Raw genomic sequence first — 57,311 nt, forward strand, 5'->3', positions numbered from 1 at the left:
CGGTTACATTCCGAACCCGGAAGCTAAGCCTTTCAGCGCCGATGGTACTGCAGGGGGGACCCTGTGGGAGAGTAGGACGCCGCCGAACAAATTTTGCGAAAGCCCCTTGGGAACGAAAGTTCCCGAGGGGCTTTTTGGCGTTTGCGGTGATCTTGGGACCCGCGGCACGGCGTGGCCGGCGGGGCAGGTAAGGTCAGGGGGCATCAGTCGGTACATTTCCCACAGGAGGCTTCCGCGTGGAGGTCCAGGAGACGCGGGTCCAGACGGATCGCGTCCTCACCATCCCGAATATCCTGAGCATGGCTCGCCTCCTCGGCGTGCCGTTGTTCCTGTGGTTGATCCTGTGGCCGGTATTCGGTGGTCCGAAGGCCGACGGCTGGGCGTTGCTGGTCCTCGCGCTGAGTGGTGTCAGCGACTATCTGGACGGCAAGCTCGCCCGGCGCTGGAACCAGATCAGCCGGCTGGGCCGCATCCTCGACCCGGCCGCCGACCGCCTCTACATCCTCTCCACTCTCGTCGGTCTGACCTGGCGCGAGATCCTGCCGGTCTGGTTGACCGCGGCCCTGCTGGCACGGGAACTGATGCTGCTGATCGCGATCGGATTCCTCGGACGCCACGGTTACGGGCCGCCCCAGGTGAACTTCCTGGGCAAAGCGGCTACGTTCAACTTGATGTACGCCTTCCCGTTGCTCCTCCTGAGCAGCGGAAGCAGCTGGCTTCACACACTCGCTACGGTTTTCGGATGGGCGTTCGCAGGATGGGGTACAGCGCTCTACTGGTGGGCAGGAATCCTCTACGTGGTCCAGGTCCGCCGGCTCATCAAAGCGGACACCACGGCCGACTGAGCTTTCCGGACCGGCAGCTGGTGCCAAGGCCCGGCGCCCGTACGCGATAGCAGGAACAGTGGGCGATCTGGACAGGTGAAGTCGGCAAGACCGTCGTCTCTTAGAGGAGGACGCTTCCGACATGAAGGCCGTTGTGATGGCCGGTGGCGAAGGAACACGCCTTCGCCCCATGACGTCCAGCATGCCCAAGCCCCTGCTCCCGGTCGTCAACCGGCCGATCATGGAGCATGTGCTCAGGCTGCTGAAGCGGCATGGTCTCAATGAGACCGTCGTGACCGTGCAATTCCTTGCCTCCCTCGTCAAGAACTATTTCGGCGACGGAGAAGAGCTCGGAATGGAGCTCACCTACGCCAACGAGGAAAAGCCGCTCGGTACCGCAGGCAGCGTGAAAAATGCCGAGGAAGCCCTCAAGGATGACGCCTTCCTGGTCATCTCCGGTGACGCCCTCACCGACTTCGACCTGACGGATCTGATCCGCTTCCACAAGGAAAAAGGCGCCCTGGTCACCGTCTGCCTCACGCGGGTCCCCAATCCGCTCGAGTTCGGCATCACCATCGTCGACGAGTCCGGCAGGGTCGAACGCTTCCTGGAAAAGCCCACCTGGGGTCAGGTCTTCTCGGACACCGTCAACACCGGCATCTACGTCATGGAGCCGGAGGTCTTCGACTATTTCGAGCCCGATGTGTCGGTCGACTGGTCCGGTGATGTCTTTCCCCAGCTCATGAAGGAAGGCAAGCCGATCTACGGCTATATCGCCGAGGGCTACTGGGAAGACGTCGGTACCCACGAGAGCTATGTGAAGGCCCAGGCCGATGTGCTCGAAGGCAAGGTCGATGTCGAAATCGACGGATTCGAGATCTCGCCGGGCGTCTGGGTCGCGGAGGGCGCCGAGGTCCATTCCGACGCGGTACTGCGCGGGCCGTTGTACATCGGCGACTACGCCAAGATCGAGGCCGGTGTGGAGCTGCGTGAGCACACCGTCGTCGGCTCCAATGTCGTCGTCAAGAGCGGTGCGTTCCTGCACCGGGCCGTGGTGCACGACAACGTCTACATCGGGCAGCAGAGCAATCTGCGGGGCTGTGTCATCGGCAAGAACACCGACGTCATGCGGGCCGCCCGGCTCGAAGACGGCGCCGTCATCGGTGATGAATGCCTGATCGGTGAAGAATCGATCGTCCAGGGGAATGTGCGGGTCTATCCGTTCAAGACCATCGAGGCCGGCGCGTTCGTCAATACGTCGGTGATCTGGGAGTCCCGCGGCCAGGCGCATCTGTTCGGCGCCCGCGGAGTGTCCGGCATCCTCAACGTCGAGATCACACCGGAACTCGCGGTGCGGCTCGCGGGCGCGTACGCCACCACGCTCAAGAAGGGCTCCACGGTCACCACCGCGCGCGACCACTCCCGTGGTGCCCGCGCGCTCAAGCGTGCCGTGATCTCCGCGCTACAGGCCAGCGCCATCGACGTACGGGACCTGGAGAACGTCCCGCTGCCTGTCGCCCGCCAGCAGACCGCACGGGGCAGCGCCGGCGGGATCATGGTCCGAACGACGCCCGGTGTGCCGGACTCCGTGGACATCATGTTCTTTGACGAGCGGGGCGCCGACCTCTCGCAGGCCGGGCAGCGCAAGCTCGACCGCGTCTTCGCCCGCCAGGAGTACCGTCGTGCCTTCCCCGGCGAGATCGGCGATCTGATCTTCCCGGCCAGCGTCTTCGACTCCTATACGGGGTCCCTGCTGCGGGCCGTGGACACCACGGGCATCGGCGATTCCGGACTGAAGGTCGTCGTGGACGCCTCCAACGGCAGCGCGGGCCTGGTCCTGCCCAGCCTGCTGGGACGGCTCGGTGTCGACTCGCTGACCATCAACCCGGGGCTCGACGAATCCCGGCCGACCGAGACCGCCGACGCCCGGCGCGCCGGACTGGTCCGGCTCGGCGAGATCGTGGCCTCGGCGCGGGCGGCCTTCGGCGTGCGCTTCGACCCCGTCGGCGAGCGGCTCTCCCTGGTGGACGAGCGCGGCCGGATCATCGAGGACGACCGTGCGCTGCTGGTCATGCTGGATCTGGTCGCTGCCGAGCGGCGTTCGGGGCGGGTGGCGCTGCCGGTGACCACGACCCGGATCGCCGAGCAGGTGGCCGCGTACCACGGGACGCAGGTGGAGTGGACGACGACCTCGCCCGACGATCTCACCCGGGTGGGCCGCGACGACGGCACGGTCTTCGGCGGGGACGGCAGGGGCGGCTTCATCATTCCGGAGTTCAGCAGCGTCTTCGACGGCGCGGCCGCGTTCGTCCGGCTGATCGGCCTGGTCGCGCGCACCCAGCTCACGCTCAGCCAGATCGACGCCCGGATTCCGCGGGCGCATGTCCAGCGCCGCGACCTGGCCACCCCCTGGGCGGTCAAGGGCCTGGTCATGCGGCATGTGGTCGAGGCCGCCGGGGACCGGAACGTGGATACCACCGACGGTGTACGGGTCGTGGAGGCCGACGGCCGCTGGGTCCTGGTGCTGCCGGACCCTGCGGAGGCGGTCACACACCTGTGGGCCGAGGGGCCGGATGACGCCTCCGCGCAGCAGCTGCTGGACGAGTGGTCCGCAGTGGTGGACAGCGCGGGACGCTGACCTGGGCCCCACCGGCGGCCGCGAATCGGCACGTCGGTGGGGCCATTGGGATGCCGCGCGGCCGACGTGCGACGATGTGCGGCATGTCGCAGCAGCGCCCCGATCGGAGCAACCCGAAACCGCCGGCCGCGCGCCCCGATGCGTCCATGTCGCTGCTGACCAACGTGATGGATCACAGCCTCGACGACGGATACGCCGAGGCCGCCGCCCGGAAGTCCGAAGCCGGGGTGCGCGGGCTGCCGCGCACGCTGCGGGCGAAGTTGGGCCTCGCGGCCGGTTTGGTGCTGGCCGCGGTCGTGGTGACGGTGGGGGCGGCGCAGGCACAGGTATCGGCACCGACGCTCGCCAAGGAGCGCGAGGAACTGATCAACCGCATCCAGAAGGGCACCGGTGAGGCGGACCGGCAGCAGAAGCGGGTCGACGCACTCCGGGACGACGTCAGCGGCATGCAGCGCGAGGCGCTGAAGAAGCACGGCGGGGACCGGGCCGAACTGCTGGCCCTGCTGTCCGGCTCGACGCAGGTCACCGGGCCCGGGGTGAAGCTCGTCGTGGACGATGCGAAGGGTGCGGCGTCCAGCGGCGGCGGTCCGCGCGAAAGCAGTGGTTTCTCGGACACCGGGCGGGTACGCGACAGGGATATGCAACGCGTCGTCAACGGCCTGTGGGCGTCCGGAGCGGAGGCCATCTCCGTCAATGGACAGCGGCTTACGTCACTCTCGGCGATCAGAGCCGCGGGAGACGCCATACTGGTCGACAACAAGCCACTGGCGCCGCCTTATACGGTGCTGGCGGTGGGGGACGGGCAGCGGCTGAGCACCGCTTTCCAGGACAGCGCCGATGGTCAGTATCTGCATGTGCTGCAGGAGAACTACGGCGTGCGCACCAGGATTTCCACGGAGAACGAGGTCAGGCTGCCGCCCGCGCCCAGCTTGATCGTACGTACCGCAAAGCCGCAGGCCGGTGCCGCCAAGGCGGACGGCGCCGACACAGGGAAGGGCACATCGTGATCGCCGTATTGGGCCTCATCGTGGGAGTCGTGGTCGGGCTGGTGGTCCGACCCGTGGTGCCGACGGTGGTCGAGCCCTACTTGCCGATCGCTGTCGTCGCGGCCCTGGACGCCGTGTTCGGTGGTCTCCGCGCCATGCTGGACGGAATCTTCGACGACAAGGTCTTCGTGGTCTCCTTCCTGTCGAATGTCGTCGTTGCCGCGCTGATCGTCTTTCTCGGCGACAAGTTGGGCGTCGGCTCCCAACTCTCCACCGGCGTCGTCGTGGTGCTGGGTATCCGGATCTTCTCCAACGCCGCCGCGATCCGCCGGCACGTCTTCAGGGCGTGAGGCGGATGACCACGGACGAGACCCCGGAGCCGGAGAAGAAGCCGCAGTCGGACGAGAAGTCCGGCAAGACGGCCGAGCCGGAGAAGAAGGCCGAGCCGGAGAAGAAGGCGGAGGAGCAGGAGCCGGACGAGGACCGCGATCCGGCCGGCCGACGGCCGATGCCGCCCGAGAGCCGGAGCACGCCCGAGCCGGCGGAGTCCGGCGACGGCGAAGACCAGGAACCGGACAGTGCTGGACACAAGCAGGGCAAAGGGGCAGACTCCTCGGCCCCGGACGTCGTTGCCGACGACGGCGGGAGCGCGGAACGCCCGAAGACCGGTCGGGAGCGGCTCGTTGCGAGTCTGTGGCCGCCGCGGCTGACCCGGGCTCAACTGATCGTTGCGCTGCTCCTGTTCATTCTCGGCCTCGGCCTGGCGATTCAGGTACGTTCCACAAGTGACAGCAGTGCGCTGAGAGGTGCGCGCCAGGAGGACTTGGTGCGCATTCTGGACGAGCTGGACAATCGCTCCCAGCGGTTGACCGACGAACAGCGGCGCCTGGAAGGGCAGAAGACCGAGCTGGAGAACAGCTCGGACCAGGCCGAGGAGGCCCGTAAACAGACCGTGGAGAAGGAACAGCAGCTGGGCGTGCTGGCCGGGACCGTCGCGGCGCGAGGGCCCGGCATCAACCTGACCATCGACGACCCGACGCACTCCGTCGAGGCGGACAAGCTGCTGGACACCATCCAGGAGCTGCGGGCGGCCGGCGCGGAGGCCATCCAGGTCAATGACGTCCGGGTGGTCGCGGACAGCTATCTCTCGGACGTCCGGGGTGGCGTGGAGATCGACGGCAAGCGCGTCATGCAGCCGTTCCGCTTCAAGGTCATCGGCAAGCCGGAGGACTTGGAGCCGGCGCTGAACATCCCCGGCGGAGTGGTCCAGACTCTGGAAAAGGAGCAGGCCAAGGTGTCTGTGGCCCGTGAGGAGAAGATCATTGTGAACGCCTTGCGAGAGGCGAAGCGGCCTGACTACGCTCGGTTGTCATCTCAGTGAGGCGTGCACGTATGTCGAGTGCCCGGGAAGGGCATGAGGTAGCGGGGGGTCGACGCACCGTGCGTGTGGTGTGTGGTGGAAACTGTCTGAAGGCCACGGACGTTCACAGGATGTCCGGATGGGTCGGTGTGTGCATCGAGGGTTCGTCCTGCCCCACGGGCGGGTCTGTTTCGTTCAAGGGGAATCGCCCGTGAAGTTGTTTGGAAAGCTGTTCGGCAAGAGCCCACGCCAGGAGGGCGGCAGCGGCTCCGCGCGGCATGCCGCTCCGCGCCAGCCCGACGAGAGCGGTGCGGCCGAGGATCGTCCGCTCTTCCGTGATGAGGTCAGCGGTCCGTCCGGGGGGTACGGCGCGGGTTCTGTTGACCCCTCCGGTGCCGGCCGCATAGGTTCCCAGGAACCATCAGCCGCACATACGGGTGGAGGGTCGGCCTTGCCGGTTTGTACGAGGTGTGGGAACCAGAACGCCGAGGCGAGCCGGTTCTGCTCCAACTGTGGTGCGCCGCTGCGTGCGGGCGCCCATCCCGAGCGGGCGTCCGAGACGACGTCGACCATCTCCATTTCGGGGCTGGAGGCCTACGACTCGGAGACGACGGGCCAGAATCTGGCGCCGTCGCTGTCGCCCGAGGCCCAGGCGGCCGTGGACGCTCTTCCGTTGGGATCGGCGCTGCTGGTCGTCCGCCGGGGGCCGAACTCCGGCAGCCGCTTCCTCCTGGACAGCGAGCTGACGACGGCCGGCCGTCATCCGCAGGGCGACATCTTCCTCGACGATGTGACGGTCTCGCGCCGTCATGTGGAATTCCGTCGCGGCTCGGACGGTCTCTTCACGGTCGCCGACGTCGGCAGCCTGAACGGCACCTACGTCAACCGTGAGCGGATCGACTCCGTCGCCCTCGCCACCGGCGACGAGGTCCAGATCGGCAAGTTCCGTCTGGTCTTCTACGCGAGCCAGCGAGGCGCCGGTATCTGACCGGCCGGGGAAGGCATATGCGCGATACACCGAAGGGCGGCGCCGGTTCTGCCGGTGCCGCCTCCTCGGACGGCAAGCCGGTCAGCATCGGCACGGTGCTCACCCAGCTGCGCGAGGAGTTTCCCGAGGTCACCATCTCCAAGATTCGCTTCCTGGAGGCGGAGGGGCTGGTCGAGCCGAAGCGCACACCTTCCGGATACCGCAAATTCACGCAGGCGGACGTCGAGCGGCTGGCCGCCGTCCTGCGGATGCAGCGGGACCACTATCTTCCGCTCAAGGTCATCCGGGAGCATCTGGACGCCCTGGAGCGCGGTGAGCAGGTGCCGCTGCCGGCCCCGGCCGCACCTCCCCGGGACCTGGTCGAGGGCGTGCCCGACCCGGGTGCGGAGCCCCCGACGGCTGCCCGTATCGGCCGGGCCGAGCTGCTGGCCGCCGCAGACGTGGACGAGGCGGCGCTCGCCGACTGGGAGTCGTACGGACTTATCGTCCCCCATGCGGACGGCGGATACGACATCGAGGCCGTCACGGTGGCCAAACTTGTCGCGGACCTGGGCCGTTTCGGTCTGGAGCCGCGGCACCTGCGCGCGGTGAAGGCGGCGGCCGAGCGCGAGGCGGGCCTGGTCGAGCAGGTCGTTGCACCCCTTCGGCGGCACCGTAACCCGCAGACCAGGGCGCATGCCGAGGCCACCGCCAGAGAGCTGGCAACCCTGTCCGTACGGCTGCACGCGGCCCTGGTGCAGAGCGCGCTGCGGGTCCGCCCGTAGCGAGCAAATGAGTGCCCGACTACCCAAACCTGCCGGGCACGTCCTAGGGTTGCTGTGTGAACGAGCTCGACGTCGTGGGTGTCCGGGTGGAAATGCCTTCCAGCCAACCGATCGTGCTCCTGCGGGAGGTGGGAGGCGATCGCTACTTGCCCATTTGGATCGGGCCAGGGGAGGCCACCGCCATCGCCTTCGCCCAGCAGGGCATGGTCCCTGCCAGGCCGCTGACGCACGACCTTTTCAAGGATGTGCTCGAAGCGGTGGGCCAGGAGCTGACGCAGGTCCGCATCACGGATCTGCGCGAGGGGGTTTTCTATGCCGAACTCGTCTTCGCGAGCGGGGTCGAGGTCAGCGCGCGCCCGTCGGACGCCATAGCGCTGGCGCTGCGCACCGGAACGCCGATCTTCGGTACCGACGGTGTGCTGGACGACGCGGGGATCGCCATCCCGGACGAGCAGGAGGACGAGGTGGAGAAGTTCCGCGAGTTCCTCGACCAGATCTCGCCCGAGGACTTCGGGACCAACAGTCAGTGATATCGGCCAGGCGAACCGCCTGATTCCGGCCAAACTCATGACCCTTTCCCCCTGCGAGGTCACGAGAAACCACTCGTAGGGTGATTATCACTCGGCGTGGCGAGCGCGGCGATCGTTGACGCACCCCGAGTGACTGCATACCGTCGATGTGGCAGGTCCCGTCCGGGACGTGGAGGACGGAGGGCGGCGTGGCAATCACCGGCGACGGTATGGCGGCGGAAGGGGCGTTGCCGCTCCACTCGAGCGCGGCAGCGAACTCTGCGTCGGCACCGGCCGCGGCGGTGTCGGGGGACTGCGAGGCTCAGAACATCGGGTATCGCGGCCCGACCGCTTGTGCGGCAGCGGGCATCACTTATCGGCAGCTCGACTACTGGGCCCGTACGGGTCTGGTGGAGCCGAGCATCCGGCCGGCCTATGGTTCCGGCACCCAGCGGCTCTACAGCTTCCGGGATGTCGTCGTCCTGAAGATCGTCAAGCGGCTGCTGGACACCGGGGTGTCACTGCAGAACATCCGCACCGCCGTCCAGCATCTGCGCGCACGGGGACTGGCGGATCTGACGCGGATGACGCTGATGAGCGACGGCGCGACGGTCTACGAGTGCACCTCGCCCGATCAGGTCGTGGACCTGCTCCAGGGCGGTCAGGGCGTCTTCGGGATCGCCGTGGGCGTGGTGTGGCGGGACGTGGAGGGCGCACTGTCACAGCTCCACGGGGAGCGGGTGGAGACCGGCGAGACCCTGATCGGGGAGAACCCGCACGACGAGCTGGCGCGGCGGCGCAACCGCGCGGTCTGAGTCCCCGGCGGAGCGCGCGGCCCGGCATCGGGCCGATTGTCAGTGGCATGGGGCAGCATCGGAGATGTGAGACCCGCGCCGACGATTCTGCATCTGGACATGGATGCGTTCTTCGCGGCCGCCGAGCAGGCGGCCAAGCCGAGCCTGCGCGGTAAGCCCGTGGTGGTCGGCGGGGTCGGCGGGCGCGGTGTGGTCTCCACGGCCTCGTACGAGGCACGGGTCTTCGGGGTCCGGTCCGCGATGCCGACGGCCCAGGCGCGGCGGCTGTGCCCCAACGCCGCCTATCTCAGTCCTCGCTTCACCCTGTACCGCCAGGTGAGTGAGGCGGTGATGGAGCTGTTGCATGCGCTGTCGCCGTTGGTGGAGCCGCTGAGCCTGGACGAGGCGTTCGTCGACCTGGAGGCGGGTGGGGTGCCGGCCGAGACGGCGGCCGTACGGTCCGTGGGGGAGCAGCTGCGGCGGGACATCCGGTCCGCGACCGGGCTGACCGGTTCGGTGGGACTGGCCGGGGCCAAGATGCTGGCGAAGATCGCGTCCGAGGCGGCCAAGCCGGACGGCCTGGTGGTGATCGAGCCGGGGACCGAACGGGAGCTGCTGGGTCCGATGACGGTGCGGACGCTGCCCGGGGTGGGGCCCGCGACGGCCGAGACGCTGCGCCGGGCCGGGATCCACACCGTCGCGGAGACCGCGGAGGCCGGCGAGGCCGAGCTGGTGCGGCTGCTGGGCAAGGCGCACGGCGCCGGGCTGTATGCCATGGCGCTGGGGCAGGACGACCGGCCCGTGGTGGCCGAGCGGGACGCGAAGTCCATCTCTGTCGAGGACACCTTCGAGGTCGATCTGACCGACCGGGCGCGGGTGCGGAGTGAGGTGCTGCGGCTGGCGGACCGGTGCGTCCAGCGGCTGCGGGCGGCCGGGCGCTCCGGGCGCACGGTGGTCATCAAGGTGCGCAACTACGACTTCTCGACGCTGACCCGCTCCGAGACGCTCCGCGGGCCCACCGACGATCCCGCGGTGATACGGGAGGCCGCGGTGCGCCTGCTGGAGACGGTGGACACCACCGGCGGGGTCCGGCTGCTGGGTGTGGGGGTCAGCGGGCTGGCGGACTTCACACAGGAGGATCTGTTCGCCCAGCTGGCGACGGAGCGGGAGGCCGAGGAAACGGCGGCAGCGGCGGCGGAGCGGGCCGCCGGGGGCACGGAGCGGCACGAGGCCGAGGAGGAGCGGCCGCGGCGCTGGTATCCGGGGCTGGACGTGGTGCATGACGAGTACGGCGCCGGCTGGGTGCAGGGCAGCGGGGTGGGGAGAGTGACCGTCCGCTTCGAAACGCCATGGTCCGCACCGGGGAGGGTGCGGACCTTCGCAGTCGAGGATCCGGCGCTGCGACCGGGGGAGCCCCTGCCGCTGGTGGGCGGGGCGCCGGCGGGCGCTCAGTCGTCCGAGCCCGCGATCTTGCCGAAGTTCGTGTCGCCGGAGCCGGGGGGCACCGGATCGGAGGTGGGGGAAGAAATATCCAGGCGGTAGTGGTGATAGAGCTGAAGTTCCTGCTCAGGGGAGAGATGGCGGCCCACGCCGAAGTCGGGTGCGTCCTTGATCAGTTTGCGGTCGTAAGGAATGTGAAGTCCCTCACCGACCATCTTGCTGGGCTCCAGGGGAACGAACGCATCCCGGCTGAAGAGTCCGGTACGCACGGCCGCCCATTCCGGCTCCCCCGTCGCATCGTCGAGGTAGACCTCGTCGATGGTGCCTATTTTCGCGCCGTTACGGTCGAACGCTTTGCGGCCGATCAGGCTTCGGGGATCGATATCGGTTTGCACGGCCCCTCCAATTGGTCGCAACTGCCCTGTGACAACTACCAAACGGCACATTTCATGCCCCGGCCACTCGAAGGAGCCTTCGAGAGCCACGCTGGTAGGCTGGCGATTGGCCGCAGACCCCGTGCGGGAGAGTCCTTGCCGTTCGCGACCAGGGCGCCGAAGGAGCAAATCCTCCCCGGAATCTCTCAGGCACACGTACCGCACGGACGAGGTCACTCTGGAAAGCAGGGCGGGCCGCGGAAGGCACAGTGCCGGGACCCCTCCTCACCGACGGTGAAAGCCGGGCCGCCATGGGCGGGCCGGTGAAGCTCTCAGGTTGAGATGACAGAGGGGGAGGCCGTCCGGGCACCCGCGCCGTGGTGCCCCTCGTAGGTCGTACGACCAGGAGGCCCCCGCAGATGACCACCAATCGCATCTCCTTGACCGAGCTGGAACGCGGCACCCCCTTCGAGCGCCGGCACATCGGTCCCGACCAGGCGGCGCAGGCCAAGATGCTCGCGCACATCGGCTTCGGGTCGCTGGACGAGCTCACCGCCACCGCCGTACCCGACGTGATCAAGAGCGTCGAGGCTCCCCCAGCTACCGCTGGGAGGGGCCCCCACGGCCTGCCGCAGGCCCGTACCGAGGCCGAGGTGCTCAAGGAGCTGCAGGGCCTGGCGGACCGCAACCAGGTTCTGTCGTCCATGATCGGCCTCGGCTACTACGGCACGTTCACCCCGCCGGTGATCTTGCGCAACGTCATGGAGAACCCGGCCTGGTACACGGCGTACACGCCCTACCAGCCGGAGATCTCGCAGGGCCGCCTGGAGGCGCTGCTGAACTTCCAGACGATGGTCGCCGACCTGACCGGACTGCCCACCTCCGGCGCTTCGCTGCTGGACGAGGGCACTGCCGCTGCCGAGGCGATGGCGCTCTCCCGCCGGGTCGGCAAGGTCAAGCAGGGCGTCTTCCTGGTCGACGCGGACTGTCTGCCGCAGACCGTCGCCGTGATCGAGACCCGGGCGGAGCCCACCGGCGTCGAGGTCGTGGTCGCGGATCTGTCCGACGGCATTCCGGCCGAGATCGCCGAGCGCGGCGTCTTCGGTGTGCTGCTGCAGTACCCGGGCGCCTCCGGTGCGGTGCGGGACCCCCGCGCGGTCATCGAGCAGGCCCATGAGCTGGGCGCGGTCGTCACCGTCGCCGCCGATCTGCTCGCCCTGACGCTGCTGACCTCGCCCGGTGAGCTGGGCGCGGACATCGCCGTCGGCACCACCCAGCGCTTCGGTGTCCCGATGGGCTTCGGCGGACCGCACGCCGGCTTCATGGCCGTCCGTGACCAGTTCGCCCGCAGTCTCCCCGGCCGTCTGGTGGGCGTTTCCGTCGACGCCGACGGCAACAAGGCCTACCGCCTGGCGCTGCAGACCCGTGAGCAGCACATCCGCCGTGAGAAGGCCACCAGCAACATCTGCACGGCGCAGGTGCTGCTCGCCGTCATGGCCGGGATGTACGCGGTCTACCACGGGCCCGAGGGCCTGCGGACCATCGCCCGGCGCACCCACCGCTACGCCGCGGTGCTCGCCGAGGGCCTGCGGGCCGGCGGTGTGGAGATTGTCCACGGCGCGTTCTTCGACACCCTGACCGCCCGGGTGCCCGGCCGGGCCGCCGAGGTCGTCGCCGCGGCCCGTGAGGCCGGTGTCAACCTCCGGCAGATCGACGCGGACCTGGTCGGCATCGCCTGTGACGAGACCACCGGGCGGGCGGAGCTGGCCGGCGTCTGGGGCGCCTTCGGGGTGACCGGCGACGTCGAGCAGCTGGACGCGGCCGCCGCCGAGGCGCTGCCGCAGGGGCTGCTGCGCCACGACGACTACCTCGCCCACCCGGTCTTCCACGACTACCGCTCCGAGACCGCGATGCTGCGCTACCTGCGCACCCTCGCCGACAAGGACTACGCGCTGGACCGCGGCATGATCCCGCTGGGCTCCTGCACGATGAAGCTGAACGCCACCACCGAGATGGAGCCGGTCACCTGGCCCGGGTTCGGTCAGGTGCACCCCTTCGCACCGGCCGAGCAGGCCGAGGGCTACCTCACGCTGATCCAGGAGCTGGAGGAGCGGCTGGCCACGGTCACCGGCTACGACAAGGTCTCCATCCAGCCGAACGCCGGATCGCAGGGCGAGCTGGCCGGTCTGCTGGCCGTCCGCGCCTACCACCGCGCCAACGGTGACGAGCAGCGCACGGTCTGCCTGATCCCGTCCTCGGCGCACGGCACCAACGCCGCCAGCGCCGTGATGGCCGGGATGAAGGTCGTCGTCGTCAAGACCGGTGAAGACGGCGAGGTCGACACCGATGATCTGCACGCCAAGATCGAGAAGCACCGTGACGAGCTCGCGGTCCTGATGGTGACCTACCCGTCCACCCACGGGGTGTTCGAGGAACACATCACCCAGATCTGCGCGGCGGTGCACGAGGCCGGCGGTCAGGTCTACGTCGACGGCGCCAACCTCAATGCGCTGGTCGGGCTCGCCGAGCCCGGCAAGTTCGGCGGCGATGTCTCGCATCTGAACCTGCACAAGACCTTCTGCATCCCGCACGGCGGCGGTGGCCCCGGTGTCGGCCCGGTCGGCGTCCGCGCCCACCTGGCGCCGTACCTGCCCAACCACCCGCTGCAGCCCACCGCGGGCCCCGAGACCGGCGTCGGGCCGATCTCCGCGGCTCCCTGGGGCTCGGCCGGCATCCTGCCGATCTCCTGGGCGTACGTCCGTCTCATGGGCGGCGAGGGCCTCAAGCGCGCCACCCAGGTGGCGGTCCTCAGCGCCAACTACATCGCCAAGCGTCTGGAGCCGCACTACCCGGTGCTCTACACCGGCCCGGGCGGTCTGGTGGCGCACGAGTGCATCATCGACGTCCGGCCGCTGACCAAGGCGACCGGCGTGAGCATCGACGACGTCGCCAAGCGGCTGATCGACTACGGCTTCCACGCGCCGACGATGTCGTTCCCCGTGGCCGGCACGTTGATGATCGAGCCGACCGAGAGCGAGGACCTCGACGAACTGGACCGGTTCTGCGACGCGATGATCGCCATCCGCGCGGAGATCGAGAAGGTCGGCTCGGGGGAGTGGGACAAGGACGACAACCCGCTGCGCAACGCTCCGCACACCGCGGGCGCGCTCGGCGGCGACTGGACGCACGGGTACAGCCGCGAGGAGGCCGTCTTCCCGGCCGGTGTCGCCGCCGCGGAGAAGTACTGGCCGCCGGTGCGCCGTATCGACGGTGCCTTCGGCGACCGTAACCTCGTCTGCTCCTGCCCGCCGCTGGACGAGTACGACAACTGAGTCACGACAGCAGCAAGGGCCCTCGGCGGATCTGCCGGGGGCCCTGTGGTTCGTGGTGCGCGCGGTGGGTCAGGCGGCGGCGCCGACCCGGGCGCGGTGCGGGGCGATGACCTGCCCGTCCGGGAGCAGCTCACCGGTGTCCTCGAAGAGCAGGACGCCGTTGCAGAGCAGGCTCCAGCCTTGCTCCGGATGGTGCGCCACAAGGTGTGCGGCCTCCCGGTCGGTGGAGTCTGCTGACGGGCATGGCGGTTGGTGCTGACACATGGAAGTTGTCTTTCGCTGCGGTGAGGTGAACGTCGTCATGCGGCTCGATGAGGTGTTCATGGCCGCTCCCCCGTTTCTTTCGGTGGGTCCCAGTGTTGCCCCACGGACGCGATTCCGCAGGGATTTCGCGGCAGCGGTACTCACTCGGTAGGGACGCGTCACCCATGCGGGCGGTTGCTCCCAATTGCACTCGTCCTCAAGAGGGTTGGGAGTGGTATCCGCGGACTAGGCCGCGTGGGTGAGCACGGCAGAGCGCCCCGTGGCCGGACAGAGCCGCGGGGCGTGCTCGGGCGGGGCGCGGGGCCGGTCCCGGGGCCGGCGCCGCCGGATCAGGCGGGTTCTGCGAGGAGCGGCGCGGGCGTGAGCCGCAGGGTGAGCCGGGGGAGCAGATCGGCGATGCGCTGCGGACGGTGTGCGGCGATGCCGGGTGGCGCGGGCGCCAGCGGTATCAGCAGGTCACCGGGTGCGGGCAGCCCCTGGGCGCCGTCGGAGGTGAGGTCGTGGTGCAGCCAGAGCGTGAGCATGTACAGCTCGGGGACGGACAGCAGCCGCGGCTGGTAGGGCGTGGCGAGCGACTCCGCCTGCGCCAGTGCCTGCTCGGTCGCGGCGACGTAGGGGCCGCCGCAGAAGCGTCCGAAGGTCCAGCCATCCGCGGTGAGCACCGCGTCGGCGGCCGCCACGGCCCGGTCCCCGCCCCGGACCAGGAAGGTCCAGCCGGCCAGCCGGGTCCGCGGGGTGCTGCCGGTCCGGCTGATGTCGTCCCAGACATGGATGGGCAGCGGGTGGTCGGGGCTGAGCGGGCCCTGATGGGCGCGCAGTGCGGAGACCGGGGCCTCGCGGACCGCGGTGGGGGAGCCGAGAGCGGTGAGAACGCTGCGCAGGGCGGGCGCGGGGGCAGGGGGGAGGTGCAGCGGCATGATGGGTCGCCTCTCACTTCGGAGACACGGCGGCGCGTGGCTCGGAGACACGGTGGAGCGTGGCGGGTGCAAACGGCGTTGTCTGCGGGCGGGGTCAGAGCCTGGGCCGGCCGGGCTGCGGGCCGGCGGGGTCAGCCGCTGGGCGGGGTCCGCGACATCGCGGACTCGGTGAGACCACCGGGACGCTGGGCGCCAAGTCTCTGCCTCGTAAGCGGAGTTTATACGACGTATGTTCCGAAAGTGTTTCTGCTACCGGCCTTGTGGATTTCCGGCAAGGCGAAATCAGGACCGCCGTGCGAGGTGCTTTCCACCGCTTTGTGTGGTGCTTTGAAGCCGCCGCCTCGTATTGCCCGGGCGGCGCGGTAGGCCGGAACGCGCGGGTGAATCCCAAGAGTGAATTGCCGCGCGTGATTGCTTCGTGGATATGCCTATGGGCCGTGCCGGACGCTGGACCACTTCGAGCCTATCGGCACCGGCACGCCCCCGCTGCGTTATTGATCAGATTGCCGGGGCATCATCGACCGTAGCGCGAGCCCCGGCGGTGTCGGGGACGGCCCCAAGCGGCCCGTGGCCGCGGGCTGTTGACTCGAGGAGGGACCCTTCGATGGGGGAGAAGGTCGCCGCGGACGGGATCGACCTGGCGGACCGGGAGCGTTATCGAAGAAAGCTGCACGACTGCCTTGAGGGATTGCACAGACTCCTGGCGGAGAAGCGGTTCGACCGGCCTAGGAATCTCATGGGCCTGGAGATCGAACTCAATCTCGCCGGCGCCGACGGGCTGCCCCGCATGATGAACTCGCAAGTGCTGGAGCGCATCGCCAGCGGGGATTTCCAGACCGAACTCGCCCAGTTCAACCTCGAGGTCAACATCCTTCCGCACCGCTTGAGCGGCCGGGTGCTCGACCAGCTCGCCGAGGAACTCCGTACGGGACTCGGCTATGCGGAAAGGAAGGCCAGGGAGGTCGCTGCCAGGATCGTGATGGTCGGCATTCTGCCGACCCTGCACGCCAACGACCTCACCGTCGCCAGCCTCTCCGCGAACGACCGCTACGTCCTGCTCAACGACCAGATGCGGGCGGCCCGTGGAGAGGATTTCGCCCTGGACATCCGGGGCGTCGAGCACCTGGTCTCCCGCTCGCCCTCGATCGCGCCGGAGGCCGCCTGTACGTCGGTCCAGCTGCATCTCCAGGTGACACCGGGCCGCTTCGCCGCCGTCTGGAACGCGGCACAGGCGATCGCCGCGGTCCAGGTGGCCGTCGGCGCCAACTCGCCGTTCCTCTTCGGCCGTGAGCTGTGGCGCGAGTCCCGGCCGCCGGTCTTCCAGCAGGCCACCGACACCCGCTCGCCCGAGTTGCAGGCCCAGGGCGTCCGTCCCCGCACCTGGTTCGGTGAGCGCTGGATCGACTCGGCCTATGACCTGTTCGAGGAGAACGTGCGGTACTACCCACCGCTGTTGCCGGTATGCGGACCGCAGGAGCCGTTGCGCGTCCTCGACGAGGGCGGGGTGCCGGACCTGGCCGAACTGGTCCTGCACAACGGCACGGTCTACCGCTGGAACCGCCCCGTCTATGCGGTCGCCGACGGCGTCGCGCACCTCAGGGTCGAGAACCGGGTGCTGCCGGCCGGCCCCACCGTCGCCGATGTCATCGCCAACACCGCCTTCTACTACGGCCTGGTGCGGGCGCTGGCCGAGGAGCCGCGCCCCGTGTGGTCGCGGCTGCCGTTCGCCGCCGCGGCCCGGAACTTCGACAGCGCCTGCCGGTACGGCATCGAGGCCACCCTGGACTGGCCACGACCGGGGCGGGCGGGCGGTGTCGCCGCCGTCCCGGCCGTACGCCTGGTGCGCGACGAGCTGCTGCCGCTGGCGGCCCGCGGGCTGGACGCCTGGGGAGTGGAACCGGCCGACCGCGACCACTATCTCGGCATCATCGACGAGCGCTGCCGGCGCCGGGCGAACGGGGCGTCCTGGCAGGCCGCGGCCTTCCACCACGCCCGGCGCCAGGGGCTGGACCGGGATGCCGCGCTCGCCGCGATGACCCGGCGCTACAGCGAGTTGATGCATACGGGGAAGCCGGTGCACACCTGGCCGGTCGCCTGGCCGGCCGGCGGGCGCTCCGCCGTACCGGGACCGCGGCAGGCGGCGACCGAGGGGGCGTAGACGGGCCCCTAGAGCGGTCCCTTGCTGCCCGCCGCCATGATGGCCTGGAGCATCACCTGATGGATCTGCGACGGGTCGCTGACCCGGTGCGTCGAGCCGCCGGTCGGCGCCACGATGCGGTCCAGGGCCGAGGTGTCGGCCTCCGGACCGATCGCGAGAGCGATCAGCGGCACCGGGCGCTTCGGGTCGGAGAGCTTCTCCAGCTTGCTCACCAGGGCGTCCAGGCCGATGCCGTGGGCGTCGTCGTTGGCGCCGTCGCTGACGATGACCAGCGCGTTGAACCTCCCACTGGCATAGGTCGAGCGGGCCTTCTCGTACGCGGCGAGCGTGGTGTCGTACAGGCCGGTGGCGCCCTGGGGCTCGGGGGCCAGTGAGCGGAAGGCGTCGGCGAGGGCATCGCGGTGGGTGGCGCCGTCCTTGTCCCGGCGGCCGAGGCGCTCGGTGGGGGACAGCTCCACATAGTCCGTGGCGCCGCCGAGCGAGGTGGCGAACTTCCACAGCCCGATCTCGTCGTCGGAGGTGAAGGTGGTCAGCGCCTGGAGGAGAGAGTTCTTGGCGAGGTCCATACGGGACCGGCCGCCGTGCCCCGGGACCGGGGTGCTCATCGACGCCGAGGCGTCCACGACCGTGGAGAGCCGGGAGCTCTGCACCGTGATCGTCCACATGCCCATCAGGGCCTGGAGTTCCTTCGCCGTCGGCGGCTCGGAGGGAGCGGCGGAGAACGGCTGGGGCTCTCGCCCGCCGGCCGCGTCGACCACCTTCGGGTCCGCCTCGCCGGTGGCGTCCCGGAAGCCGAGCCGGCGCATCTCGCGCTGTCCGGCGGGCTCGCTCAGCAGGGTCATGAAGCGGTTGGCGGCGCGGGACCGTTCAGGGCTCGTCTCGGCGTTGTCGACCAGGGTGTACGGGTAGTCGAGCCGGGCGGTGCCGTCCTCGGGGTAGAGCAGGTTCAGATCCGGTCCGTCCTTCGCGCGCTTGTTGTGCGCGAACGCGGCCTGCTCGGACAGCAGCAGCGCCTGGTTGCGGCGTGGACTGCGCTGCTCCGCGGCGGAGCCGTCGCGCGGCAGGGTGGCCATGGCCTGCCCGTCGCCGTCCGCGACCCGCTGGTTGAGCAGCCTCGCGGTGGCGGCGGTGCGGGTGTCCGCGGCGACGGCGTCCGGTGCCTCCTTGTGGTTGGCGGCGCTGATGCGGGCCAGTGAGAGCAGTCCGGTGGCGCTGCGGGACGGGTCGGCGACGCCCAGGTGCACCGCGTCGCCGGATGCCGCCGCCCGGGTCAGATCCGTCCAGGTGTGGGTCTTTTCCGGCCAGCCCAGGGACTTGGCGGCCCCGGGGACGGCGCCCAGCGCTATCGGGGACGAGGCCAGGGTGCCGGCGGTGGCCAGTGGAGTCCCGCGTTCCGCCTCGACCCGGTCCACCCACAGGCTCGAATCCGGTATCCAGACCTGGAATTCGGGATCGACCGGCCGCTGACCGAAGGCGTCGGCGACCTCATGGGCGGCGCGCGCGGTGACGTTCACGTCCAGACATCTGCCGTCGGCGCTGGTCGCGTCCTCCCGAGCCGACTCGGCGACCGCCTTGATCGCCGGGGCGATATCGGGCGAGGCAGCCACCTCCAGCCGTGTCTCGTCGCCGCCGCACGGCCCGCCGAACGGGAGCAGACCGTTGTCCAGCGCCACGACCGTGCCGGCGACGATGGTCAGCACCAGACCGGTGGCGAGGACGAGCGCGCGCGGACGAACCCCGCCGCGGGCCCCTGTGCGCGCCGGTGCGGGGCCGTCGGGCAAGCTGTGTCGTCCCATTGCGGTAGCGCCTCTCCTTCTGGGAGCTCGACCGGGATGCGCCGACAGGGGGAAAACGCGCCATCGGGATGGCGCCCGTCCCGGGCATGTCGTGTGCGATCTTCGTACCTGCTGCCGAGACCCTAGCGGGGCGGTGCCGGAGATGAGGCGGTAACTGCGGAAGCGGAGGAAGTGTGCAGTCGGATACAAGTCCCGTGGCCGATGCGGACGTTCCAGGTCAAGGGCCTGGTGACGGGATCCTCGGAGAGCCCTCGCGGAGCATCCTGCGGAGCGAGACATGGATCGTCCTGGCCCTCTCGCTGGGTGCCAGCGGGCTGTCGGCGCTGATCAGCTTCATCGGCTCGGTGACCAAGCCCGGCGGCCTCAAGGACCAGGCGGCGACGCTCAACGGCTCCCATGCACCAGGCCGGCCCTGGCTGGATCTCGCCTGGCAGCTGTTCGGTATCGCGACCGCTCTGGTGCCCGTGGCGCTGGTGGCGCATCTGCTGCTGCGGGAGCGGGCCGGCGGGCTGCGGGCGGTCGGCTTCGACCGCCGGCGGCCCGTCTTCGACCTGAGCCGCGGCCTCGCGCTGGCAGTCGTCATCGGCGGCAGCGGTCTGCTGCTGTATCTGGGCGCGCGGGCGGCCGGATTCAATCTCACGGTGGTCCCCGAGGCGCTGCCCGACGTCTGGTGGAAGATCCCGGTGCTGATCGCCTCCGCGGTGCAGAACGCCGTCCTGGAAGAGGTCATCGTCGTCGGGTATCTGCTGCGCAGGCTGGGGCAATTGGGCTGGTCGCCGCTCGCGGCACTCGCGGCCAGCTCGGTGCTGCGCGGTTCCTACCACCTCTACCAGGGCATCGGCGGCTTCATCGGCAACATGGTGATGGGTGTGCTCTTCGTCCTCCTTTACCGGCGGTGGGGGCGGGTCGGTCCGCTGGTTGCCGCCCATGCGCTGATCGACATCGTGGCGTTCGTCGGCTACGCGCTGCTCGCCGGACGGGTGGGGTGGCTGCCGACGCCGTGAGATGACGGAGGCGCGGGGCACCGCCGGTGCCTGCCGCGCCTCCCGGGGCTGCCGCCGCGCGGGCGGGGTCAGCCGGTGGCCAGTAGTTCCCCGTCGATGACGGTGACCGCCGAACCGGTCAGCAGCGTACGGTCGCCGCGCAGTTCGGTCCGTACGAAGCCGGTGCGGGCGGCGCCCTGGAGGCCGATCAGGGAGGCACGGCCCAGACGCGCCGACCAGAACGGTGCGAGCGCGGTGTGCGCGCTGCCCGTTACCGGGTCCTCGTCGATGCCCACTCCGGGGAAGAAGCACCGCGAGAAGAAGTCGTGGCCGCCGTCGGGGTCTTCGGCGCGCGCGGTGGCGATCACCCCGCGGCCGCCGTGCCCGGCGAGCGCCTTCAGGTCCGGGGTCAGCTCCCGTACGGACCGCTCGTCGGCCAGCTCGACCAGGAGATCGCCGACATCGGGGCCGGTGTCGTGCGCGGAGCGGATCTCGGCGCCCAGCGCGTCCGCGACCACCGGCGGTACCTCGACGGGGGTGAGCGGGGCGGTCGGGAAGTCCATGGTGATCGCCCCGCCGTCGTCCGCCGTAGTGGTCAGCACCCCGCTGCGGGTGCGGAAGCGGACCGTACCCGTGGCCGCCCCTGTCGTGTGCAGGACGTGCGCGGTGGCCAGAGTGGCGTGCCCGCACATGTTCACCTCGGCGGCCGGGGTGAGCCAGCGCAGCGCCCAGTCGGCGTCGCCGCCCGCGGGCAGCGGATGCGCGAAGGCGGTCTCGGAGAGATTGACCTCGGTGGCGACCCGCTGCAGCCAGGCCGTATCGGGAAAGTCGCCGGAGTCGAGGAGGACGACTCCCGCGGGGTTGCCGGCGAACGGACGCTCACTGAAGGCGTCGACGATGCGAATCCTCATGGCCGCGAGCGTAGAGGTGCCGCAAACCTGCAGACCAAGGCCAATTCGAGGGAATTGGACGGCAGGCGTGGCGGTGGTGGCCGGTGCGGGCGGTCCGCCCGGGGGCATGTGCGGCTCCATGAGATCTGAGTCCGGGTCTTGCTCGACGAACAGTCCCGATATATCGTTGAAGCATCGCGACCGATCAACGATAGAGAAAAGGAGGACGCCATCATGCGTTCCCAAGGACATGAACACGGCCATGAGCACCGGCATGAGTACTGCGGGCCCGGGCGCCACGGTGGCCGCGGCGACTTCGCGGGCGGATGGGAGCGGCGGCGCTCGGCCTTCGGCCCGTTCGGCCCGCCGTTCGGAGGTCCGCCCTTCGGTGGCGGCCGGGGGCGCGGCGGACCGCGCGGCCGGGCGCGCCGCGGCGATGTGCGCGCCTCGATCCTGGCGCTGCTCAAGGACCGTCCGATGCACGGCTACGAGATGATCCAGGAGATCGCCGAGCGCAGCGGCGGGGCGTGGAAGCCCAGCCCCGGCTCGGTCTATCCGACGCTGCAGCTCCTCGAGGACGAGGGTCTGATCGCCAGCGCCAGTGAGGGCGGCAAGAAGCTGTTCTCGCTGACCGACGCCGGGCGTGCCGAGGCCGACAGTGGCTCTGACGCCCCCTGGGAGGATGCCGGCCGCGGCGTCGACTGGGAGGCCATGAACGAGATCCGCAAGGCGGGCGGCGGCCTGGTCGAGGCGTTCCGGCAGGTGTGGGCCACCGGCAGTCCCGAGCAGCGGGAGAAGGCCATGGCGGTGGTCAACAAGGCGCGCAAGGAGCTGTATTTGATCCTCGCCGAAGAGGACTGAGTGAGAGCGGACAGGGGGTGGAGCCTTCGGGGGCCGGGGTGCGGCGCGGCCCCCGAATGGTCAGGCGGTCAGAGTGGCGAGCTTGCGCAGTGACTCCTTCAGCGCGGCGCTCGCCGAATCCTTGAGCTTGCCGGCCATCAGCGAGACCGCGGCGCCGGTGAACGTCCCGTCGATCCGTACGGCCGTGGCCCCGCCGTCCGCGGTGAGCTCGTAACGCATCCCCAGGCTGACGCCCATCGGCCCCTTGCCCTCAATGGCGAGCAGCCGGCCGGGCTCCAGCTCCCGCACGGTCCAGACGACCTCCGCGGGGAACCCCATCAGCTTCATCTGCTCCTCGTAGCCCGCGCCGACCTCCAGCGATTCCGGGCCGCCCTTGGGGAAGGCGGTGTGGGTGGCGTTCCACTGCCCGTAGGAGTCGAAGTCGGTGAGCCGTTCCCAGATCTTCGCGGCCGGTGCCTCGATACGGGCCTGCGCGGTGACGTCGGCCATGCGACCACCCCTTCGGTGACGATCCCTGGCTGGGTGCCGCGGAACGTATCCCCGACGGGGTGAAGGTGCAATAGCGAGGGCCCGCCATTGCTGACGTGTCGTCAGTTCCTGGGCTCCGGCGTGGCTGTGACGGGGACAGGTCGTCTCGTCCGCGTATATCCGGACTTCAGGAATCTCGCCCCGTTCTCCTCCGTAAGGATGAGACCGGGGCGGGTGTGCGCAACCAGCGCGGCAGGCGTGAATGCTTCCCGCCGGTGATGTCCCGCCGCACAGGGGCTGGTGGGGTGGGGGCTGTGCAAAACCGTACTGCGTACAGTGCCGGCGACGGCCCTGCCCCGGAGGACCTCGGCACCCGGCTCACCGTCGACCTCGCGTCAGTGGTGTCCGCTGCCCGCCGGCGTGCCACCCGTGACGGCGACCGGCAGGTCGACACCGCGCATCTGCTGCACGGCCTCCTGGAGTGGGACCCCGCGGTGCGCGACGCCTTCGACGGCGGGCCGCAGGTCGCGCGGTTGCTGGGCTATCTCGTCCAGCGCAGCATCGGCTACGGACTCCAGTGGCACGGCACGGTCGAGGACTCCGGCGCGGTTCCGGTGGTCGCGGAGGGCGCCGTCCCCGGATGGTCACCCGCCGCGGCCGCCGCCCTGGACGGCGCGCTGGACCGCGCCCACGCCCGCTACGCCACCCGCGCGGGCTGCCTCGACCTGCTCGCCGCCCTCGTGGACGACCCCGAATCGCGGGCCGTCGAGGTGCTGCGCCGGGCCGCCGTCGACACCGCCCGGCTCGCCGGCCGTCTGGACGCGGACCGCCCGGCCCACGACTGACAGCAGCCTCGGGGGTGTCACTGCTGACGGCGGCTGCCATGATGGCCGGATGCACGCGTCTTCGGGGAGCCCGGCGGGATCATCGACCGGCTCGGGTCAGGGAGTGTCCGGACCCATGGGAGCCCAGCAGCCGTCGCCCGCCCCTGGGGCGCGCGGCCGTCGAACGCCCGGAGGGCGCGGTGCCGGACTCGGTATCGCCCTGCTGTCCGCGCTCGCCTTCGGCGGTTCGGGGGTCGCCGCCAAGCCCCTGATAGCCGCCGGTCTCGAACCACTTCAGGTCACCTGGCTGCGGGTGGCCGGGGCGGCGCTGGTGATGCTGCCGATCGCCTGGCGCCACCGGGATCTGCCGCGCCGGCGGCCCGCGTTGCTCGCGGGCTTCGGGCTGCTCGCCGTCGCCGGCGTCCAGGCGTGCTACTTCGCCGCGCTGTCCCGTATCCCCGTCGGCGTCGCGCTCCTCATCGAATATCTGGCGCCCGCCCTGGTACTGGGCTGGGTCCGCTTCGTGCAGAAACGGCCGGTCACCCGGGCCGCGGCGGTCGGTGTGGTGCTGGCCGTCGGCGGGCTGGCCTGTGTCGTCGAGATCTGGTCCGGGCTGAGCTTCGACGCCGTCGGCCTGGCGCTCGCGCTCGGCGCGGCCTGCTGCCAGGTCGGCTACTTCGTGCTCTCCGATCACGGCACCGACGGCGACGAGGCGGTGGACCCGCTCGGGGTGACCGCCTACGGCCTGCTGATCGGCACCGTCCTGCTCACCGCGATCGCCCGCCCCTGGGGCATGGACTGGGCCGTACTCTGCGGCGGTGCGGACATGAACGGCACCCGGGTGCCCGCCGTCGCGCTGCTCGCCTGGATCGTGCTGATCGCGACGGTGGCGGCCTACCTCACCGGAGTGGTGTCGATCCGCCGGCTCTCGCCGCAGGTGGCCGGAGTGGTCGCCTGTCTGGAGGCGGTCATCGCGACGGTCCTGGCCTGGGTGCTGCTCGGCGAGCATCTCTCCGCACCGCAGATCGTCGGTGGGGTCGTGGTGCTGACCGGCGCCTTCATCGCGCAGTCGGCCAAGCCGAAGTCAACCGAGACGGTGCGGGTGGCCGGTGCCGGGACGGGAGTGGGCGCAACCGGGGGCGGCCGATTCCTGCGCGACATAGGGTGCCGATCATGCACTCGACTGTGCTGCCCCCTCCCGCCGCGTAACGCGGTCGGCGGCTCCGAGGAAACCCCGGCTCGGGCTGGTCCCGAGCGGCTGTTAACAACGCTCGTGATCAATACACCCAGGGCCGTCCGGATTTCCCCGAGCACCTCGTCATGCACTCCACTCCTTCCTCCGCCCTGCCCGTGGGCCGGGGGCTGTTGTACGTCGCGCTCGCCGCGACCGCCTGGGGCACCGCGGGTGCGGCCGCCGCCCTCCTCTGCCGCGGCAGCCGACTGGGCCCCCTCGCCCTCACCTTCTGGCGCACCTTCGGCGGGCTGGTCCTCCTGCTCGCTGTACGTGCGCTGCTGCGCCGGCGATCCCGCATCGCCGCCGGCCCTGTGCCGTACGAGCCGCTGCGTCGGCGACTGACCCGGACGGTGACGACCGGCATCGCCCTCGCCGTCTTCCAAGCGGCTACTTCGCCGCCGTCCAAACCACCGGGCTGGCTATGGGCACCGTCGTCACCATGGGCGCGGGCCCTGTCCTCATCGCCATCGGGGCACGGGCGACGAGGGGCGAACGGCTCGGCGCGGGCGGAGTCCTGGCCGTTGCCGGGGCGCCGGCCGGGCTGGCGGTTCTGGTCCTCGGCGGCGACGGCGGGGCGACCGTCCGCCCGGCCGGTGCCGGCTGGGCGCTGCTGTCCGCGGCCGGCCGCGCGGCGATGACGCTGCTCACCCGGCGCCCGGGAAGGGGCGGCGGCAGCGATCCGTACGCGTCGACGGTCGGCGCCTTCGCGGTGGGTGCGCTGTGTCCGCTGCCGCCGGCCGTGGTGGAGGGGCTGTGGCCCCAGGCGCACGAACTGGGCTGGAGCCTCTGGCTGCTGGGCTATGTCGCGGCGGTGCCGACCCCGCCGGCCTACGGGCTGTACTTCGCCGGCCTGGCCGCCGTCCGCGCCGCGACCGCGTCCGTGATCTCCCTGATCGAGCCGGTGTCGGCGGCGGCCATCGCGGGGTTGTTCCTCGGGGAGCGGCTCACGCTGCCGACGGCCATCGGAAGGGCCGTGCTGCTGACGGCCGTTGCGGCCCTGGCGGTGACGGAGGCGCGCGGAGCGGCCACGGTCGTGCGGACGGCGCCGCCGGTGGCGGGCTGAGGACGCGGGTGCCCGGCCGGCGGTGTCGGCCGGGCACCCGGACGTCCGGACCCCTCGGGACGGTGCGGACGGGACGCCGTCAGGAAGCGGGCTTGCCCGTGGAGGCCGCGGCCAGTCTGCGCTGCTGGTGGGCGCGGGCCGCCGCGTCCCCGGGGCCGTCCCGCTCGGCCAGGTGCTCCGAAACACGGTGCTGGACGGCCTCGCTCCGCTTGCCCCCGTACTTGAACTTCGCCCGGACCTCCCGCACTTCCAGGCGCAGGCCTCGGATGCCGGAGAGCAGCCGTCCGTACGGGGCCGCGCCCGCGGCGACCGGCGCGGAGCCGCCGTCCGGCTGGAAGTGGCCCGTCTGACGGCGCAGCAGCGCCGCCTTCTCCTTGGGATCGTCCACGACATGGGCGGTGCAGATCAGCTGGACGGCGGCGTAGAAGCTGGTGGGGACGCCGTGTTCGGGCGGCTGGTCCTCGGCAGCCTGCCAGGGGCCGGGGATGAAGGTGTAGTCGTCCACCACGCTCAGCAGTACCGTCGGCCGGTCCTCCAGCGCGTTCCAGAGGGGGTTGGGCCGGGCCAGATGAGTCACGGCCTCGTGGCGGGCCGGGTCGTAGGCGAAGTGCAGCGGCTGCACCATGGGCGGTTCACCGGGCCCTCCATTGGCCGCCAGCTGGCCGAAGTCGTGTGCCGCGAGCCACTGTTGCCACTCGGTGTCGTCGGTGGGGGCGTCCCAGGGGTGGATCAGCACGGGCTGCTCCTCAGCGGGCGGAGAGATACGCCGGCTGGGGCGTACCGGGCGCCAGGTCGTCGGACGGTATGGGGGCGCCGTACGTGGGGGCCACGGGCAGTACCCCGCTCCAATACGGCAGTGCGAGATCCTCCGGCTCGTCGTTGGGACCGCCGGTGCGGATCTTGGCGGAGACCTCCCGCAGATCGAGACGGATCAGGGAGGTGGCGGCCAGCTCCTTGGCGTTGCCCGGCCGGGAGTCCGCGGCGCGCCCGGGGAGCACATGGTCGACGAGCGCGTCGAGCGCGGCTGTCTTCTCCTCCTCGTCGGTCACCTGGTGCGCGGTGCCGTGCACCACGACGCAGCGGTAGTTGATGGAGTGGTGGAAAGCGGACCTGGCCAGGACCAGGCCGTCGACATGGGTGACCGTCACACACACCTCCAGACCGGGGTCCGGCGCCGCACCGGCCATCCGCAGGGGGCGGGAGCCCGTCGAGCCGTGGAGGTAGAGGCGGTCGCCGACGCGGCCGTAGAGCGTCGGCAGGACGACCGGCGCACCGTCGCGGACGAAGCCCAGATGGCAGACGTAGCCCGCGTCGAGGATGGCGTGCACCGTGTCGTGGTCGTAGGCGGCGCGGTTGCGGGCGCGGGTGGGGGTCGTGCGCTCGGTCGGTTCGTACGACGCGGCTCGGGGCATTGCGAAACTCCATTGCACTAGTGCATAATCAAGTTTGTGCTAGGAGAGTATCGGATTGAAGGGCGGCGCGCATCGGAGATTGCCGCCAGCGTTGAACGTGCCGTCGGTGCGGGCTCGCTCCCTCCGGGGGAACTGCTGCCGCCGCTGCGGGAGTTGGCCGTCTACCTCGAGGTCAATCCCAATACGGTCGCGGCCGCCTACCGCACCCTGCGCGACCGCGGGGTGATCGAAACCGCGGGCCGGCGCGGCAGCCGGGTGCGCCCCCGGCCCGCGAGCACCTCACGCGAGGCGCTGCGGGTGGAGGTGCCGCCGGGTGTCCGGGACGCCTCCGACGGAAATCCCGATCCGTCGCTGCTGCCTCCGCTGGAGCGGGCGCTGGCCGAGGCCGCCGCGCGCAGCGCCCGTCGCCCCGTGCTCTACGGCACACCGGCCGTGGACGACGACCTCGCCGCCCTCGCCCGCGCGGCGTTCGCCGCCGACGGTGTGACGGAGGCTCCCGTAGCAGTGACCAGCGGCTCACTGGATGCCATGGAGCGGGTGCTGGCCGCCCATCTGCGGCCCGGCGACGCCGTGGCGGTGGAAGACCCGGGGTGGGGCAGTCTGCTGGACCTCATTCCGGCGCTGGGGCTGCGCCCCGTCGCGGTCGGCGTGGATGACGAGGGCCCGCTGCCGGAAGAGTTGGCGCGCGCGATCCGGGACGGCGTCCGCGCCGTGGTCGTCACCGACCGGGCGCAGAACCCCACCGGCGCCGCCATCGGCCGCGCCCGCGCCGCTGAACTCCGCACTCTCCTTGCTGAACACCCAGGCCTCCTCCTCATCGAGGACGATCACGGCCATGGCATCGTCGATCTCCCGCTTCATCCGCTCTCCGGGGTCACCGACCACTGGGTCCTGGTCCGTTCGACGGCCAAGGCGTACGGCCCTGACCTGCGGCTCGCCGTGCTCACCGGCGATGCGCTGACCATCGACCGGGTGGCCGGCCGCCAGCGCCTCGGTCCGGGCTGGATCAGCCATCTGTTGCAGGACGCGGTTGTCCATCTGTGGCGGACCTCCGCGATCGACCCGAAGGCGGTGGCCGGAGCGTACGGCCGGCGACGGGAGGCGCTGATACGGGCGCTGGCGGAGCGTGGAGTCCGGGCGTGCGGTCGCAGCGGAATGAACGTCTGGCTGCCGGTCCCGGACGAAACCGGCGCGGTGGCCCGGCTCCTGCACTCCGGCTGGGCGGTGGCCCCCGGCGCCCGCTTCCGCCTGCACTCACCACCCGGCATCCGCATCACGGTCTCCGGTCTCTCCGACGACGACATCGCCCCGGTGGCGGACGCCGTCGCCGCGGCGACGGGGGTGGGGGAGGCGCGACGGTACGAGTGAGGGGGAGTGCCGGGGCGCTGGTTGTGCCGGGCACGTGAACGGCGGCTGTGCACGGGGGAGTTGATGGGCTGGAGCCCCCGAGGCAGGTCTCGGGGGCTCGGCGGGTGCTGAGTTCTTGCCTCCTGGGCTGGTGGCCAGTCCGCGGGCGGGTGTCGTCAGTCAGCGGTCGATCCGGCCCGCGGGGCCGTCGGGCGGTTCGGGCGGGGCCTGCTCTGGGTGAGGGCGGCACCGGCCAGGACGATGAGCGCGCCGACGGGGGTGTTCCAGCTCAGCCGCTCGTGCAGCAGGGCCACGCCGGCCGCGGTGGCGATCACGGGGATGAAGTAGGTGACCATTTGCGCGGTGGTGGGGCCGATCTCGGCGACCAGTCCGTACTGGATGAGGAAGGCGAGGCCGGTCCCCAGGGCGCCCAGGGCGAACACGGCGAGCAGCGGAACGATGGGGTAGCTGGTCGGCGCGGTGGTGAACAGCGGTGTCACCACGGCCAGTTGGGCGGTGGCCAGCAGGAGCTGGGCGCTGGACATGGCCAGGTGGGACTCCGGAACGCCCGCCAGCGTGCGGCGGACGTAGATCCAGCCGATGGCGTAGCAAAGCGAGGCGCCCAGCGCCAGTACGGTGCCCGTCAGGTCGGTACCGGCGAAGCCCTGCCAGGCGCCGAGCACGGTGAGCACGCCCAGAAACCCGAGGCCGAGGCCCGCGACTCGACGCCGGGTGGGGCGGTCCTCGGAGAGTGCGACGACCGACAGTGCCATGCCCCACAGCGGTGAGGTGGCGTTGCAGATGCCGGCCAGTGTGGAGGGGATGGTCAGCTCGGAGTACGCGAAGAGGGAGAACGGCAGCGCGTTGAGGAAGAACGCGGCCACCGTCAGATGCGCCCAGGTGCGGGCGGACCGGGGGAGCCGCTCGCGCTTGACCGCGAGGGCGACCAGCAGCACCAGCGCGCCGAAGACGACCCGGCCCAGCGTCACCTGCAGTGGAGCGAAGCCCTGGGTGCCCACCTTGATGAAGAGAAAGCTGAAGCCCCAGACGAGGGAGAGAGCGGCGAAGCGGAGCTGCCAGGCGCGCGCCCGGCCGCCGGGCTTCGGGGTCGCGGGCGCGGCGGTGGTGGCGGCGGTGCGAAGCGAGGTGGCCGTGGCGGTCGCGGCGTTCCCGTCGTCCGCGGGGGCGGCGATCGTGTCCTGAGGATTCGTGGCGGCGGCGGAGGCGGTGGGTGCGCCCGTGGCGGTGCTCATGCGGTCCACGATGCGCGGTACAACTTCGTAGCACAAGCGAGAATTCGTGGCGGGTATCGCTTAGCATTGCTTATATGTTGAACCTTGATCGCCTACGGACGCTGAGCGCGGTCGCCCGCCATGGCTCGGTGAGCGCGGCCGCCGACGGGCTGCATGTGACGACCTCGGCGGTCTCGCAACAGATCGCCAAGCTTGAGCGGGAGACCGGACAGCAGCTGCTGGCGAAGAACGGGCGCGGAGTGCGGCTGACCGACGCCGGACGGCTGCTCGCCGATCATGCGACGCGCATCCTGTCGCAGGTCGAGCTGGCCCAGGCCGAGCTGGAAGCACACCGCGGCCAGGCGGTGGGCGAGCTGCGGCTGGGCGCCTTTCCCACCGCGGCACGGGGGTTGTTCCCGGCCGCGCTCGTCTCCCTGCGCGCCGAGCACCCGCAGCTGCGGGCGCGGCTGACGGAGATGGAGCCGGACGAGTCGGTCCGCGGAGTGGTGCGCGGCGACATCGATCTGGCGGTCGTCCTGGACTGGTACAACCGTCCGCTGTCCCTGCCCGACGGGCTGGCGAAGGCCCCGTTGCTGGACGATCCGGCCGATGTGGCGATGCCGTCCACCCATCCGCTGGCCCGGCGGAGTTCCGTGGAGCTGGAGGAGTTCGCCGACGACGAGTGGATCTCCTGGCCCCAGGGGGAGTTCTGCAATGAATGGCTGATGTTCACGCTGCGCAGCAAGGGCATCGAGCCGCGAGTGGCGCACATGGCGGAGGAGCACGGCACCCAGCTCGCCTTGATCGCGGCCGGGCTGGGCGTCGCGGTCGCTCCGCGGCTCGGCCGTGGGCCGGTGCCGGACGGGGTGAGTGTGGTGCCCGTACGCCATACGATGCGCCGCCATGTCTATGCCATCTGGCGCGCGGATGCCGACCGCAGGCCCTCGATTCGGGCCGCCGTCGAAGCGCTTCGTACGGCCGGGAAGCACATCCAGCACCCCTGAGGCGGTCACCGCCGACGGCCCCCGGCCCCTTCTCAGGCCGGTGGGACGATGCCCCGGATGACGCCCAGATCCAGCAAGTCCTGCGGCCGGATGCGGAGTTGGTCCGCGGTCGCGTGGACCTCCGTCTCGTCGCGTTTGAGGATGGCCGCCGCCGGCTCCGGGGCGATCACGGAGAAGTAGCTGTCCGGTGTGGCCCAGAGCCGGTCCGGTGCGGCGAGGGCCAGCGCGCCGCCCGAGCCGCCTTCCCCGATGAGCAGAGAGGTGACGGGCGCCCGGGCGGTGGCGAGTGCCGCGAAGGTGTCGGCGATGGCGGCCCCGGCACCGGCCCGCTCGGCCGCCGCGTCATTGGCGGCGCCCGGAGTGTCCACGAGGGTGAGCACCGGTATGCCGAGCCGGTCGGCGAGCCGGACGAGCCGCGCTGCAGTACGGAAGCCGGCCGGCCGAGTGGCCGTCCCGCACTGGGCCGCGAAGGCGATGGTGCGCCCCTCGCGACGGCCGAATCCGCACCGTATCCCGGGGTCGACGCCGCCGCAGCGGTCGCCGCTGATCTCCTCCAGGCCGTCGAAGTAGGCGTGCAGATATGCTTCCGCGCGCGGCCGCCCGGCCGCGCGGGCACGGACCACCGCACCCCAGCCGGTCTCCGGCAGCCCAGGTGGGCCGAGCGCAGCCGGCGGAGGCGCCGGCTCCACTTCCGTGTCGCGGAACTCCTGCGCTGGGCACAGCAGTTGCAGCCACCGCTGGAGCGTGGCGCGCAGCCGGTCGGGCGGGACGACGGCATCGATATGGCCGGCGGCCAGCTGCCCTTCGGCGGTGTAGGCGGCAGGGTCGGCGTCCGGGGGGCGCACCCGCGAGCCGGCGAAGCCGACCTGGGCGCCGGGGAGCGCGAGGATCACATCGGCGCCTGCTCCCAGGGTGGCCCAGCCGCCGCCGGTTGTCGGATCGCGCAGCACCGCGAGCTGCGGGAGCCCCGCGGCGCGGTTCAGCGCCGACTGCCATGCCACCCGTTGGAGTTGGGTCAGTGCCCGCATTCCTTCCTGCATGCGGCTGCCGCCCGTGGCGATCAGCGAGACCACCGGAAGGCCGTGCTCGCGCGCATGGGCGTAAGCGGCCTCCAGACGGTCGCCCGTGCGTTCCCCGAGGGAGCCGCCCAGGTACCGGAACTCGAAGGAGAGCACGACCGCTTCCCGGCCACCTATCGTGGCCAGGGCGGTGACCACCGACTCGTCCTCGCCGGTCCGCTCCCGGGCGCGGGCCCGCGCGTCGTCGTAGCCGGGCCAGCCGAGGGGGCCGTCCGGTGCGGACGAAGCGGCAGAGGAGAGCCCGCGCCCCTCGGGCACACTCAACTCGCTGTAGCTGTCCGCCACCGCCGCAATGGCTTGACGGGCTGTCAGCCGGGCGCACGGCAGCGTCGAGGCGGTCGTGTTGCCGGGCGTGGCAGGTTTCTCGGCCGTCGTCCGCTCGCCGGTCGCGGTCCCGTCGCCAGGGGCGCTGCCTGCGCGGCGGCCATCGCCCTTGCCCGGCTCCGGGCCGGTGCTCCCGTCCCCGGCGTCCCTGTCCCCAGCGCCACCGCGTCCCCCGCTACGCACGGAGCTCCCGCTTCAGGATCTTGCCCATGTCGTTGCGCGGCAGGGCGTCCAGGAAATGCACGGTGCGGGGGCGTTTGTGCGGCGCGAGCTGGCGGGCGACATGATCGGCGAGTTCCTGGGCGGAGGGTGCCGGGCCGGCGTCGGGGCCGGTCGCCGCCACGACCCAGGCGACGATCCGCTCACCGAGATCCTCGTCCGGCGCGCCGGTGACCGCGGCCTCGGCGACTCCGGGGTGGGCCAGCAGCGCGTTCTCGATCTCGCCCGCGCCGATCTTGTAGCCGCCGCTCTTGATCAGATCGGTGGCCTTGCGGCCCACGATGCGGTAGTTGCCGGCGGCGTCGCGGACCGCCATGTCGCCGGTGCGGAACCATCCGCCGTCGAAGGCCGCGGCGGTGGCATCGGGACGGTTGAGGTACTCGACGAAGAGGTTCGGGCCGCGGACCTGGATCTCGCCGACCGTCTCGGCGTCGTTCCCCTCAATGGCCTGACCTGCCTCGTCGACGAGCCGGACGAACACCCCCGGGAGCGGTACGCCGACCGTGCCCGCGGCATCGGGGCCGTCCGCCCGCACGCTGGTGTTCATGAGCGTCTCTGTCATGCCGTAGCGCTCGATCACCCGCCGGCCGGTGGCCGCCGTGATCCGCTCATGATCGGTCAGCGGCAGCGCGGCCGACCCGGAGACCAGCAGCCGGGCCCGGGAGAGGGCCTTGGCGAGCGCGGGATTCCCGCCCACCTCGGCGGCCAGACGGTGGTACATCGTCGGGACGCCGAACAGCATCGTGCCGTCCGCCGCGAGCTCCCGGGACACCGCTTCGGTGCTGAAGCGCCCCAGGTGGTGCACGCTGCCGCCGCGGCGCAGCGGTCCGAGGATGCCGAGGATCAGGCCGTGGACGTGAAAGAGCGGCAGGGCATGCACGAGCACATCGTCGGCGGTCCACTGCCAGGCGTCCGCCAAGGCGTCGAGGGTGTGCGCGAGGGCGCGCCGGGGGAGGACGACGCCCTTGGGCGGACCGGTCGTGCCGGAGGTGTAGACGATCAGGGCCGGGGCCTCGTCGCCCGGTTCGGCCGGCACCGGGGTCGGCGCGGTCTCCTCGGGCGGCGCCGTGGCCTCGATGCCGATACGGGACAGCGCGGCCAGCGGACCCGGCAGATCGGTGCCCGGTTCGGCCAGGACGAGCGAGGGCACGCTGTCCGCCACGATGTGCGCCAGCTCGCTCTCGCCGATCTTCGGGTTGACCGGGACCACCGCCACACCGGCGAGCAGCGCGGCCACCGCTCCGACCGCGGTCTCCAGCGTCGGCGTGGCCCAGAGGGCGATCCGGGGCTCACCGGCGATCCGGTCGGCGAGCGCGCCCGCCACCGATGCCAACTGGCGATGGCTGAGACTGCGATCGCCGAAGCGCAGCGCGGGTGCGGGCGAGGCGTCGCGCAGCGCAGGGAAGAGCACGTTCACCGGATCTCCTTCGTCCTCGTCGGCGCCCGGCCACCTCGCGGCCGGGCCGTCCCGCTCCCGCGCCTGCAGGCACCGAACGGGCTGACCCACACCACTCTGGCAGAGACCACTGACAATGCGATCACGCCGGGACGACGAACCTCACGCGACGCCGCTCTTGATCGTCCCGGCGCGCACCGTGCCGGCTCCGGCCACCGGGCGGGGCGCCCGCGCCTCACCCCGGAATCTTGCGGAAGTCCCATGACGCCACCGATTCCGGTGTCAGCCGCAGCCACGCATGCCGGCCGTCGTGCGGCATCGCGGACATCCCGAAGTACTTCTCCGCGAAGAGCCGCTCCGGGACGTCCAGTTCGGGGCACGGCTCGCCCGTACGCGGCGCCTCGCCGACGAACTCCGCGCGGCCGGCCAGCTCGGCGCCGCGCAGTTCGTCGTACGCGTGCCCGTCATCGACGACCACCGCGATCCGCGGGTCCTTGCGCAACTGGGCCCACCGCCTGCTGCGGGTGATCGAATAGAGCCACAGCGCCGTACCGTCCCAGAGGAACCACAGCGCCCCGACATGCGGCGCGCCGTCGCCACCGACCGTGGCGACCCGGCAGGTGTGCTGCGCCGCGAGGAAGGCGTCGAGCTCGTCCCGCGTCATCATGATCCGTCGTCCGCGCCGCTGTGTATCGGCCATCCGTCATCGCCCTCCACTGTGTGGCGCTCAGGCGGCACCGACCCGCTCACCTGACACCGGCCCCAGATAGCTGACTGTGCGTCGGAAAGCATGGAGGCTCTTCCCGGCGTACGCAATGCCCGCTACCCTCGCCCGCCTCGCGTGGGTCCGTCCTCGGGGAACGACCCGCCGACGCCGGGCACAGGCCCACCGGGAATCAGGTCCGCCAGAGAGGAACGCGATGCCTTCGGACGCCGCACGGCTCATCGGCCAGCTGGACCCGGCCACGACGGTGCTGCTCACCGTCGAGTGCCAGCGCGGAGTGGTCGGCCCGGACAGTGCACTGCCCGAACTCGCCGACGCGGCATCGGGGGCGCTGGCGAACGTCGCCCGCCTGGTGGCGGCCGCCCATGACGCCGACGTACAGGTGCTGCACGCGGTCGCCGAACGGCGTGCCGACGGGCGCGGCGCCAGTCGCAACGCCCGTCTGTTCAAGGCGGCCGAGCGGCTGCCCGTCCAGCAGCTCACCGGATCCACCGCGGTCCGCATCGCCGACCCGATATCCGTCTCCGACGACGACCTGGTGGTGCGCAGACTGCACGGCCTCTCCCCGATCGCCGGCACCGAGGTGGACGCGCTGCTGCGCAACGTCGGGTGCCGGACCCTGGTCGTCACCGGGGTGTCGGCGAATGTGGCGGTCCCCAATGCCGTCTTCGACGCGGTCAACCTCGGCTACACGGCCGTGGTGCCCGCGGACGCCATCGCGGGAGTGCCGGCCGACTACACCCCCGCGATGGTCCGTAACACCCTGGCTCTGGTCGCCACCGTCACCACCACCGATGACGTCCTGGCCGGCTGGCGACGGCCGCGCCCCGACCGCTGACCCGGGGCGACGGGCGGCAGAACGGGCGGTCCGCCGGGTCAGCCGAGGGTGACCGAGCCGCCCTTGACGGTGACCTTGGCGGGCGCCAGCCCCTTGGTGGCGGGCCCGGTCTTCACACTGCCGTCGTTGATGTCGAACTTGCTGCCGTGGCACATGCAGTTGATGGTGCCGCCGGAGACCTCGCCGACGACGCAGCCCGCATGCGTGCAGATGGCGGAGAAGGCCTTGATGTCGCCGTCCTGGGGCTGGGTGACGACGACCTTCTCGCCCTTGAAGATCTTGCCGCCGCCCTTGGGGATCTCCGACGTCTTGGCGAGTGCGGGGCCGGCGTCCCCACCGGCGGAACCGTCGCCGCCGCTCCCTCCGGTGCCGCCCGAACCGCTGTCGCCGCCGCTCGCCCCCGAAGCGGCCTGATCGTCACCCGCGGCCTTGGAGCCGCCGCTGTTCCCGCTGCCCGCGTCCGCCATGTCGCCGCCACAGGCCGCCAGCGCTGCGGTGAGCCCGGCCGCGCCCACCGCGGCGACGACCGCGCGCCGCCCGGCCCCGCGCCCCGCCGGGCGGGTCTCCTCCGTCGCCGTCATCGCTTCGGTCTCCGTCCGCTCCGACGCTGACTGTCGAGCCATGGTGTGCCTCCGGTTCTTGGTGGTGCCTTCGGTGCGCGATGTGCTCCATGGACGTCGCAATGGTCCATACGGAAGCCCCGCCCGGAGTGTTCAACGAGTCCGTGCGATCCATCGGAGCGGACAGCGGAGGGACTGACGACCGGAGCGCCCGGCCGGCGCGCTCGGCGGCCGGTGCCCCGACGAGCGCGCCGGCCCCTTGGTCAGCCCTGGCCGGCGCGCTCCTCCAGGGCATCGAGCAGGAAGTCCCGCTGGAAGTGCAGCAACTGCGCCACGACCGTGTCGTCGGCCGGCATGTGGGTGGCGCCGGGCAGCGGCAGCACGCTGTGCGGCTTGCCCGCCGCGAGCAGCTCCGCCGAGAAGCGCAGCGTGTGCGCGGCCGCCACATTGTCGTCGGCGAGCCCATGGACCAGCAGCAGCGGGCGGCTCAGCAGATGGCCGTGGCCGATCAGGGAGGAGGCCGCATAGTTGTCCGGCTGCTCCTCAGGGTGGCCCAGGAACCGCTCCTTCCAGTGCGTGTCGTACAGCCGCTGGTCGGTGGGCGGGGCGCCGGCGACCGCCGCGCGGAAGACGTCGGGGCGGTGCAGCACGGCTGCCGCGGCCAGGAACCCGCCGAACGACCAGCCGCGGACCGCCACCCGCGTCAGATCGAGGTCGTCGAAACGCGCCGCGGCCGCCCGCAGCGCGTCCACCTGGTCCTCCAATACGGGGGTTATCAGGTCGCCGTGAAGGGCTTTCTCCCAGGCCGGGCCACGGTTCGGGGTTCCGCGCCCGTCGACCACCAGCACCGCGAACCCCTGCTCGGCGAACCACTGCGACACACAGGTGAACCATCCGCGGGCCCGTCCGACGAGCTGGAGGCCCGCCCCTCCATACGGGTCGAGCAGTACCGGCAGCTTTCCGGTGCCCGCCTCGTGCCAGGACGGAAGGTAGAGCGCGCCGTGCAACTCCCGTTCACCAAGCGTGAGATGGACCGGACGCGGGATGATCGACGGTTCCTCGGCGAGCGAGGCGAGGGCCTGGTAGGGCGGGTCCCCGGCCGCTCCGTCACCACGCAGCACACCCACCACGTCGCCCTGAGGTGTCAGGCCCGCGAGAACGACCGTGCCGCCCCGCGCCACGCCCGTGTACCTGCCGGGCTCCCGGCTCAGCCGGCGGATGCCGCGGCCGGGCTCATGGCACCACACATGGGTCTCCAGCGGATTCTCGCTCGCCGTGAAGAGCACCCGCTCACCCTCGACCCCTAGGACCGCGCACAGTTGGAGTCCCTCCGGGGTGACCCGTCGGCCATCGACGGTCAGATACCGGGTGTCGCCCTCGTCCTCGTGGAGCACCAGAGCACCCGACGCCGTACGGGCCGGAGTGCCGTCGATGATCTCCACCCAGGCGGGATCGGTCCGCTCGTGCAGTACTGCGGTGGCGCCGGTCTCCGGATCGATCGCGAGGGTGCGCATGGTGCGCTGGTCGCGGCTCTGCACGGAGACGAACGGACCGTGCGCGTCCCAGCCCGCCGCCACGACGTACTCGTACGCCCTGCGGTCCCACTCCACCTCGACCCGCTCGCCCTCCAGAGAGAGCAACTGCAGGGTGACCTCCGCATTGGGGGTGCCGGCTGCCGGGTAACGGATCGCCTGTGGCGGCTTCGTCGGGTCGGCCGGATCGCTGAGGTATCGCCGTTCCACAGGGCCGGTATCGACCCTGGCCACAAGGAGGCGGCGACTGTCCGGTGCCCACCAGTAGCCGCGCATCCGGTGCATGGACTCGGCGGCCACGTACTCGGCGAGCCCGTAGGAGACCTCCGGAGCCTCAGCACGGGCCAATTGCCGGTCGGCGCCGGCCAGATCGACGACGTGGAAGCAACGACTGCTCACATAGGCGATGTACCGGCCATCGAGGGAGGGGCGTGGGTCGACCACCGGACCGGCCGCAGGGACGGAGAACGGTGTGCCGCCGTCGGTGCGCACCGCCCACAGGGCCCCCGACAGGGCGAACGCCACCAGACGGGCGGCGTCGTCCGTCGCGTACGACACCACTCCGACCGACCGCTCGCGGGCACGCTCCCGGCGCAGTCTCTCCTCCTCCGGGACCGCCCCTGATCCGGCCCCTACCAGGAGGGCCGGATCGGCCAACAGCCGCTCCGTGCCGTCCTCGTACTGCCACAGCCGGCCCACCGGATCGGTGCCGGAAGCCGTACGGACGAAGAGCACCCGGCGGCCGTCGGGGGAGACGGTGAAATGCCTGGGCACTCCCAGGGAGAAACGGCGGCTGCGGGCGAACTGAAGGGGGAAATCGACGGAATCCGAGGACTGCCCGGATTTCACGGTGCTGCTGTGCAAGATGCTCTCCTCCAGGTGATGAGGGCGTTCCGGTCTGCGGCGGTTCCGGGCACGGCGAGCCCCGGAGACAACCTAGGCATGGCCCGGATTCGGGGAGAAGGCCCGGCGGCAGCGATGTACGCGCAGCACTGAGCGCCGGTACCTGACCGGGCACGAAAGGGAAGATCCAGCGACGGGACGATGCCGTGGCCGGTGGCGAAGTCATGCCGCCGTAGCGTCACGCCGATGCGTGAGTGCGGGCCGCTCCCGGAGACCGTCGAGTCGGACGATCTCGGTACTTCTATCACGCGGCACCACCGGGACGGCACCTCGGAGGTCGAGATACCTCGCCGACGCCGGGGCGTCGGCCGGGTCGGTGAGCCGCGTGGGAGGTGTGACGACGCGGCGGGAAGTGCTCCGGCTGCTGCGCCGCTTCGCTGCTTTCCCTGACCGAAATCCCCCGCGTATCGGGCGTGTTGGTGCTCGTTCCATGGGCCTGTGGATAACTGAGAACTCCCGCCTCCGGTCGGTATCGTGACGGGTGGCGAATGCTCCCGCGGGGGGCCTCGGAAGTACGGGGAGAACGATGTTCGGACGGCAGTTATGGGCTCCCCTGCGCGGCCTTGCGCTGTTCGGCCTGGGACTCACCGCCGGGCCGATGCTGGCGGCCGTCGGCCTCGGCACGCTCTTCGGCATCCTGGCGCTCGCCCAGTGGTACCGCGTTCCGCTCAATGCGTACCGTGCCTTCACGAGCCGCTGGTGCGGGGTGGACCTCCCGGTGCCTTACCAACCTCCGCCGCCGCCTCCCGCACCCGAATCCGACGGCTGGTACCGCCACAAGCGCCGGCTCTATCCGACGCCGAAGAAGCCGTCCTGCGAACGGGGTTGGGACTGGCTGGTGAAGGACCCGGCCACCTCCCGGGACATCCTGTGGATGCTGATCAACCCCTGGGTGGGCAGCGCCCTCGCGTTGCTGCCGCTCACACTGGTCGTGGTGGGAGCCACGCCCCTGTGGTTCTGGCCGGGCCATGCCGCGATCACTGTCCCCCTCGCCGTGGCGACGGCACTGGCCGGCTTCGGCTTCGGGCCGGCTCTGCTCCAGCTGCACGGACGCTGGACCAGCCGACTGCTCGCCTCCGCCACCGATTCCGGGATACGCCGCGCACTGATCAGGGTGGGCCGCGGCGGGCTCGCCACCTGGCGGCTGGTCCTCACCGCCGGACTCGCGGTCGCCGAACTGGCCGCCGCACTCACGCACGTACTGGCGATGCTGCCGATCCTGCTGTGGGCCTGGCCGACCGTGGTGGCCGCCGGCCGACAGCTCACCTCTTGGCGCAGGCAGCAGATCCAGGAGTGGACCGGCATCCGAATCGACCGGCCCTACCCGCCAGACCCTGCCTTGCCGCCGCCGCGGTCCGACGGCACCTACCGGATCGGCCGCACGCTGTACCGCACCCCGGAGACGGCGTTGCGGTCCCTGCGGTACCGGCAGCACGGTCGCGATCCGGCCACCTGGCGGGACCTGCTGTGGCTCCTGCTCGACCCTGTGGTCGGGGTGCTGCTCGCCGCGGTGCCCGTTGTGGTCACCGGATATTGCTTCTTCGGCCTGATCTGGTCGTGGTCGTGGGCGTTGCTGCTGCAGCCCTTCGTCGATTTCGAGACCTTTGACAGCCGGACCCTGCTGGCCCATGGCATCCCGGTGCTCGGCGATCAGCCGCTCGTCGCCGCCCCGCTGACAGGGGTGATCGGCACCCTGACCGGGAGTCTGCTGGCCGGCCCGCTGCTGCGGCTGCACGGCCTGTGGAGTCGGCTCCTCCTCGGACCGACCAAGTCGGTGCTGCTTAGCCGCCGGGCGGGCCGGCTCATCGAGATCCGTACGGAAATCCCGGAGGAAACCCCGGAGAAGATCCCGTCCGCGGAGCTGCGCCGGATCGAACGGGATCTGCACGACGGGGCACAGGCGCAGTGGGTGGCCATGGGGATGAAACTCGGCACCATCGAGGCGCTCATCGAACGGGACCCGGCTTCCGCCAAGTTGATGGTCGGGACCGCCAAGGAAGCTTCAGCGAAGGCACTCATCGAACTGCGCCGGCTGATCCGCGGGATCAACCCTCCGGTTCTCGCCGAACGTGGCCTGGCGGACGCCATCCGCGGGCTGGCCCTGGATTCGCCGCTCCCGGTCACGCTGCGGATCGACCTGCCCGGCCGTCCGGAGCGGCCGGTCGAAGCCGCCGCCTATTTCGCGGTGACCGAACTGCTCACCAATGTTTCCAAGCACGCCGACGCGGCGCGGGTTCGCCTCGCCGTGCGTCACACGGCGCGGCTGCTGCGGATCACGGTCACCGACAACGGGCCCGGGGGTGCCGATCCGGCGAAAGGGAGCGGGCTGCGCGGCGTCCAGCGCCGGCTCGCCACCTTCGGCGGAAGTCTCGCCGTGCACAGTCCATCGGGCGGTCCCACCACAGTCACTCTGGAGATTCCGTGCGTGTTGTCCTCGTAGAGGACCTCTACCTGCTGCGCGAAGGTCTGACCCATCTGCTCACCGCGCACGGCTTCGAGGTGGTCGCCGCAGTCGAGACGGGCCCGGAGCTGCTCGCAGCGGTGCAGGAGCACCGGCCCGATGTCGTGATCGTGGATGTCCGCCTGCCGCCCACGTTCACCGACGAGGGGCTGCAGGCGGCGCACGAGGCCCGCCTGCGGATACCCGGCCTGCCCGTTCTGGTGCTGTCCCAGCATGTCGAGCAGCTCTATGCGCGCGAGCTGCTGGCCGACGGTTCCGGTGCCATCGGATATCTGCTGAAGGACCGGGTGTTCAACGCCGCGCAATTCGTGGACGCGCTGCGCCGGGTCGCCGAGGGCGGCACGGCGATGGACCCGGAGGTCATTTCCAAACTGGTGGAGAGCAAGGCACACCAGGAGCCGCTGGGCACCCTGACCGCCCGCGAGCGGGAAGTCCTGGAGCTGATGGCCGAGGGCTGCTCCAACGCGGCGGTCTCGGACCGCCTCCACATCAGCGGCGGCTCGGTGAGCAAGCACATCGCAAGCGTCTTCACCAAGCTGAATCTGCCCGTCTCCCATGACACCCATCGCCGGGTACTTGCGGTCCTCGCCTACCTGAGCAGCACGAAGCTGGATTAGGGCGTGGGCGGTGAGGCGCGGCGGCGGGTGGGCCGCACCGCGTAGCACGTCGCACCGTGTCGCGGGTCGCACCGGTTCATCGTCGGCCGCGTCGGCCGCGTCGGCCGTGCCGGCCACGGTGGCCACGGCTCGGGCGCGAAGAAGGCCGAGAGGGGTAGAGGTAGCTCCACCCCTTCTCGGGAGCTAGCTGGGATGTCTCGCGGCTCAACTCCGGTGAACATGGAACGCGTTGAACACCGGGGGGAGACCGGACTGTGCACGAGACCGATGTGACCTGGCTGCCTACGCACGAGGAGCCGACGAACGGCGAGCCAAAGGGGGACGGGACGAACGGGGACGGGACGAAGACGGAGCAGTCGACAGGCGACGAGTCGAAGAAGGACGATGTGAAGCGGGGCGAGCCGAAGAAGGCACCGGAGAACTTTCAGGATCAGCTGGCCTATGCCTGGGAGTACATCGGCGGGGTGTACGGCACGATCCTGACCATCCTGCCGGTCATCACCTACATCGCGGTCAACGCGCTGACCAGCATGTGGCCGGCGATCTGGGCCTCGATCGGCACCGCGGTCCTGGTGTACGTCTTCCAACTGCTGCGCAAGGAGAAGCCGGCCGCCGCATTCCTCGGCCTCGGTACGGTGCTCATCACCTGCGGCGTCGCCGTGTTCGTCGGTGAGGCCAAGGGCTACTACCTGCTCGGCAACTGGATCACGGTCGGTATAGGCAGCCTCCTGTTGCTGTCCGTCCTGGTGCGCCGGCCCCTGATCGGCCAGGTGTGGGCGGCGGCCAATCTCCAGGGCACGTTCTGGCGCACGGACCGGAAGTCGTTGTTCTGCTACGACGTGGCCACCTTGCTCTGGTCGTTGCTGAGCTTCTCCCGGTTCGCGGTGGAGCGGTGGCTCTACAACATGGACGAGACCACCTGGCTCGGAATCGCGCGGCTCGTCATGGGGTGGCCACTGACCTTCTTTGCGGTCCTGACCAGCATGTGGGCGGTCCGCAAGGTGGATGGGCGACGCAAACTCCACGACCCGAGCTATGAGGCAAGCGAGCAGATGGCGGAGTCCGGGGAGAGCGACTCGGCGGATGTCGAGAGCGCCGCACGTCGCGGAGAACAGTGATGTCGGGCGCCGACGGCACGATGGGGGAAGGTCGAACCGTGAACTCCCCGAGCCGGTCGGTGCCGGCCGTCCGAGGCAGAAGCCTGGGATCCAGCACCGCGACACCTGCAGGAACGCGAGCCGCAGCAAACATTCCAGAACGTTGCTGCCCTGCACGACGCCTATGGGCTCGGCCTCGTAGGTCGTCCCCGACTTGGTGATCCAATTACCATGTCCCGGTCAACTGACCACGGCGGGGAACGGGGGAGAGGGCAGATGGCTTTCTTCACCTCGCAGCCGGGGCGTCGCCGGTTGTATCCGATCGGCGCGCCGTCGGCTCAAAGCCACATCTGCAAAGGGACGTCCGTTATGCGTTTCCATCGAATACTTGCCACCGTCGGAACTGTTGCCGCCCTGGCGTCGGTCTCCGCTTGCGGCCTGCCCTCAGCGGGTTCGCCGCAGGAAGCCGGTGATTTCCTCAAGTCGGCGCTCCGCTGCGAGAGCATCGACATCGCCTCGCCCCAAGAGGCGCAGCGGGTGGAAGCCATGGGGATGACGGGCATCAACGGCGGCGGCGAGTGTGATGAACCGGCCGGCGGCGACGGTGACGTCGACTTCCTCACTGTCGAGGACATGGAGGCGTTCCAGACTGCCATCAGGGGCGACGAGGACCAGCAGGACAAACTCATGATCGGCGATGACTTCGTCGTCGATCCGAGCAGCGATGACCAGCGACGCCAACTCCTCGATTCCGGGCTGATGTTCCTGAACTGCACCCCGAACTTCGAGGCCCCAGACGGCATGTCGGCGGACGACGGCGCGATCGACGGCTGCTTCACGACCGACTACTCGGAGGACCTTGACTGACGTCCTCTCGACTCGATGGATCTGTGTGACTCTCGTCCACGCAGATCTGGTTCCCGGTCGCGGACGGGCCGTGCCCTCCGCGACCGAGGAAAGGGGAGTGCGCGGGCGGAACGGAGCGCGGTCTGTGAGGCGTTGGGGCACTGCGGCCGGACTGCGGCAGACGTCGCTGACCGACAATGCGGCGATGGCCCCACCCCGCATTCGGGAGGTCGCCGAGTGGACCGGGCGGCCGACGGTCACCTCGCCGTGGGGGACAAGCGCCGGCGATGCTCGCGAGGTCGTCGATCGGCCACTGGTGGGCGGTCGCCACCTTGTGGCCGAACGCCGAAACCGGCTCGCAGACCCCCTTGGCCGTGCGGCGTCAGGGACGGTGTTGCTCCGGGGCGCCGAGCAACGGGGTGAGGCGGTAGGAGTCGCCGTCCGACTGCACCAGGCCGCCGGTGGGCGCGGGGAAATGGGTGCCCAGAAGCAGGGTGCCGGTGTCGGCCAGGGAGGCGAGCAGGTGCCGTCGGGTGGCGGCTGACTGCTGCGGGTCGATGTCCACGCAGCTGCCGATGCCGGGCTGGAGCAGCTGGACGGGGTGGTGGATGCAGTCGCCGGTGATCAGCGCGGTGGCGGTGCTGCCGCGCACCTCGACGGCGAGGTGTCCGGGGGTGTGTCCGGGGGTGGGGATCAGGCGGATGCCTGGCGCGATGTCGGTGCCCTCGGCCGGGATCTCGACGAGGTCGAGAAGGCCGGCTTCCCTGATGGGGTGGACGGAGTCCCGGAACATCTGCTGCCGGGACTCGTCCATGTCTGCCGTCGCCCAGTAGTTCCACTCCGTTCGGGCCGTCAGGTAACGGGCGTTGGGGAAGGTGGGCTTCCACGCGGCGCCGTCTGCATAGGTGTTCCATCCGACATGGTCGGTGTGCAGGTGGGTGAGGATCACGAGGTCGATGCTGTGGGGCGGGAAGCCGGCGGCTTCGAGGCGCGCGAGATAGTCGCTGTTGAGGTTGCTCCAGGCGGGGTTGGCGCGTGTTTTGCCATTGCCGATGCCGGTGTCGACGAGGACCCGCAGGCCGTCGGCTGTGAAGGCGAAGCTGTGGCTGCTCAGCCGCAGGATTCCGGCGTCGTCGGCGAACTCGGGCCGGAGCCACGGTGCTTGGGCCACCACGTCAGGGGTGGCCGCAGGCAGGAGCCACGGGCCGGTCTGCGGAGGTAGGGCCACCTCGTCGATGCGGTGGATGGTGAGGTCCCCCAGATCCCAGGTCGGGTCCTGGCTGCTGGATGAGGATGTCGAGTGAGAGCTCATTCGCTGTTTCCGTTCCTTCGCTCGTAGGTCTGAGATGGCCGAGGCCGAGGCGGTCGGTCTCGGCGGCGTCCGGTCGGGGCAGGTGGCGGCTGTGCGTGTGGGGGCAGGACGGGCGGCGGGCTGCTGCGATCGCGGAGATGCCGAGCCGACGGCGGCCGTGGCGAACCCTCTTCCGTAAACGCTAACTATTTGCGTTAGGTGGCGCCAGCCCCTACCGTGGACTAAGGCAAATTTTTTGCCTTTGCTGCGGCGGTCGCTGACCACCGCTCCGCAACACACCCTGCACACGCACGAAGAGGATTCATGAGCATCGTCGAACTCACCGCTGCGGAGGCCGCCCGAGGCGCGCTCCGCGCCGGGCTCCCGCTGGCGAGCGAGCGCCATGCCGAGGTGGCCGCCACCGCCAACCACATCCACGCCGTGGTCCGCACCCTGCGCGAGTTGGACTTCGGGGAGACGCAGCCCGCCACTCACGCTGTCGAAGGAGGGATCGCCGGTGCATCCCTTTGAGCTGACCCTCGCCGAGGCGGCCGACGCCATGGCGAAAGGAGAGCTTTCCCCGGTGGAGTTGACCGGTTCCGTGCTCGAACGCATCGACGCGGTCGAAGGGCGGCTTGGTGCCTACGTCGCCGTGGCGAGTGACGCGGCGCGCACGTCCGCAGTGTCAGCGGAGCGGGAGATCGCGGCCGGCCGGTACCGCGGCCCGCTGCACGGCATCCCGTTCGGGCTGAAGGACCTCATCGATGTCGCCGGCCTGCCGACCACGGCCAGTTCACGGGTGCGCGCGGGGCATATCGCGCAGGTGGACAGCGCGGTGACCACGCTTCTCTCCGACGCGGGCGCGGTCCTCCTGGGCAAGACGCACACGCACGAATTCGCTTTCGGGCTGACCACGCCCCAGACGCGCAACGCCTGGGACCAGGGCCGTGTGGCGGGCGGGTCGAGCGGTGGGTCGGCGGTCGCCGTGGCTGCCGGAGCGGCCACCTTCGCTCTGGGAACGGACACCGGAGGCTCCATCCGTGTACCTGCGGCGCTCAATGGCGTCGTCGGACTGAAGCCGACCTACGACCTGATTTCCCGGCGCGGTGTGACCTCGCTGTCCTGGTCCCTGGACCATGTCGGACCCCTCACCCGGACGGTGCGGGACGCGGCGCTGGTGCTCTCCGCGCTGGTGGGGCCGGACTCCCGGGAGGCAGCCGGTCTCGATGTGGCGCAGCCCGGGTCCCCCCTCCCCGGGGAAGGGGACTTGACGGGCCTGCGGATCGGAGTCCCGGCCAACTACTACTTCGACCGGGTCAGCCCCGCGGTCGAGGCCGCCGTACGACGCGCCATCGCCCAGATGTCGGACCTCGGCGCCGAACTCGTCAAGGTCGAGATCCCGATGGCCCGCTACATCCAGGCGATCCAGTGGGGCCTGATGGTCCCGGAGGCGACCGCCTACCACGAACGTACGCTGCGGTCGGTCCCCGAGCTGTATGCGCCGGACGTCCGGGTGCTGCTGGAAGCCGGTGAGCTCATGTCGGCCGGTGACTACCTGAGGGCTCAGCGGGCGCGAACGCTCCTGCGCGAGGCGTGGGGGCGGCTGTTCGGCACGGTCGATGTGATCGCCGCACCCTCGGTGCCGATGACGGCCGTCGAGACCGGCCAGGACACCGTGGCGTGGCCGGACGGCACGACGGAGAGCGTCTCCGACGCCTATGTCCGGCTGTCCGCCCCCGCGAACATTGCCGGGATACCGGCGCTGTCCCTGCCGGTCGGGTGCGATCACGCGGGCCTGCCCATCGGCATGCAGTTGATGGGGCCGCCCATGGGGGAGGCTCTTGTGCTGCGTGCCGGTGATGCCTATGAGGGGGCCCAGGGGCGACGCGGTGAACTGGCGCCGGTGCCGGCCTGAAGGGTGCGGGAGGGAGGCCCACTCCAGACGCAATGATTTTGCTTTAAGGTGGGAGTCATGAGTCCCAAGCCGATGGCTCGCCCCGGAGGGCGCAGCGCCCGCGTCCAGGAGGCGGTGCACGCCGCGGTGCGGGAACTCGAAGCCGAACAGGGCCGTGCGGCACTGACCGTACCGGCGGTCGCGGCCCGCGCGGGCGTCACCCCGTCGACGATCTACCGTCGCTGGGGCGACCTCCACGAGCTGCTGTCCGACGTGGCGGTCGAACGCCTGCGGCCGGAGGAGCCGCCCGCTGACCACGGGAGCCTCCCCACGGACCTGGAGACGTGGGCCCGGCAGTTCCTCGACGAGATGGCCTCTCCGTCGGGGCGCGCCTACATCCGTGACGCGCTCCTCGGCGACCCCGACGGCACCAACGCCGGGCGGTGTTCGGCATACGCGGCCGACCAGATCGAGGTCATCCTCACCCGCGCGACGGGGCGCGGCGAGGCCGTTCCCGATATCGAAGCGGTCATGGACCACGTCGTGGCGCCGATGATGTACCGCATCCTCTTCCAGCCGGGCCGGCTCACCGTCGCGTATGCGGACGACCTCGTGCGAGCCGCCCTGGCCTCACCCGCCTCGGCCGACTGACAGAACTCACCACCGCTGACAGAGCTCACCATCGCCGACCCCCGGCACCGGGCCGGGGGACTTTAGTTGCTGCACGTCGCGACGAAAGGTGATGTTGCCGGTGGGGGCGGTTGCTTAACGTAGCTGCGTGACAGGTGTGGAAGGTATGGAGCGTACGGAGCGCGCAGGTCAGACGCCGGTGGCGCGGATGCGCACGGCGCTGCGGCGGCTGGCCGATCCGGGCAGGGCTCTCTTCGGGCCCGGGATGTGGCCCTCCAGGCGCATCGTGGGCGAATCGCTGCTGAGCGTGGTGCTGGCGGCGCTGGCGGCGGTGATCGAGTACGTGCGCGACGGTGGCACGATAGTGATCGTCGCCGCAGTTGTGGCTGCCGGAGTGCTGTTGCAGCTGCGCCGGGTGCTGCCCGGGACCGTGCTCCTGGCGACGGTCGCGGGAGCGGCGGCGTTCGGGGGCCTCGCCCTGCTGATCCCCGTCGTCGGCTGGTCGGCCGGGCGCCGGATCGTGGGGGTCGGCAGGGCGACCGGCACCTTTGCCGCCGCGTACGTCCTCAGCCTCGGCCTGGACCTGACGCGGGAGCTGCCCTACGTGTCCCCGGCGACCCTGGTCATAGTCGCCCTGTCGGCACTGGTCGCAACCATCGTGCCCGGCCTGGCCGGACGCTACTGGTCGCAGCGCCGCACGCTGCTGGACACCCTGCAGGAGTACAACACCCAACTGCTGCGCGAGCGCGCGATGATCGCCGGTCAGGCGCGGATGCGAGAGCGCCAGCGGATCGCCCAGGACATGCACGACAGCCTCGGCCATCAGCTCGCGCTGATCTCGGTGCACACCGGTGCGCTGGAGGTGGACCGCGAACTGACCGGGCGCCAGCGGGAGGCCGTGGGCGTGCTGCGGGAGGCGTCGGTGGGCGCGATGCGGGAGCTGCGCGAGGTGGTGGGGCTGCTGCGGGACGGCACGTACGCCCCCGAGGACGGTCCGGTCGCCTCCGTCACCGTCGGGGGCGCCCCCACCCCTGCCATCGAGGCCATGGGGGAGGAGGACGCCAAAGCGCCGTCGCGAGGGGTGGCAGGTATCGAACGCTTGGTAGAGGCCTCCAGGAGCGCGGGCACCGCTGTGGAGCTACGGCGCTCGGGCGAGGCGCGCATGCTCGCCCCGATCGCCGATCACGCGGCGTACCGAATAGCCCAGGAGGGCCTGACCAACGCTCATAAGCACGCTCCGGGCGCCTCGATCACCATCGAACTGCGCTATGAACCGGACTCGTTGGTGGTGGAGGTCGCCAACGGTCCGGCGGCCGGTACCGCGGGCGGCAGCCGGAGCGTGGTGAGCGGCGGCCAGGGGCTGACCGGGCTCGGGGAGCGGGCCCGGCTCGTCGGCGGCATGGTGCATGCGAGCCCGATGGCCGACGGTGGCTTCCGGCTGGCGGGTGTGCTGCCGTACACCGCACCGGAGGCCGGTGCCGCCAGCCCCTCGCCCGGCGACGAAACGGCGACGTTCGTTGATCCAACAGACGACTTTCGACGGCAGATTCAGGCGGGTTCGTTCGGTGAAGCTGATCCGGTCATCGACGGGAACGGTTTGCCGAAGGAGCTGGCCAAGGCCATGAGCACACAGAAGAGAAGCAGCGGTATCGCCCTCGGCTGCGGGGTGGCGGCACTGATCGCCCTGCTGCTGGTGATCGCCGTCGTGGCCGGTGGAATCTTTCTCGTGAACGAAATGGACGACGCCATGATCGAGCCGAAGCAGTACGAGGCGGTGAAGGTGGGTCAGCCCGAGGCCGAGGTGCGCAAGCAACTGCCCGACGACTCCTCGATCTTCCTCAAAGGCCTGGACAAGGGAGCACCGCCCGTTCCTCAGGGAGCGAAGTGCCTCAGCCTGAATTCCTCCGCGATAGGCAGCAGTTGGGAGAAGGACCCCATATTCCGGTTCTGCTTCAAGGACGGGAAGCTGATCGAGAAGAAGTCCTTCGAGATAAAGAGCTGAGGGTGGGACGCTCGCCATGCTGATCGGGCGGGCGGCGCAGCACCGGGAATGATGGTTGAACGGCCGCAGGCAGTACCGTTCAAGAGGGCGCAGGAGACTCGTGATCAAGGTTCTCGTCACGGATGACGAGCCGCTCATTCGGGCCGGCATCAGGATGATTCTCACCTCGGCCGACGACATCGAAGTCGTGGCGGAGGCCGCGAACGGCCGTGAGGCGGTCGAACTGGCCCGTGCCCAGCGTGTGGACGTCGTACTGCTCGACATCCAGATGCCGGTCATGGACGGTCTGACGGCCCTGGCCGAACTCCGCCGCGCCGCCCCTGACGCGCGGGTGCTGATCCTCACCACCTTCGGGGAGCAGCAGAACGTGCTGCGCGCCCTGGCGGAGGGCAGCGCGGGCTTTCTGCTCAAGGACTCGGCACCCGCGGAACTCATGCGCGCGGTACGGGCCGCCGCGGCCGGAGACGCATATCTGTCACCGGGCGCCACCCGCCATGTCGTGGACTCGCTGGCGTCCGGCCAGAGTGCGCGCCGCGCCGAGCAGGCCCGCCGTCGGCTGGAGAGCTTGTCGGAGCGTGAGGTGCAGGTCCTGGCACTGCTGGGCGAGGGCCTGTCCAATGCGGACGCCGGTCAGCGGCTCCACATGAGCGAGGCCACGGTCAAGACGTATGTGAGCCGCATCCTGGCCAAGCTGGGCTGCGAAAACCGGGTACAGGCCGCACTCCTGGCCCGAGACGCCGGCCTGGGGGCCTGACCCGGCGGTGCCTGGTACCGCGCGGTGAGTCCGGGTGACGGCAGGGCCGATGCGCACGCCCCCGATAGCGGGAGCATGCGCATCGGCCGTGGTGGAAGACGTACAGCCATGCCGTGAAACCGGATATCGCTGCCTGCCCCAGGGGCGGGGCGACGGTCAGTGCGGCGACCGGTCCCCGGCCCCGGGCGGTGGCGCCGTCAGGGACCTGCCGCAACGGGTGGTGCATCGCTGCGCCGGGTCGGCCGAGCCGCGCCCATTCGGCAGGAGCGCAGGAGGCGGCCTGGCAGGGATCTTTCAGGCACCTGTCAGGCACCTGCCATCCATGCATCACGCATACGTATAGAACTTCGTGTGGTCCAGCAGGTCCGCCGGGGTGATGTCGTTCCAGGGCTTCATGGTGTCGTGGAGGTCGATGACGTCGGGTGTGTTGCCGGTGGGCAGATAGCCCGACTTGGGGTGCATCCGTTGCCAGTCGGCCCAGAGTTTGTCGATGAAGCAGTGGTGCAGCCAGAAGACCGGGTCGTTGGGTGAGGCGCCGGTGGTCATCTGCCCGCCGACCCAGACGTGCACCCGGTTGTGCAGATTCGGGCCGCGCCAGCCCTCGATGTTGTTACGGAAGCCGTCGGAGGTGCTGTTCCAGGGGGCGGCGTCGTAGACCGGCATGGCGAGCACCCGGTCGACCTCGGCCCGGGTGGGCAGTTCGCGGACCCCGGTGGCGAGCGAGCGGCGCAGGAACGTCCGGCCGTCCACCCGGATGTTCATCGGCCACTTGCCGCTGCCGAAGGCGAACGGCCCGGAGGTCACGCGGCCGTCGCCGCTCCGCCCGTCGCCGCCGAGGAAGTCGTCGGCCCACAGGGAGCTGCCAGGGGAGCGATCGACGGTCCAGTCCCAGTAGGGGAGCGTGACCGACGGCGTGACGCTCTGCAGTGCCTCTTCGAACTGCAGCAGGAACCTGCGGTGCCAGGGGAGGAACGACGGGGACCGGTGGCCGGTCCGTTCTCCGTTGTCCATGTCACCGATGATGAAGGCGTTGTGGGTGCTGATGAACTCGTCGTAGCGGCCGCTGCGCTTGAGCTCCAGCACCGCATCGACGAAGTTCCGCTTTTCGGTGGCGGTGAGGTCCGCCTGGTTCTTCCGGACTGCCATGTCGAGGACTCCTCGGTGGGGGGCGGGCAGGGACGGATCTCAGTCGGTGACGACGGGGACCAGGTCTGCGCCCTGGAGTTCGCGAACGGCGGCGCGCGCCAGGGCGCGTGGCGTGGTGAACGTCTCGTAGTGGTTCACCAGGCTTATCCAGGTGCCGTCGGCATTCCGCATCACATGGAGGTCGTCGTTGTCGATGCGGACGACGAAGCCCATCCCCTCGTGGGGTCCGGCTGCCCGGCCGGTGTGGTGGCTTTTGTGGCCTCCGCTCGGCGATCCGTCGTCGTCCGCCGGCCAGCCCTCGATGTGGCGGCCCTGGTAGACCTCGTCGAACGGCTCCGGCATCTGGTGACCGCCGGGGTGCTCGTGCCCGGCTGTGTGTGCGTGACCGGCAGCGTGTCCGTTGCCGTCGGCGGGGCGGGCGGCATGGGTGGAGGCGAAGGCGGCGGGTGCGGCGAGCGCCGCTCCGGTCAGGGCCGCGGCACTGCCGTACAGCACCTGTCGTCGGGTCGGACGCGACATGTTCCACTCCTCAGTTCGTCTCGGCTACTCCTCCGGGGCGGGCCCACGGAGGGCTGGAGGCGTCGAGCCGTCGGGCCGGAGGTCGGCCCGCGCCGCCACATGCTGGCAGGGACGAACGGATCAGCAAGTTGCTGCGGTGGGGGAGGCAAGGAACCAGCCAACACCTGGGTGAAGATGCAGGTTTCAACGGCGGCGATCGTGTTCATGACAGATGTCAGCCTCCTGCGGAACCGGATATTCCGCGATGTCGGACACCCCTCGCCGTAGATCTTTTACCCGCGGGATCAAAACCATGAGTCTCCGCACGGCCGGAACTCGGCGCGAATGCAGGGGCCTTGGGGAAGGAGGGGGTTTGAGACGTTGGCGACGCTACGGCGCGGGTCCGAACCGGTCGGTGGAACACGGGTGTTGAGCCGTCCTGGTTGAGCGTTCGGGTATTCGCCGGTACCCGCTGACCGGCCGCCCCGCCGCCCGTAGCCCCGTAGCCCCGCCGTCGGGTCCGCACCGAGTCGGGGATCCCGTTGCGGACCGGTAATGTCGTCAACATCGCTGTCCTGAGCACGAGTTCGCCCCTCGCCTCCCGGCTCAGTGGTGCTGCTCACAGCGTGCGTGGCGAGCGCTCGCGTGTGGGCCGATCCGGGACAATAAGGGGGTCCGGAACACTGAGATAGGTGATGACCTGGGGAAACGACCACTCCCTGGAGTTCTGTTCCGGAACGGCGGACCGAGACAGAGGATCAGGGTGGGGACGGAAACCGAGGAGTTCGCGGGGCTGCTGCGCCGGCTGAAGGAGCGTTCGGGGCGTAGCTACGGTGCGCTCGCGGCGCAGGTGCACATGAGCGTGTCCACGCTGCACCGGTACTGCAACGGCGATGCCGTGCCGATGGACTTCGCGCCCGCAGACCGTCTCGCCCGGCGGTGCGGGGCGACCCCGGACGAGCTGGTGGAACTGCACCGCCGGTGGATCATCGCCGACGAGGCGCGCAGGCGCAGCCGGGCGACCTCTGCCGTCACCACCACCCCGTCCGCCGCCCCCGCAGCCGCGTCGAGTGATGAGCCGGCCACTCCGTCATCGGAGAAGGGGGAGAGGCAGAACCCGGACCACCCGAACGCCCCCGAGCCGCTGGACACCGCACAACCGCTGAGCACCTCGCCGTCACCGAACGGCACCGCCGCCCCCGACCGGCCGGGCTCAACGGCCACAACGAGCGCAACGAGCGGAACGGCTGCAACAAACGCAAGGGCCGCGACGGACAGACCGCCCGCACCACCTGCCCCACCCGCTCCCGAATCACTCGTCGAAGCTCTCACCGCAGCCGAGCCGACAGAAGCGCCCGCGGAGCCAGTAGTGGCGTCATCCGGTCGCGGCTTCGCTCGGCTCGGCTACCTCCGTGTCGCTCTCCTGGCCGGCGCCGTGGCGTCGCTCGGCGTACTGGCGGCATGGGCGGTCCAGGACCCCACTCTGGGCGATCCGCAGAGGAGAAGCGCGCACGGCGCCGAACGGCCGCCGGCCGCGAGTAGCGCTCCCACGCCGCTGACGGAGAGCCCGTCCCCGGGCCACACCACCGCGGACCCGAAGCCCACTCCTGGCGGGAAGGAGCGGCACAGTCCCTCCAGCACGGTACGGCCCGACGGCTCCGGCACAAGCCGGGCGCCCGACGGCGGCAAGGGCGGTACGGCGCCGCAGGTGGGCGTCAGCTCGTACAACTGGGATGCGCCCTGTGCGGTCAACTACCTGCTCCAACGGACCCCGGACCGTGTCCCGCCGCCGCCCGCCCCGCAGGACGCCCGTCCCTGGGCGGGGGCCCTGGGCGCTGTCGACGGCGGACACATGCAGCTCCAGCTGACCGCAACGGGCGACACGGAGGCCTCCGTCGTGCTGACCTCCCTGCATGCGCGGGTGGTGGCCAAGCACGCCGCGCTGCCGTGGCGCGTTTACGGGATGGGCGACGGCTGCGGCGGCGGTGTCACTCCGCAGACCTTCAACATCGACCTCGACGACGCCCAGCCGGTGGCGAAGCCCGTCGCCGGACAGGACGGCGACATCAAGGTGCCCGCGAAGAACTTCCCCTTCAAGGTCTCCACCAAGGACCCGCAGGTGTTGAACCTCGATGTGCACACCGAGGGGCATGACGTCAGCTGGTACCTGGAAGTGGGCTGGAGCAGCGGCGACCGGCAGGGGACGATCCGGGTGGATGACGGGGGAAAGCCGTTCCGTACGAGCGCGACCGAGGGGCGCAAGCGCTACCTCTTCCAGTGGGACAAGAAGCGCTGGGGCTCTCCGTGACCCGGTCCGGCCGCTGGGCGACGCCCCGGCCGGGGGCGGTGGGGCCTCCGACGGCGGGCCCCCTCGCGGAGGAGATCCGCGCTCGCAGCGCGCGCAACTCACCCCTGCGCACAGTGGCGTTGGAAGTCGCTCCACCGCTGGTCCCCATCCCGCCGCTCGGAATGCGTCTTCGTCGCAGTGGAATTACTCTGGACCGCAACCGCAACCGCAACCGCAACCGCAACCGCGCGACGCCGGACGCGTGACGCGTGCCCCGCAACAGGCCACGCGCCACGCCCCGCGCTCCCGCCTACGCGATGTACTCGAGCACTGCCCGCGCCTCCGCACGGCGTCGCTCCGTCAGGTCGTCGTTGCCGTCCGGCTGCGCCTCGTCGCCGTAGTCGTGCAGGACGGTGCGGGCGCGGGTCTCGGCGGCGGTGCTGCGGCCGAGGTCGGCCTCCAGCCAGGCGGCCATCAACTGGGCCGCGGTGCGGTCGTGGCGGCCGGCCTCGCCCAGTGAGGTGAAGACGGCGATCGTCTTCTCCGCGTAGCCGAGGGCGTCCTCGTAGGTGCGCCGTGCCGTGCCGTCGTCTTCCGCGTCGTCGGGTTCGAACTCACAGCCACGAACCAGGAGTTCAGCGATCTGGCGGTAGGTGCCGGCGAGTTCGGCACGCAGTGCGTCCCGGCCGTCGTCGTCCGCGGCGTCGGCGACGGCCGCGGTGAGCAGTCGCTCGGCGTTGGCCATCACGTCGAGGGCGGCCGGCAGGCCGCTCCCGGCGGTGCGCAGCGTGATCCATGCGCGGGCACGCATGGCGCGTGCCGCGCGGTCCGGCCGGCCGAGAGTGCGCCAGAGTTCCTCGGCACGGGCGTAGGCCGCGGCAGCCTGCTCGTGGAGGCCGGCGCCGTTGAGGGCGTCGCCGGCGAGATGGGCGAGCATGGCGTGGTCGCGCTGGCCGTCCCAGCCCTTGGCGGTATCGGCCCCGAGCAGGAAGTGTTCGCCGGCCTGCCGGTGGTCGCCGAGCGACTCCAGGCATTCCCCGAGCCACCAGCGGGCCTGCACGACCTGGCGCTCGTGGTGGTGCTCCTGGAGGTCCGGCAGCGCGCTTTCCAGTACGGAGGCCGCCTCGTCGAAGCGCCGGAGGCGGAGCAGCGCGCCGCCGAGGACCAGCTGTGCCCAGGCGCCGAGCCCTTCGCTGCCGGGCGCCTCGTCGGCCCAGTGGGTGGCTTCCAGCGCGTGCTCGGTCACCTCGTTGTCGTCCTGGCCGGTGGCGGCGAGCGCCTCCGCGAGCATGAGGTGGAGGTGGGCGCGGCCGAGCGGTTCCAACAGCTCGGCGCCGTGGCCGAGGGCGGCGCGGGCGGCCGTCGCGGCCCGGTCCGGACGGCCCAGCGTGAGGGAGAGTTCGGCGAGCCGGGCCTCGGCCTCCGTGGCGAACCAGGGGACGGCGGCCTCGTGGTACAGCTCTGCCGCTCGGGCGAACAGCTCCGCGGCCTCCGGGGCATCTCCGCGCCCGGCGAGCAGCCCGCCCAGCGCGCAGGAGATGTCGGCGGTACGGGCGAGCATCCGCCGGTCCTCGCTGTGGTGCTCCTCGGCGAGCCCGAGCAGCGCCCGGAGCTCGTCGGTGAGCGCTTCCACGGCAGCTTCGGGGTCCGGCGCCGCCGGGAGGATGCCCATCCGGACGCGGGCCGCAGCCAGGAGTGCCCCGGTCAGCTGCCGGGCGGTGGCCCGGCCGTCGGCGTGCAGGGTGCGCAACTGAGCGCACAACGCGTCGAGTTCGGCGAGCCCTTCCTCCGTATGGCCGGCGGCCGCGGTGGTGTAGGCGGCGCGCGCCCGGCAGGAGGCGCCTTCACCGGGGTCGCCGGCCGCCTCGAACTGCTCGGCGGCCCGGCGGAACAGTGCGATCGCGGTGTCCGGGTCGTCGAGCGCGTCGACGGCGGCGTGATAGGTCACCTCGGCGCGGGCCGCCCCGTCCAGTTCGGTGCCGCTCCGGTCGGCGGTTTCGGCGGCCGTCCGCCACGCGGCGCGGGCGTCCGGGTGCTGGGCCAGGGCGAGCCGCCGGGCCTCGGCCACCAGCGCGGCGAGGTCCTCGGAACCGTCCTCCGCCACCGGAGCGGGGACCGGCGCCGTCTTGGGGGCGGTCTTCGGCACGGGCTGCGGACGCCCGGGGGACCCGGCGGCGAGCCGGGTGGCGCGGACCCCGAGGGGAAGCCGGTCGGTGAACGGTGTGGCGGCCATCCGCGCGGCCACCCAGGTGCCGACCCGGCCGGTGCCGTTGCGCTCGTCGAAGCGGCGGGCCAGGTCGAGGGCCGCTTCCCGGGTACGGGTCAGGAGCTGCTCCGTGGTGACCGCGGCGTCGCCCGGCAGAGGCACGGGCCGGTCGGCATGGCCCAGTTCCGTCAGGCGGCGCAGCAGAAGGGCCGCAGCGCTCAGTATCTGGAGCCGGGAGAGCGGTTCCTCGCCGCTGTCCAGATACCCCGCGTGCTCGGCGAGGATCTCCAGGCCACGGGCCTCGTTGCCGGTCAGCGCACAGAACTCGATATGGCGGGCGATGGCCTCTATCAGGCTGCCGTTGCCCCGGGCCAGGCGATAGCCCCGCAGATGGTTGCGGCGGGCCTCATCGAGCCGCCCGAGGCGCAGCAGCGGCATCAGGGACAGGGCGAGGATGAGGTGCGGCTGCTCCGCGCAGGTCTGCTCACCGTTCAGTACGGGCGCCCAGGTGACGATGGCCCGCTCGTCGTCGCCGTGGTCCGCGTGCCAATCGCCCTGCTCGTTGAGTTCGCAGGCCAGGCAGTCGCTCATCGCGTCGCGGTCGGCGGCGGTCCACTCCGACAGCAGCCGGGCGCCCAGGGCGTCGTCCCCGAGGTGCTGGGCGACGTAGAACGCGGCCGCGCGGACCGGCCGCAGGGAGTATCCGGCGATGCGGTAGTGGCGCTCCATCTCCGGGATCCAGCGGCGTACGGCGTCCAGTGGGATGTCGGGGTTGCCGGTGAGGCTGTAAATGATCCACTTGAACCGCCAGTGGAGCCGGTGCAGGGCCGAACGGTCGAAATCCCCGGGGTTCTCGTCCCACATGCGCAGCAGCCGCGAGAACGGCACCAGAGTCTTGCCGCTCTCCCAGCTGAACTGGTACGCGCTGATCAGATCCAGCAGCGCTGCGATCAGCAGCTGCTGGTCGCCGGTCGCCTCGGCGAGCGCGACGAGCTCCTCGGCACGGGCGTTCCGGGCCGGCCCCTTGGGCTCGGAGTCGTTCTCCCAGAGGGCGCGGCGGATCGACTCGACGGTCTGCGGAGTGGTGTTGTCGTGGGTCATCGGCTCTCCTCCCGGCCGTCCGAGTGCGTGGCCCAGCGCAGCAGGTCCAGGAACGCACGGTTGAGCAGGGCCGAGTCGGCCGGCCGCAGCGTGCGCGGGGCCATCAGCAGGGCCTGGCCGTACAGCGCCTCGGCGGCGGTCCCGGCGAGTTCCCGGTCGTCGATCCGGGCGATCCTGCGGACCAGCGGATTGTGGTGGTTGAGGACGAGCCGGGCGCGCGGCGCGCTGCCGCGCAGGCTGCCGAGGATGCCCGCCCACAGCTCGTCGGCCTGCGCCTCCTCCTCGGCGCGGGCCCGCTCCTGGCGCGCCGAGCGGTCGTCCAGGTGGAGGGCGGGTACGGACACCGGGTGGAAGGTGCGCAGCACCACGTCGCAGCCGAGCGGGTCGAGCTTGCTGCGGGCGGCGGCGAGGAAGCCGGTCAGCGCCAGTTCCTCGGCGGGGTCG

At 70.8% G+C, this 57,311-nt stretch carries 47 protein-coding genes, 1 rRNA gene, 2 pseudogenes and 1 riboswitch (1 of these 51 running past the window's edge); of the genes and pseudogenes, 31 read left to right on the forward strand and 19 right to left on the reverse strand.

Features of this window, described 5'->3' with window-relative positions:
- The 11 genes from rrf to ACFW5B_RS27800 all read left to right on the forward strand — a co-directional run.
- A 5S ribosomal RNA gene (rrf, locus tag ACFW5B_RS27750) occupies nt 1-88 on the forward strand; the annotation flags it as partial.
- A gap of 148 nt (nt 89-236) precedes the next feature.
- Nucleotides 237-845: a CDP-alcohol phosphatidyltransferase family protein gene (locus ACFW5B_RS27755; RefSeq protein WP_386445128.1), complete on the forward strand. Its 609-nt coding sequence runs from the start codon at nt 237-239 to the stop codon at nt 843-845.
- A gap of 121 nt (nt 846-966) precedes the next feature.
- The gene (locus ACFW5B_RS27760; protein ID WP_386445131.1) at nt 967-3,462 is read left to right on the forward strand and encodes a sugar phosphate nucleotidyltransferase; all 2,496 of its coding nucleotides are present in this window, start codon (nt 967-969) and stop codon (nt 3,460-3,462) included.
- A 74-nt stretch (nt 3,463-3,536) separates the two neighbouring features.
- Entirely contained in the window at nt 3,537-4,469 is a 933-nt protein-coding gene (locus ACFW5B_RS27765) for a DUF881 domain-containing protein (RefSeq protein WP_386445134.1), read from the forward strand.
- Nucleotides 4,466-4,798, forward strand: coding sequence for a small basic family protein (locus ACFW5B_RS27770; protein WP_042152041.1), 333 nt, complete (start codon nt 4,466-4,468; stop codon nt 4,796-4,798). The genes ACFW5B_RS27765 and ACFW5B_RS27770 overlap by 4 nt, the downstream gene beginning before the upstream one ends.
- Before the next feature lie 5 nt (nt 4,799-4,803).
- Nucleotides 4,804-5,829: a DUF881 domain-containing protein gene (locus tag ACFW5B_RS27775; RefSeq protein WP_386445138.1), complete on the forward strand. Its 1,026-nt coding sequence runs from the start codon at nt 4,804-4,806 to the stop codon at nt 5,827-5,829.
- Nucleotides 5,830-5,947: 118 nt separating this feature from the next.
- On the forward strand, nt 5,948-6,796 hold the full coding sequence (locus ACFW5B_RS27780; RefSeq protein WP_386445141.1) for an FHA domain-containing protein: 849 nt from the start codon (nt 5,948-5,950) through the stop codon (nt 6,794-6,796).
- A gap of 17 nt (nt 6,797-6,813) precedes the next feature.
- Nucleotides 6,814-7,560 (forward strand): MerR family transcriptional regulator, encoded by a 747-nt coding sequence (locus ACFW5B_RS27785; RefSeq protein ID WP_386445144.1) that lies wholly within the window; start codon nt 6,814-6,816, stop codon nt 7,558-7,560.
- 56 nt (nt 7,561-7,616) lie between these two features.
- Nucleotides 7,617-8,090 carry a bifunctional nuclease family protein gene (locus ACFW5B_RS27790; protein ID WP_006606439.1) on the forward strand — a complete coding sequence of 158 codons (474 nt, stop codon included), beginning with the start codon at nt 7,617-7,619 and terminating at the stop codon, nt 8,088-8,090.
- 188 nt (nt 8,091-8,278) lie between these two features.
- Nucleotides 8,279-8,884: a MerR family transcriptional regulator gene (locus ACFW5B_RS27795; protein ID WP_386445149.1), complete on the forward strand. Its 606-nt coding sequence runs from the start codon at nt 8,279-8,281 to the stop codon at nt 8,882-8,884.
- 66 nt (nt 8,885-8,950) lie between these two features.
- A complete protein-coding gene (locus ACFW5B_RS27800) occupies nt 8,951-10,405 on the forward strand; it encodes a DNA polymerase IV (RefSeq protein ID WP_386445152.1) in 1,455 nt (484 codons plus the stop codon).
- Here the strand turns inward: ACFW5B_RS27800 and ACFW5B_RS27805 are convergent.
- Complete coding sequence (locus ACFW5B_RS27805) at nt 10,312-10,698, reverse strand: PRC-barrel domain-containing protein (RefSeq protein ID WP_386445255.1); 387 nt, start codon at nt 10,696-10,698, stop codon at nt 10,312-10,314. The genes ACFW5B_RS27800 and ACFW5B_RS27805 overlap by 94 nt on opposite strands.
- A gap of 114 nt (nt 10,699-10,812) precedes the next feature.
- A riboswitch (glycine riboswitch) is annotated at nt 10,813-10,909 on the forward strand.
- Between the two features lie 187 nt (nt 10,910-11,096).
- Between ACFW5B_RS27805 and gcvP the strand changes: the two genes are divergently transcribed.
- Nucleotides 11,097-14,009 (forward strand): aminomethyl-transferring glycine dehydrogenase, encoded by a 2,913-nt coding sequence (gcvP, locus tag ACFW5B_RS27810; protein WP_386445155.1) that lies wholly within the window; start codon nt 11,097-11,099, stop codon nt 14,007-14,009.
- Between the two features lie 69 nt (nt 14,010-14,078).
- Here the strand turns inward: gcvP and ACFW5B_RS27815 are convergent, their stop codons facing one another.
- On the reverse strand, nt 14,079-14,273 hold the full coding sequence (locus tag ACFW5B_RS27815) for a DUF5999 family protein (RefSeq protein WP_362606258.1): 195 nt from the start codon (nt 14,271-14,273) through the stop codon (nt 14,079-14,081).
- A gap of 329 nt (nt 14,274-14,602) precedes the next feature.
- A complete protein-coding gene (locus ACFW5B_RS27820; protein WP_386445158.1) occupies nt 14,603-15,190 on the reverse strand; it encodes a hypothetical protein in 588 nt (195 codons plus the stop codon).
- Nucleotides 15,191-15,794: 604 nt separating this feature from the next.
- On the opposite strand from ACFW5B_RS27820, the gene ACFW5B_RS27825 reads away from it, so the two are divergent.
- Entirely contained in the window at nt 15,795-17,348 is a 1,554-nt protein-coding gene (locus tag ACFW5B_RS27825; RefSeq protein WP_386445161.1) for a glutamate-cysteine ligase family protein, read from the forward strand.
- Between the two features lie 8 nt (nt 17,349-17,356).
- On the opposite strand, the gene ACFW5B_RS27830 is transcribed toward ACFW5B_RS27825, so the two are convergent.
- Nucleotides 17,357-19,144 (reverse strand): substrate-binding and VWA domain-containing protein, encoded by a 1,788-nt coding sequence (locus ACFW5B_RS27830; RefSeq protein WP_386445163.1) that lies wholly within the window; start codon nt 19,142-19,144, stop codon nt 17,357-17,359.
- 194 nt (nt 19,145-19,338) lie between these two features.
- Between ACFW5B_RS27830 and ACFW5B_RS27835 the strand changes: the two genes are divergently transcribed.
- Nucleotides 19,339-20,148 (forward strand): CPBP family intramembrane glutamic endopeptidase, encoded by an 810-nt coding sequence (locus ACFW5B_RS27835; protein WP_386445166.1) that lies wholly within the window; start codon nt 19,339-19,341, stop codon nt 20,146-20,148.
- A 68-nt stretch (nt 20,149-20,216) separates the two neighbouring features.
- Here the strand turns inward: ACFW5B_RS27835 and ACFW5B_RS27840 are convergent, their stop codons facing one another.
- The gene (locus ACFW5B_RS27840) at nt 20,217-21,038 is read right to left on the reverse strand and encodes a PhzF family phenazine biosynthesis protein (RefSeq protein ID WP_386445169.1); all 822 of its coding nucleotides are present in this window, start codon (nt 21,036-21,038) and stop codon (nt 20,217-20,219) included.
- A gap of 213 nt (nt 21,039-21,251) precedes the next feature.
- Between ACFW5B_RS27840 and ACFW5B_RS27845 the strand changes: the two genes are divergently transcribed.
- Nucleotides 21,252-21,878 carry a PadR family transcriptional regulator gene (locus ACFW5B_RS27845; RefSeq protein ID WP_386445172.1) on the forward strand — a complete coding sequence of 209 codons (627 nt, stop codon included), beginning with the start codon at nt 21,252-21,254 and terminating at the stop codon, nt 21,876-21,878.
- Nucleotides 21,879-21,938: 60 nt separating this feature from the next.
- Here ACFW5B_RS27845 and ACFW5B_RS27850 read toward each other — a convergent pair whose 3' ends face one another.
- Nucleotides 21,939-22,367, reverse strand: coding sequence for an SRPBCC family protein (locus tag ACFW5B_RS27850; protein ID WP_386445175.1), 429 nt, complete (start codon nt 22,365-22,367; stop codon nt 21,939-21,941).
- 293 nt (nt 22,368-22,660) lie between these two features.
- Here ACFW5B_RS27850 and ACFW5B_RS27855 point away from each other — a divergent pair, with 293 nt between their 5' ends.
- The 3 genes and pseudogenes from ACFW5B_RS27855 to ACFW5B_RS27865 all read left to right on the forward strand — a co-directional run bounded on the left by ACFW5B_RS27855 (nt 22,661) and on the right by ACFW5B_RS27865 (nt 25,467).
- Nucleotides 22,661-23,191 carry a Clp protease N-terminal domain-containing protein gene (locus ACFW5B_RS27855; RefSeq protein ID WP_386445178.1) on the forward strand — a complete coding sequence of 177 codons (531 nt, stop codon included), beginning with the start codon at nt 22,661-22,663 and terminating at the stop codon, nt 23,189-23,191.
- Nucleotides 23,192-23,306: 115 nt separating this feature from the next.
- Nucleotides 23,307-24,290, forward strand: a pseudogene (locus ACFW5B_RS27860) (DMT family transporter); the annotation flags it as partial.
- Nucleotides 24,291-24,490: 200 nt separating this feature from the next.
- Nucleotides 24,491-25,467: pseudogene (locus tag ACFW5B_RS27865) on the forward strand (DMT family transporter).
- Nucleotides 25,468-25,546: 79 nt separating this feature from the next.
- Here the strand turns inward: ACFW5B_RS27865 and ACFW5B_RS27870 are convergent.
- The gene (locus ACFW5B_RS27870) at nt 25,547-26,203 is read right to left on the reverse strand and encodes an FMN-binding negative transcriptional regulator (protein WP_386445181.1); all 657 of its coding nucleotides are present in this window, start codon (nt 26,201-26,203) and stop codon (nt 25,547-25,549) included.
- A gap of 10 nt (nt 26,204-26,213) precedes the next feature.
- A complete protein-coding gene (locus tag ACFW5B_RS27875; RefSeq protein ID WP_386445184.1) occupies nt 26,214-26,879 on the reverse strand; it encodes a pyridoxamine 5'-phosphate oxidase family protein in 666 nt (221 codons plus the stop codon).
- A 36-nt stretch (nt 26,880-26,915) separates the two neighbouring features.
- On the opposite strand from ACFW5B_RS27875, the gene ACFW5B_RS27880 reads away from it, so the two are divergent.
- The gene (locus ACFW5B_RS27880) at nt 26,916-28,247 is read left to right on the forward strand and encodes an aminotransferase class I/II-fold pyridoxal phosphate-dependent enzyme (RefSeq protein WP_386445187.1); all 1,332 of its coding nucleotides are present in this window, start codon (nt 26,916-26,918) and stop codon (nt 28,245-28,247) included.
- A 155-nt stretch (nt 28,248-28,402) separates the two neighbouring features.
- On the opposite strand, the gene ACFW5B_RS27885 is transcribed toward ACFW5B_RS27880, so the two are convergent.
- Nucleotides 28,403-29,479: a DMT family transporter gene (locus tag ACFW5B_RS27885; RefSeq protein ID WP_386445190.1), complete on the reverse strand. Its 1,077-nt coding sequence runs from the start codon at nt 29,477-29,479 to the stop codon at nt 28,403-28,405.
- A 74-nt stretch (nt 29,480-29,553) separates the two neighbouring features.
- On the opposite strand from ACFW5B_RS27885, the gene ACFW5B_RS27890 reads away from it, so the two are divergent.
- Nucleotides 29,554-30,462 (forward strand): LysR family transcriptional regulator, encoded by a 909-nt coding sequence (locus ACFW5B_RS27890; RefSeq protein ID WP_386445193.1) that lies wholly within the window; start codon nt 29,554-29,556, stop codon nt 30,460-30,462.
- Between the two features lie 32 nt (nt 30,463-30,494).
- On the opposite strand, the gene ACFW5B_RS27895 is transcribed toward ACFW5B_RS27890, so the two are convergent.
- The 3 genes from ACFW5B_RS27895 to ACFW5B_RS27905 all read right to left on the reverse strand — a co-directional run bounded on the left by ACFW5B_RS27895 (nt 30,495) and on the right by ACFW5B_RS27905 (nt 34,180).
- A complete protein-coding gene (locus ACFW5B_RS27895) occupies nt 30,495-31,835 on the reverse strand; it encodes a carboxyl transferase domain-containing protein (protein WP_386445258.1) in 1,341 nt (446 codons plus the stop codon).
- A gap of 205 nt (nt 31,836-32,040) precedes the next feature.
- Entirely contained in the window at nt 32,041-33,501 is a 1,461-nt protein-coding gene (locus ACFW5B_RS27900) for an acyl-CoA synthetase (RefSeq protein WP_386445196.1), read from the reverse strand.
- 214 nt (nt 33,502-33,715) lie between these two features.
- The gene (locus ACFW5B_RS27905; RefSeq protein ID WP_386445199.1) at nt 33,716-34,180 is read right to left on the reverse strand and encodes a pyridoxamine 5'-phosphate oxidase family protein; all 465 of its coding nucleotides are present in this window, start codon (nt 34,178-34,180) and stop codon (nt 33,716-33,718) included.
- Between the two features lie 220 nt (nt 34,181-34,400).
- Between ACFW5B_RS27905 and ACFW5B_RS27910 the strand changes: the two genes are divergently transcribed.
- Nucleotides 34,401-35,042, forward strand: a complete 642-nt coding sequence (locus tag ACFW5B_RS27910; RefSeq protein WP_386445202.1) for a cysteine hydrolase — start codon at nt 34,401-34,403, stop codon at nt 35,040-35,042.
- Nucleotides 35,043-35,080: 38 nt separating this feature from the next.
- Here ACFW5B_RS27910 and ACFW5B_RS27915 read toward each other — a convergent pair whose 3' ends face one another.
- Both ACFW5B_RS27915 and ACFW5B_RS27920 read right to left on the reverse strand, forming a co-directional pair.
- Nucleotides 35,081-35,623, reverse strand: coding sequence for a Rieske (2Fe-2S) protein (locus ACFW5B_RS27915; RefSeq protein ID WP_386445261.1), 543 nt, complete (start codon nt 35,621-35,623; stop codon nt 35,081-35,083).
- Nucleotides 35,624-35,865: 242 nt separating this feature from the next.
- A complete protein-coding gene (locus ACFW5B_RS27920; RefSeq protein WP_386445205.1) occupies nt 35,866-37,998 on the reverse strand; it encodes an alpha/beta fold hydrolase in 2,133 nt (710 codons plus the stop codon).
- Nucleotides 37,999-38,563: 565 nt separating this feature from the next.
- Here ACFW5B_RS27920 and ACFW5B_RS27925 point away from each other — a divergent pair.
- The 4 genes from ACFW5B_RS27925 to ACFW5B_RS27940 all read left to right on the forward strand — a co-directional run bounded on the left by ACFW5B_RS27925 (nt 38,564) and on the right by ACFW5B_RS27940 (nt 43,079).
- Nucleotides 38,564-40,477 carry a sensor histidine kinase gene (locus tag ACFW5B_RS27925; protein ID WP_386445208.1) on the forward strand — a complete coding sequence of 638 codons (1,914 nt, stop codon included), beginning with the start codon at nt 38,564-38,566 and terminating at the stop codon, nt 40,475-40,477.
- Nucleotides 40,459-41,115: a response regulator gene (locus ACFW5B_RS27930; RefSeq protein WP_386445211.1), complete on the forward strand. Its 657-nt coding sequence runs from the start codon at nt 40,459-40,461 to the stop codon at nt 41,113-41,115. Before ACFW5B_RS27925 ends, ACFW5B_RS27930 begins: the two co-directional genes overlap by 19 nt.
- Nucleotides 41,116-41,369: 254 nt before the next feature.
- Nucleotides 41,370-42,233: a DUF3159 domain-containing protein gene (locus ACFW5B_RS27935; RefSeq protein ID WP_386445214.1), complete on the forward strand. Its 864-nt coding sequence runs from the start codon at nt 41,370-41,372 to the stop codon at nt 42,231-42,233.
- Nucleotides 42,234-42,488: 255 nt separating this feature from the next.
- The gene (locus ACFW5B_RS27940; protein WP_386445216.1) at nt 42,489-43,079 is read left to right on the forward strand and encodes a hypothetical protein; all 591 of its coding nucleotides are present in this window, start codon (nt 42,489-42,491) and stop codon (nt 43,077-43,079) included.
- A 361-nt stretch (nt 43,080-43,440) separates the two neighbouring features.
- Here ACFW5B_RS27940 and ACFW5B_RS27945 read toward each other — a convergent pair whose 3' ends face one another.
- Nucleotides 43,441-44,370, reverse strand: a complete 930-nt coding sequence (locus ACFW5B_RS27945; RefSeq protein ID WP_386445219.1) for an MBL fold metallo-hydrolase — start codon at nt 44,368-44,370, stop codon at nt 43,441-43,443.
- A gap of 303 nt (nt 44,371-44,673) precedes the next feature.
- Between ACFW5B_RS27945 and ACFW5B_RS27950 the strand changes: the two genes are divergently transcribed.
- From ACFW5B_RS27950 to ACFW5B_RS27970, 5 genes are all read left to right on the forward strand, one after another.
- Nucleotides 44,674-44,880: a hypothetical protein gene (locus ACFW5B_RS27950; RefSeq protein WP_386445222.1), complete on the forward strand. Its 207-nt coding sequence runs from the start codon at nt 44,674-44,676 to the stop codon at nt 44,878-44,880.
- Nucleotides 44,867-46,264 carry an amidase gene (locus ACFW5B_RS27955; protein ID WP_386445225.1) on the forward strand — a complete coding sequence of 466 codons (1,398 nt, stop codon included), beginning with the start codon at nt 44,867-44,869 and terminating at the stop codon, nt 46,262-46,264. The genes ACFW5B_RS27950 and ACFW5B_RS27955 overlap by 14 nt, the downstream gene beginning before the upstream one ends.
- A 72-nt stretch (nt 46,265-46,336) precedes the next feature.
- Nucleotides 46,337-46,894, forward strand: a complete 558-nt coding sequence (locus ACFW5B_RS27960; protein ID WP_386445263.1) for a TetR/AcrR family transcriptional regulator — start codon at nt 46,337-46,339, stop codon at nt 46,892-46,894.
- Between the two features lie 244 nt (nt 46,895-47,138).
- A complete protein-coding gene (locus ACFW5B_RS27965; protein WP_386445266.1) occupies nt 47,139-48,875 on the forward strand; it encodes a sensor histidine kinase in 1,737 nt (578 codons plus the stop codon).
- A 100-nt stretch (nt 48,876-48,975) separates the two neighbouring features.
- On the forward strand, nt 48,976-49,629 hold the full coding sequence (locus tag ACFW5B_RS27970; protein WP_386445228.1) for a response regulator: 654 nt from the start codon (nt 48,976-48,978) through the stop codon (nt 49,627-49,629).
- A 327-nt stretch (nt 49,630-49,956) separates the two neighbouring features.
- On the opposite strand, the gene ACFW5B_RS27975 is transcribed toward ACFW5B_RS27970, so the two are convergent.
- A complete protein-coding gene (locus ACFW5B_RS27975; protein WP_386445231.1) occupies nt 49,957-50,775 on the reverse strand; it encodes a tyrosinase family protein in 819 nt (272 codons plus the stop codon).
- A 39-nt stretch (nt 50,776-50,814) separates the two neighbouring features.
- A complete protein-coding gene (locus ACFW5B_RS27980) occupies nt 50,815-51,294 on the reverse strand; it encodes a tyrosinase cofactor (RefSeq protein WP_386445234.1) in 480 nt (159 codons plus the stop codon).
- Between the two features lie 742 nt (nt 51,295-52,036).
- Between ACFW5B_RS27980 and ACFW5B_RS27985 the strand changes: the two genes are divergently transcribed.
- Nucleotides 52,037-53,581, forward strand: a complete 1,545-nt coding sequence (locus tag ACFW5B_RS27985) for a helix-turn-helix domain-containing protein (RefSeq protein WP_386445237.1) — start codon at nt 52,037-52,039, stop codon at nt 53,579-53,581.
- Nucleotides 53,582-53,870: 289 nt separating this feature from the next.
- On the opposite strand, the gene ACFW5B_RS27990 is transcribed toward ACFW5B_RS27985, so the two are convergent.
- Both ACFW5B_RS27990 and ACFW5B_RS27995 read right to left on the reverse strand, forming a co-directional pair.
- Nucleotides 53,871-56,867, reverse strand: a complete 2,997-nt coding sequence (locus ACFW5B_RS27990; protein WP_386445240.1) for a tetratricopeptide repeat protein — start codon at nt 56,865-56,867, stop codon at nt 53,871-53,873.
- Nucleotides 56,864-57,311, reverse strand: the end of a protein-coding gene (locus ACFW5B_RS27995) for an HSP90 family protein (protein ID WP_386445243.1). It continues 1,361 nt past the right edge of the window; 448 of the gene's 1,809 nt are visible here — the last part of the coding sequence; its start codon lies beyond the right edge, outside the window; its stop codon occupies nt 56,864-56,866. Before ACFW5B_RS27995 ends, ACFW5B_RS27990 begins: the two co-directional genes overlap by 4 nt.

This window comes from Streptomyces sp. NPDC058773, from assembly GCF_042746015.1.
Lineage (GTDB): Bacteria > Actinomycetota > Actinomycetes > Streptomycetales > Streptomycetaceae > Streptomyces.

Bases quoted from the DNA above. Each gene is read 5' to 3' on its own strand.
- ACFW5B_RS27905 (WP_386445199.1), bottom strand. From the start codon at position 34,180: ATGGCCGATACACAGCGGCGCGGACGACGGATCATGATGACGCGGGAC.
- ACFW5B_RS27825 (WP_386445161.1), top strand. From the start codon at position 15,795: ATGGGGGAGAAGGTCGCCGCGGACGGGATCGACCTGGCGGACCGGGAG.
- ACFW5B_RS27925 (WP_386445208.1), top strand. From the start codon at position 38,564: ATGTTCGGACGGCAGTTATGGGCTCCCCTGCGCGGCCTTGCGCTGTTC.
- ACFW5B_RS27940 (WP_386445216.1), top strand. From the start codon at position 42,489: ATGGCTTTCTTCACCTCGCAGCCGGGGCGTCGCCGGTTGTATCCGATC.
- ACFW5B_RS27780 (WP_386445141.1), top strand. From the start codon at position 5,948: ATGGGTCGGTGTGTGCATCGAGGGTTCGTCCTGCCCCACGGGCGGGTC.
- ACFW5B_RS27765 (WP_386445134.1), top strand. From the start codon at position 3,537: ATGTGCGGCATGTCGCAGCAGCGCCCCGATCGGAGCAACCCGAAACCG.
- ACFW5B_RS27915 (WP_386445261.1), bottom strand. From the start codon at position 35,623: ATGACGGCGACGGAGGAGACCCGCCCGGCGGGGCGCGGGGCCGGGCGG.
- ACFW5B_RS27785 (WP_386445144.1), top strand. From the start codon at position 6,814: ATGCGCGATACACCGAAGGGCGGCGCCGGTTCTGCCGGTGCCGCCTCC.
- ACFW5B_RS27830 (WP_386445163.1), bottom strand. From the start codon at position 19,144: ATGGGACGACACAGCTTGCCCGACGGCCCCGCACCGGCGCGCACAGGG.
- ACFW5B_RS27945 (WP_386445219.1), bottom strand. From the start codon at position 44,370: ATGAGCTCTCACTCGACATCCTCATCCAGCAGCCAGGACCCGACCTGG.
- ACFW5B_RS27760 (WP_386445131.1), top strand. From the start codon at position 967: ATGAAGGCCGTTGTGATGGCCGGTGGCGAAGGAACACGCCTTCGCCCC.
- ACFW5B_RS27960 (WP_386445263.1), top strand. From the start codon at position 46,337: ATGGCTCGCCCCGGAGGGCGCAGCGCCCGCGTCCAGGAGGCGGTGCAC.
- ACFW5B_RS27950 (WP_386445222.1), top strand. From the start codon at position 44,674: ATGAGCATCGTCGAACTCACCGCTGCGGAGGCCGCCCGAGGCGCGCTC.
- ACFW5B_RS27990 (WP_386445240.1), bottom strand. From the start codon at position 56,867: ATGACCCACGACAACACCACTCCGCAGACCGTCGAGTCGATCCGCCGC.
- ACFW5B_RS27775 (WP_386445138.1), top strand. From the start codon at position 4,804: ATGACCACGGACGAGACCCCGGAGCCGGAGAAGAAGCCGCAGTCGGAC.
- ACFW5B_RS27875 (WP_386445184.1), bottom strand. From the start codon at position 26,879: ATGCCCCGAGCCGCGTCGTACGAACCGACCGAGCGCACGACCCCCACC.
- ACFW5B_RS27890 (WP_386445193.1), top strand. From the start codon at position 29,554: ATGTTGAACCTTGATCGCCTACGGACGCTGAGCGCGGTCGCCCGCCAT.
- ACFW5B_RS27845 (WP_386445172.1), top strand. From the start codon at position 21,252: ATGCGTTCCCAAGGACATGAACACGGCCATGAGCACCGGCATGAGTAC.
- ACFW5B_RS27840 (WP_386445169.1), bottom strand. From the start codon at position 21,038: ATGAGGATTCGCATCGTCGACGCCTTCAGTGAGCGTCCGTTCGCCGGC.
- ACFW5B_RS27820 (WP_386445158.1), bottom strand. From the start codon at position 15,190: ATGCCGCTGCACCTCCCCCCTGCCCCCGCGCCCGCCCTGCGCAGCGTT.
- ACFW5B_RS27815 (WP_362606258.1), bottom strand. From the start codon at position 14,273: ATGTGTCAGCACCAACCGCCATGCCCGTCAGCAGACTCCACCGACCGG.
- ACFW5B_RS27980 (WP_386445234.1), bottom strand. From the start codon at position 51,294: ATGTCGCGTCCGACCCGACGACAGGTGCTGTACGGCAGTGCCGCGGCC.
- ACFW5B_RS27975 (WP_386445231.1), bottom strand. From the start codon at position 50,775: ATGGCAGTCCGGAAGAACCAGGCGGACCTCACCGCCACCGAAAAGCGG.
- ACFW5B_RS27910 (WP_386445202.1), top strand. From the start codon at position 34,401: ATGCCTTCGGACGCCGCACGGCTCATCGGCCAGCTGGACCCGGCCACG.
- ACFW5B_RS27965 (WP_386445266.1), top strand. From the start codon at position 47,139: ATGTGGCCCTCCAGGCGCATCGTGGGCGAATCGCTGCTGAGCGTGGTG.
- gcvP (WP_386445155.1), top strand. From the start codon at position 11,097: ATGACCACCAATCGCATCTCCTTGACCGAGCTGGAACGCGGCACCCCC.
- ACFW5B_RS27885 (WP_386445190.1), bottom strand. From the start codon at position 29,479: ATGAGCACCGCCACGGGCGCACCCACCGCCTCCGCCGCCGCCACGAAT.
- ACFW5B_RS27850 (WP_386445175.1), bottom strand. From the start codon at position 22,367: ATGGCCGACGTCACCGCGCAGGCCCGTATCGAGGCACCGGCCGCGAAG.